General features: G+C 71.1%; 37 protein-coding genes (1 of these 37 cut by a window edge). 8 read left to right on the forward strand and 29 right to left on the reverse strand.

Annotated features, from left to right (window positions below):
• Positions 1–994, forward strand: the 3' portion of a protein-coding gene (locus tag ACTOWY_RS37840; protein ID WP_441314396.1) for an RNA polymerase sigma factor. 215 nt of this gene lie to the left of the window's left edge; the window shows 994 of its 1209 coding nt (coding positions 216–1209); the start codon falls outside the window, past its left edge; it ends in the stop codon at positions 992–994.
• Between the two features lie 22 nt (positions 995–1016).
• Here ACTOWY_RS37840 and ACTOWY_RS37845 read toward each other — a convergent pair whose 3' ends face one another.
• Complete coding sequence (locus ACTOWY_RS37845; protein WP_441314397.1) at positions 1017–1376, reverse strand: YciI family protein; 360 nt, start codon at positions 1374–1376, stop codon at positions 1017–1019.
• A 253-nt stretch (positions 1377–1629) separates the two neighbouring features.
• Between ACTOWY_RS37845 and ACTOWY_RS37850 the strand changes: the two genes are divergently transcribed.
• Complete coding sequence (locus ACTOWY_RS37850; protein WP_441314398.1) at positions 1630–2271, forward strand: MmpS family transport accessory protein; 642 nt, start codon at positions 1630–1632, stop codon at positions 2269–2271.
• 134 nt (positions 2272–2405) lie between these two features.
• Here ACTOWY_RS37850 and ACTOWY_RS37855 read toward each other — a convergent pair whose 3' ends face one another.
• The 3 genes from ACTOWY_RS37855 to ACTOWY_RS37865 form a co-directional block, all read right to left on the reverse strand.
• Positions 2406–3620 carry a GNAT family N-acetyltransferase gene (locus tag ACTOWY_RS37855; protein WP_441314399.1) on the reverse strand — a complete coding sequence of 405 codons (1215 nt, stop codon included), beginning with the start codon at positions 3618–3620 and terminating at the stop codon, positions 2406–2408.
• A gap of 104 nt (positions 3621–3724) precedes the next feature.
• Positions 3725–4198 (reverse strand): hypothetical protein, encoded by a 474-nt coding sequence (locus tag ACTOWY_RS37860; RefSeq protein ID WP_441314400.1) that lies wholly within the window; start codon positions 4196–4198, stop codon positions 3725–3727.
• 170 nt (positions 4199–4368) lie between these two features.
• Positions 4369–5256, reverse strand: coding sequence for a DUF2268 domain-containing protein (locus ACTOWY_RS37865; RefSeq protein ID WP_441314401.1), 888 nt, complete (start codon positions 5254–5256; stop codon positions 4369–4371).
• A gap of 145 nt (positions 5257–5401) precedes the next feature.
• On the opposite strand from ACTOWY_RS37865, the gene ACTOWY_RS37870 reads away from it, so the two are divergent.
• Positions 5402–6235 (forward strand): SGNH/GDSL hydrolase family protein, encoded by an 834-nt coding sequence (locus ACTOWY_RS37870; protein WP_441314402.1) that lies wholly within the window; start codon positions 5402–5404, stop codon positions 6233–6235.
• Positions 6236–6392: 157 nt separating this feature from the next.
• Here the strand turns inward: ACTOWY_RS37870 and ACTOWY_RS37875 are convergent, their stop codons facing one another.
• Complete coding sequence (locus tag ACTOWY_RS37875) at positions 6393–6791, reverse strand: hypothetical protein (protein WP_441314403.1); 399 nt, start codon at positions 6789–6791, stop codon at positions 6393–6395.
• 274 nt (positions 6792–7065) lie between these two features.
• On the opposite strand from ACTOWY_RS37875, the gene ACTOWY_RS37880 reads away from it, so the two are divergent.
• Positions 7066–10668: an nSTAND1 domain-containing NTPase gene (locus ACTOWY_RS37880; protein WP_441314405.1), complete on the forward strand. Its 3603-nt coding sequence runs from the start codon at positions 7066–7068 to the stop codon at positions 10666–10668.
• 53 nt (positions 10669–10721) lie between these two features.
• Here the strand turns inward: ACTOWY_RS37880 and ACTOWY_RS37885 are convergent, their stop codons facing one another.
• The 5 genes from ACTOWY_RS37885 to ACTOWY_RS37905 form a co-directional block, all read right to left on the reverse strand.
• Positions 10722–10964: a hypothetical protein gene (locus ACTOWY_RS37885; protein WP_441314406.1), complete on the reverse strand. Its 243-nt coding sequence runs from the start codon at positions 10962–10964 to the stop codon at positions 10722–10724.
• A 7-nt stretch (positions 10965–10971) separates the two neighbouring features.
• Positions 10972–11838 (reverse strand): WXG100-like domain-containing protein, encoded by an 867-nt coding sequence (locus ACTOWY_RS37890; protein ID WP_441314407.1) that lies wholly within the window; start codon positions 11836–11838, stop codon positions 10972–10974.
• An 8-nt stretch (positions 11839–11846) separates the two neighbouring features.
• Entirely contained in the window at positions 11847–12173 is a 327-nt protein-coding gene (locus tag ACTOWY_RS37895) for a hypothetical protein (protein WP_441314408.1), read from the reverse strand.
• Entirely contained in the window at positions 12170–12814 is a 645-nt protein-coding gene (locus ACTOWY_RS37900) for a YbaB/EbfC family nucleoid-associated protein (protein WP_441314409.1), read from the reverse strand. Before ACTOWY_RS37900 ends, ACTOWY_RS37895 begins: the two co-directional genes overlap by 4 nt.
• Positions 12815–13156: 342 nt before the next feature.
• A complete protein-coding gene (locus ACTOWY_RS37905) occupies positions 13157–13378 on the reverse strand; it encodes a hypothetical protein (protein WP_441314410.1) in 222 nt (73 codons plus the stop codon).
• A 213-nt stretch (positions 13379–13591) separates the two neighbouring features.
• On the opposite strand from ACTOWY_RS37905, the gene ACTOWY_RS37910 reads away from it, so the two are divergent.
• Positions 13592–14611 carry a GntR family transcriptional regulator gene (locus ACTOWY_RS37910; protein WP_441314411.1) on the forward strand — a complete coding sequence of 340 codons (1020 nt, stop codon included), beginning with the start codon at positions 13592–13594 and terminating at the stop codon, positions 14609–14611.
• A gap of 124 nt (positions 14612–14735) precedes the next feature.
• Here ACTOWY_RS37910 and ACTOWY_RS37915 read toward each other — a convergent pair whose 3' ends face one another.
• The gene (locus tag ACTOWY_RS37915) at positions 14736–15851 is read right to left on the reverse strand and encodes a hypothetical protein (protein ID WP_441314412.1); all 1116 of its coding nucleotides are present in this window, start codon (positions 15849–15851) and stop codon (positions 14736–14738) included.
• Positions 15852–16114: 263 nt separating this feature from the next.
• On the opposite strand from ACTOWY_RS37915, the gene ACTOWY_RS37920 reads away from it, so the two are divergent.
• Positions 16115–17647, forward strand: a complete 1533-nt coding sequence (locus tag ACTOWY_RS37920; RefSeq protein WP_441314413.1) for a carboxylesterase/lipase family protein — start codon at positions 16115–16117, stop codon at positions 17645–17647.
• 33 nt (positions 17648–17680) lie between these two features.
• On the opposite strand, the gene ACTOWY_RS37925 is transcribed toward ACTOWY_RS37920, so the two are convergent.
• Positions 17681–20659, reverse strand: a complete 2979-nt coding sequence (locus ACTOWY_RS37925; protein ID WP_441314414.1) for a BTAD domain-containing putative transcriptional regulator — start codon at positions 20657–20659, stop codon at positions 17681–17683.
• Positions 20660–20751: 92 nt separating this feature from the next.
• Positions 20752–21408 (reverse strand): helix-turn-helix domain-containing protein, encoded by a 657-nt coding sequence (locus ACTOWY_RS37930; RefSeq protein ID WP_441314415.1) that lies wholly within the window; start codon positions 21406–21408, stop codon positions 20752–20754.
• Between the two features lie 134 nt (positions 21409–21542).
• Here ACTOWY_RS37930 and ACTOWY_RS37935 point away from each other — a divergent pair, with 134 nt between their 5' ends.
• Positions 21543–22109, forward strand: a complete 567-nt coding sequence (locus ACTOWY_RS37935; RefSeq protein ID WP_441314416.1) for a hypothetical protein — start codon at positions 21543–21545, stop codon at positions 22107–22109.
• Positions 22110–22166: 57 nt separating this feature from the next.
• Here ACTOWY_RS37935 and ACTOWY_RS37940 read toward each other — a convergent pair whose 3' ends face one another.
• The 16 genes from ACTOWY_RS37940 to ACTOWY_RS38015 form a co-directional block, all read right to left on the reverse strand.
• The gene (locus ACTOWY_RS37940; RefSeq protein ID WP_441314417.1) at positions 22167–22670 is read right to left on the reverse strand and encodes a type VII secretion system-associated protein; all 504 of its coding nucleotides are present in this window, start codon (positions 22668–22670) and stop codon (positions 22167–22169) included.
• Complete coding sequence (locus ACTOWY_RS37945) at positions 22667–36661, reverse strand: WXG100-like domain-containing protein (protein WP_441314418.1); 13995 nt, start codon at positions 36659–36661, stop codon at positions 22667–22669. The genes ACTOWY_RS37940 and ACTOWY_RS37945 overlap by 4 nt, the downstream gene beginning before the upstream one ends.
• 59 nt (positions 36662–36720) lie before the next feature.
• The gene (locus ACTOWY_RS37950; protein ID WP_441314419.1) at positions 36721–37116 is read right to left on the reverse strand and encodes a hypothetical protein; all 396 of its coding nucleotides are present in this window, start codon (positions 37114–37116) and stop codon (positions 36721–36723) included.
• Positions 37117–37142: 26 nt separating this feature from the next.
• Positions 37143–37523 (reverse strand): YbaB/EbfC family nucleoid-associated protein, encoded by a 381-nt coding sequence (locus ACTOWY_RS37955; protein WP_441314420.1) that lies wholly within the window; start codon positions 37521–37523, stop codon positions 37143–37145.
• Between the two features lie 11 nt (positions 37524–37534).
• The gene (locus ACTOWY_RS37960) at positions 37535–40657 is read right to left on the reverse strand and encodes a right-handed parallel beta-helix repeat-containing protein (protein ID WP_441314421.1); all 3123 of its coding nucleotides are present in this window, start codon (positions 40655–40657) and stop codon (positions 37535–37537) included.
• A gap of 11 nt (positions 40658–40668) precedes the next feature.
• Positions 40669–43032, reverse strand: coding sequence for a hypothetical protein (locus ACTOWY_RS37965; RefSeq protein WP_441314422.1), 2364 nt, complete (start codon positions 43030–43032; stop codon positions 40669–40671).
• On the reverse strand, positions 43020–43307 hold the full coding sequence (locus ACTOWY_RS37970; protein ID WP_441314423.1) for a type VII secretion protein EccB: 288 nt from the start codon (positions 43305–43307) through the stop codon (positions 43020–43022). Before ACTOWY_RS37970 ends, ACTOWY_RS37965 begins: the two co-directional genes overlap by 13 nt.
• A gap of 3 nt (positions 43308–43310) precedes the next feature.
• Positions 43311–44711: a type VII secretion integral membrane protein EccD gene (gene eccD / locus ACTOWY_RS37975; RefSeq protein ID WP_441314424.1), complete on the reverse strand. Its 1401-nt coding sequence runs from the start codon at positions 44709–44711 to the stop codon at positions 43311–43313.
• Positions 44708–45175, reverse strand: a complete 468-nt coding sequence (locus tag ACTOWY_RS37980; protein WP_441314425.1) for a hypothetical protein — start codon at positions 45173–45175, stop codon at positions 44708–44710. The genes eccD and ACTOWY_RS37980 overlap by 4 nt, the downstream gene beginning before the upstream one ends.
• The gene (gene eccCa / locus ACTOWY_RS37985; RefSeq protein WP_441314426.1) at positions 45176–48709 is read right to left on the reverse strand and encodes a type VII secretion protein EccCa; all 3534 of its coding nucleotides are present in this window, start codon (positions 48707–48709) and stop codon (positions 45176–45178) included.
• The gene (locus tag ACTOWY_RS37990) at positions 48706–51282 is read right to left on the reverse strand and encodes a hypothetical protein (protein WP_441314427.1); all 2577 of its coding nucleotides are present in this window, start codon (positions 51280–51282) and stop codon (positions 48706–48708) included. Before ACTOWY_RS37990 ends, eccCa begins: the two co-directional genes overlap by 4 nt.
• Positions 51283–51345: 63 nt before the next feature.
• Complete coding sequence (locus tag ACTOWY_RS37995) at positions 51346–51864, reverse strand: hypothetical protein (protein ID WP_441314428.1); 519 nt, start codon at positions 51862–51864, stop codon at positions 51346–51348.
• 33 nt (positions 51865–51897) lie between these two features.
• Positions 51898–52587, reverse strand: coding sequence for a helix-turn-helix transcriptional regulator (locus tag ACTOWY_RS38000; RefSeq protein ID WP_441314429.1), 690 nt, complete (start codon positions 52585–52587; stop codon positions 51898–51900).
• A 121-nt stretch (positions 52588–52708) separates the two neighbouring features.
• Positions 52709–52999, reverse strand: coding sequence for a WXG100 family type VII secretion target (locus ACTOWY_RS38005; protein ID WP_441314430.1), 291 nt, complete (start codon positions 52997–52999; stop codon positions 52709–52711).
• A 34-nt stretch (positions 53000–53033) separates the two neighbouring features.
• Complete coding sequence (locus ACTOWY_RS38010; protein WP_441314431.1) at positions 53034–53387, reverse strand: WXG100 family type VII secretion target; 354 nt, start codon at positions 53385–53387, stop codon at positions 53034–53036.
• A 198-nt stretch (positions 53388–53585) separates the two neighbouring features.
• Entirely contained in the window at positions 53586–54215 is a 630-nt protein-coding gene (locus ACTOWY_RS38015) for a TetR/AcrR family transcriptional regulator (RefSeq protein ID WP_441314432.1), read from the reverse strand.
• 86 nt (positions 54216–54301) lie between these two features.
• Here ACTOWY_RS38015 and ACTOWY_RS38020 point away from each other — a divergent pair, with 86 nt between their 5' ends.
• A complete protein-coding gene (locus ACTOWY_RS38020) occupies positions 54302–55783 on the forward strand; it encodes an FAD-dependent monooxygenase (protein ID WP_441314433.1) in 1482 nt (493 codons plus the stop codon).
• Positions 55784–56037 lie beyond the last annotated feature (254 nt).

Below are 56037 nucleotides of genomic sequence, written 5' to 3' on the forward strand. Positions count from 1 at the left end.
GCTGCGCCGCGACGCCGTCGGCCGGGACAAGCTGGCCAGGGTGGCCGCGGAACCACCGCCGGAACCGGGGGTGGACGACCGGCTGGCCATGATTTTCGCCTGCTGCCACCCGGACCTCGCCGAACCCGCCCAGGTCGCGCTCACCCTCTACGCCGCGGGCGGGCTGAGCACGGCCGAGATCGCCGCCGCGTTCCTGGTGCCGCTGCCGACGATGGCGCAGCGGCTGTCCAGGGCCAAGCGTCAGTTGCGGGAGCGCGGCATCGGGTTCGAGCCGCCGCGGCCGCACGAGTACGCCGACCGGCTGCCTGCCGTGCTCGCGGTGATCTACCTGGTGTTCAACGAGGGCTATCTGTCCAGTGGCCGATCGGCCCAGCGGCGGGAGCTGGCAGGCGAGGGCGTTGAGCTGGCGCGCCAACTCGCCGCGCTGCTGCCCAGGGAGCCGGAGGCCGCCGGCCTGGCCGCGTTGCTGGAGCTGCAGCACGCCCGCGCCGCCGCGCGGTTCGACTCGTGGGGCCGCATCGTGCTGCTCGACCAGCAGGACCGGCGACTGTGGGACACGGCGGCGATCGAACGGGCGGCACTGCGGCTGCGGGCGGCGGTGCGCCTGGGACAGCCAGGGCCGTACCAGGTGCAGGCCGGCATCGCCGCGCTACACGCGCTGGCCGCCTCCTACCAGGACACCGGCTGGGCCGACGTGCGAGCGCTGTATGACCGGCTGTACCTACTGGACCCCTCGCCGGTCGTGCTGCTGAACCGGGCGGTGGCCACCCGGTTCGCGATCGGCCCCGCCCCGGCGCTGGCCGAGGTCGACGCGCTCGGGTACCGGCTGGCCGGTTATCACCTGTGGCACGCCGCCCGCGCCGACCTGCTGGCCACCCTCGACCGGTCGGCCGAGGCCCTGGCGGCCGCGGAGCGGGCCCTGGAACTGGCCACCAATCCGGCCGAACGTGAGCTGATGTCGCGCCGGGTCGGTGAGCTGGGGCGCAGGCGGTGAGGCCGGCGCCCCAGCCACACCTCTACTCGCGGCTCAGCACCGGACGGACCTCCACCGCGCTCACCCCCGGGGCGAGCGGCCAGGTGGCCGCGATCCGCACGGCCTCGTCGATGTCCGCGCACTCCAGCACGATCACCGAGCCGACGACCTCCTTGAGTTCCAGGTACGGCCCGTCGGTGATCACCGGTTCGCCGTTCGCACCCGCGCGTACCGTCCTCGCCGTGTCCCTGGGCTGCAGCTCGATGCCGCCTTCGGCGATCTTGCCTGCCGGCTGCCACCGCTCGAACCAGGCGAAGACCTGCTTCATCACGTCCTCCTCGGCAGCCGAGGACAACGCGGCCCACTGGCGGTCGTCGCCGCAGATCAGCATCGCGTACTTCATGATCGCTCCTCTTGGTTGGCAGGGTTGCTTCGTCCAGGTGACGAACGGGCGGCACCGGTTCTCGACAGCTTCCGCCGAAGTTCCTACCGAAGTTGTCGGCGGCTGAGGTGCCGACCCTGCTCGAACAACCCCTAACAACCGATGTAAGTCATGTGTAAGCATTCTTCGCGCCATCGGCTGGAAAAATCTTTCGACCACCCCTAGGGTCTGCCGGGTACTAATTCCGCACTCCGCGGATTCCTTTCGAGAGGAAATGTTCGTGTCCCAGCAGTTCCCCCACCCGCCCGCTCAGCAGCAACCGCAGCAGCAATTCCCGGTGGCGGCCAAACCCAGCAACGGCCTGGGGCTCACCGGTTTCATCCTGGGCCTGGTGGGGCTGGTCTTCTCCCTGATTCCACTGGTCGGCGTGATCGCCTGGCCGCTGGTCATCCTCGGCGTGATCTTCTGCGTCATCGGCCTGGTCAAGGTCAAGAACAGGACCGCCACCAACAAGGGCCTGGCCATCACCGGCCTGGTCGCCTCCGTGGTGGGCCTGGGCATGTGCGTCACCTGGATGGTCATCGCCGGCCAGGCGATCAACGAGGTGCAGGACAAGGCCACCGAGCTGAAGAACGAGTGGGAGCGGCCCGCCAAGACGGTGTACGAGCTGACCGGCACCGCCAAGGAGGCCGACGTCAGCTACGGCGAGGTGCTCAACCCGAAGCAGGAGACCGTCACCGCCCTGCCGTGGAAGAAGGAACTGGAGGTCAAGGGCGTGCTCAAGGGTGGCACGCTGATGGCCACCATCGGCGAGAAGGGCGGCTCGCTGACCTGCAAGATGATCGTGGACGGCAAGGTCGTGGACACCAAGACCCAGTCCGGCGCGTTCAAAGTCCTGACCTGCCAGGGCAAGTGAGGATTGAGCACCGGAAAACGGGGGCGACACCCAACCGCCCCCGTTTTCGTTTATCCTGCAATCGGCCAACCTATGGCCGTCAGTATCCTTCGTTTATTGACAAAAACTGGCAATGGAACCCGTTTTCCGCGCGGTCAGAACCAGTGCAGGCAGTGCGGGGTGCGCTCGGCCCGGAAAAGCGCGTCGGCCAGCGCGGCCGCGCCCGGACGGTGCGCCCGGATGTGCCCGGCCCGCACCAGCGTGCTCGGCGCGGTGCCGCCCAGGTAGATCGAGCCCAGATCGCGCACGTCCAGGGACAGGTCGGGTTCCCGGTCGGTCGGGACGCAGTCGGCCTTGCCGTCCCGGATGGTCAGCAGGTAGCGGCCGTGCTCGCCGAGGAACGGGTCCGCGACGTCGAGGACCAGGTCGCCGTCGGTGAACCAGCCGCGGGCGGTCAGCGCGCGCGGGATGTCCAGCAGCCGCACCCAGAGCCAGTCGTTGTCGTTGCCCAGCTCACCGGCCCGGAAGTCGGTGAGCTGCCAGCGCAGCGGGTGCTCCGGCGGGAAGTGCTTGAAGACGACCTCGGTGACCAGGTCGTGGCCGAGCACGAACCGGGCCAGGGCGGTGAACGCGGTGTCGTCGACGGCGATGGTCTCATCGACGGTCAACGTGCCGGACTCGGCGAGGGAGTAGCTGGCATAGCCGTCCGGAACGCCGTCGGCGTCCCGGTGCACGGCGATGTAGCGCGGTGCCGGCACGATCGGCGGCTGCCCGGCGCCCAGCGCCCACCAGCGGTGCGGCCGGGACAGCGCGCCGGGCTGGGCGCGGCGGTACCGGTCGTAGACCTGTTCCAGGATCTGGCCGCAGTCGGCCCGCTTGCGCAGCTCGACCGAGCCGGTCGCCGGGACCTCGGCCGCGCCGCGGGGCTGTGCGAAGGCGGCCTGGGGGCGTTGGACCGTCAGCCGCCGGGTGTAGGTCGCCGGGCCGTAGCCGAACCTGCCGTAGATCAGGGCTTCGGAGGCCAGCAGCACGGAGAGGAAGTCCCCGCGCGCCCGCAGTTCGGTGAGCTGGTGCCGCATCAGCGCGCCGAGCACGCCCTGGCGCCGGTGCGTGGGCAGGACGCCGACGGCGGTCACCCCGGGAGCCGGGGCGAGCACCGCGCCGGGCAGGGTCAGCTCGAAGGAGTGCGCGGCGGCGGTGCCGATGGGCCGCCCGTCCGCGGCCGAGGCGAGCAGCGCGCGGTCCAGCTCCAGCGCCGACCACCAGAGTCCGCCGCCGCCGGCCGGGGTTTCCGGGAAGCGCCCGAAGGCGGCGTGCACGGTGTCGACGAAGACGTCGAGGTCCGCCTCGGTCGTGGAACGGATCTCCATTGTTGGCACTGCCTCCGCGCGATACCGGCACCACGGCCTGTGGCGTCCGGCCACAGTGGAACGTTGTCCCGTGGCCAGGTCAAGCGAATTGCCGGCGGGTCGGCTCAGCCCCGGTGCGAGGACACCGAGGAGGTCGATCGGACCGCGCTGATCACCGACAGCCACGGCGCCAGGGTCTGGCCGGGCAAGGGCGGCACCACCCAGCGGACGCGGCTCGGGGCCTCGGCGGGTGGCAGTGGCAGCCAGGTCTGTCGCGGGATCAGGCAGACCGACATGCGGGAGAGGTCGGCGAGGGTGGTCAGGCGCAGGCTGAGGCCGGCGGGGCCGGTGAGGAAGATCCACTCCTCCGGCCTACCAGGACAGCCCAGCACCGGGACGGGCAGCATGTGCAGGGACAGCACCGAGTTGGTCTCCGCGCCCAGGCCCGCGCGCATGGCGATGGCGCCGAGCTGGCCGCCGATCAGGAGTTCGCGCTCGCCGGTGCCGGGGTTGGTCCTGGTCGGCCAGTGCAGGCAGTCCAGCAGGCCGGTCTGGTCGACGTGGTGGTCGGATTGCGCGGGTTCCTCGGTGACGGTCATGGCGGCCGGCTTTCCTCGGCAGGCGGCCTGGCCCGCCCGGCAGGAGTGTCAGGAAAGCACCGCTCAACTGCGCAAACGTCTAGTTGACCGGCGGTCTGCCCGTCCGGCCGGCAGGTGTGCCCGTGGCGCGGCACCGGTGTGCGCCCGGTGCCGCGCCGCGGCCGCACGCCTCACCGCGCAGCGGCGAGCGCGGTCTCGATCACCTCGCGGCGATCGGCCAGCAACGCCGCCGCCGCGGTCTGCCCGGTGGCGGCCAGGTAGGCGTCGACCAGCCGGTTGCCCACCGCGTACCCGGCCCCGGCGGGCAGCCCGACCGGGGTCGCGCCGTAGCGGGCGGCGAACTCGTCACCGTGCACCCAGGCGGTGAAGTTGTGCATGCCGGTGATCTCCAGGCCGGTGACGACCTTGGCGAAGACCGCGTCGTCGGACAGGTGCGGCACGCCGAGGCGGGTGTGGCCGAGTTCGTCGCCGTAGAGCTGGCGGGCGAAGGCATCGGCCAGGCCCTCGGAGACGATCTGCTCCCCCACGGTCACCGTCGCCGGGTCCCAGACCACAGCGCCGGGGCTGTAGCGCAGGTTGTGGTTCAGCTCGTGCACCGCGGTCGCCTCCAGCCGGGCCAGGTTCTCCGGGGACGGCCAGAAGTTGAGGAAGATGTACCCGGACACGCTGCCATTGGCGTTCATACCCAGGCTCGGGCCCATGAAGTGGGGGTCGCCGGGGTCACCGAGCACGATGAGCACGGTCAGCTCCGGCACCGTGATCCCCGGCGTCGCCGCCAGCTGCACCTCGACGGCCCGGTGCAGGGCCCGCTCGATCCGGCCCCAGGCGTCGGCCTGGCGCAGGGTTTCCAGGGCGTCCAGGCAGCGCTGTTCATCCCGGTCGAGTGGGAAGCCCGAGGACATCGCGTGCATGGCGACCAGGTCGACCTCGCCGGGGAAGTAGCGGTACATGCCCGCGGCGGGCGTCAGCATGGCGCGCAACAGCGCGGGGCGGTCGGCCTGCGGTGACCGCAGGATCTCCCGGATGGCTGGGTAGGTGTCCAGAACCGTGATCGTCATGCTGGGGACGCTAAACCTTCCAGTTACGTCAGGTGCAAGTCGAAACCCCCCGGTGTGATCTTGTCCGGCTTGGGCTCGCACCCAGGTGGGTGACGGCCGCGGCGTGCTCTCATGGACGCTGAGCTACGCGAGGGGTGGACACGGAATGCGCTGGGACAGTCTGGTCGCGATCGGGGACAGCTTCACCGAGGGCATGTGCGATCCCGCCCCCGGCAGCCGGACCTGCCTGCCCGGTCCCGAGGCCACCTTCCGGGGCTGGGCCGACCGGCTCGCGGCGGCCATGGCCGGGATCGACCCGGGGATGCGGTACGCCAACCTCGCCGTCCGCGGCAAGCTGATCTCGGAGATCCACGCCGAGCAGGTGCCAGCGGCCATCGCCGCCAAACCCGCCCTGGTCACCGTCAACGGCGGTGGCAACGACCTGCTGCGCCCCGGCGGCGACCCCGACCTGGCGGCCGAGGGCTACGAGCGGGTGGTGGCCGAGCTGCGCCGCGCCGGGTGCGATGTGCTGGTCTTCACCGGCTACGACCCGCACCAGGGCTCGCTGTTGCGCAGGATCCGCGGCAAGATCGCGGTCTACACCTCCCACGTGCACACCATCGCCGCCCGCCACGACTGCCTGCTGGTGGACCTGTGGGCTTTCCGGTTCACCACCGACTGGCGCTACTGGTGCCCGGACCGGGTGCATTTGTCCACCGAGGGCCACCGGCGGGTGGCGCTGCGCACGGCGGAGGTGCTGGGGCTGCCGGTGACCGAGGACTGGCAGGCGCCGCTGCCGCCGCTGCCCGAACCGTCCAAGGTGGTTGCGCTGGGGTCGGATCTGCGGTGGGCGGGCACGCATCTGGTGCCGTTCGTGGTGCGGCACCTGCGCGGGGTCTCGATGGGCGCGAGGGTACAGCCCAAGCGGCCCGAACTGACCGAGCTGGCCGAGCTGGACAGTAGGCCGGTCCGGAGCCGCCTGGGTTCCGGACCGGCCTGACAGTCCTAAAAGGACAGACTTGCGTGGATGCCGGCCCGGCTGCCGGTGCACAGCTGGGCCTGGACGCCGGGCCCGGCGTCCAGGCCCAGCACCGAGCCTGCCAAGGACAGTGTCCCGGCGAGCGCGACCGTTGTTCTCAGCTGGCTCTCCGATCGACCTAGAAGTGGGTGGTGGCGTGCACGTCTTCCTCGCCGCCCTCGCACAGCCGCGCGCGGATGTAGACGCGTTCGGCGCGCGCGCGTGGCCGAACGATGATCGAGGACGGCTCGCCGACCTTGATGCAGGCGCTTTCCGAGCCGATCAGCGAGTTGTCGGTGGCCCGGTGGGCGCGGAACTTGACCAGCCTGCCCTGCGAGCCGCGCACCGCGATCCGCAGGTGGTTCGCCGCCGGAACGTCCTGGCGCGAGTTCTGGCACAGGTGCCAGAGGTCATCGCTCACTCCGGCACAGGAGAACTGGAGTAGCGGGGCTGCCGGTTCGGCGTTCCCGGTGCCCGCCATGCCCACCATCGAGCCCATCAGGGAAACGGCTGCGGCGATAATGGCTATTGTGCGCATGTGGATTTCCTCCCTAGGTCGTGTTGCCACGGCAACGCCATTTCTAGGGGGCCTGCGGATTGTTCGGTAGCCGGTAGTTCTACCGAACAATTGCCAGCCGGACAACCGGGGGCGCACACTACCGCGCGGGGGGTGGTGGCTGATGCCTCGTCCAGAGCGCCCGCTGGACCCGGTCACGGGGTCGGTTGCCGGTTTTGCCTTGGCACTGCGGAACTTGCGGCGGCAAGCAGGTAGTCCGACGTACCGGAAGCTGGCGACGATTTCGGGGTACTCGGTGTCCACCTTGTCCGCGGCGGCGGGCGGGCGGCAGTTGCCGACCTTGGAGGTCGCGCTGGCCTATGCGATGGCCTGTGGCGGCGATGAGGTGGAATGGACGAGGAAATGGCGGGCCGCGGCGGCCGCACCTGATGCGCATGTGCCGCGCGGGACTGACACGGCTTCCGGGCGGGCGCCTTATCGGGGGTTGCACAGTTTCCGGGACGCGGACGCGGATCTGTTTTTCGGCCGGGAGAAACTGGTGGCCGAGATAGCCGATCGGGTGCGGGCCAATCCGGTGACATTTGTGCTGGGCGCTTCCGGGGCTGGCAAGAGTTCGGTGCTGGCGGCGGGGGTGCTGCCCGGGTTGCGCGCCGAGGGCAGGCCGGCGGTGGTGATCACGCCGGGGCGGGAGCCGGTGGCGAATCTGGCGCGCGCGCTCGGTCCGCGGGAGGAGCTGGGCGGTGCGGCGGCCGAGGTGCTGGTCGTCGACCAGTTCGAGGAGTTGTACACGCTGTGCGAACCCCTCGTGCGGGAGGACTTCCTGCGCGGGCTGCTGGGGCGTGCCGGTGGGCCGCGGCTGGTGTTGAGCGTGCGGGCCGACTTCTATCCGCGGTGCGCCGAGCACCCGGAACTGGCCGCGCTGCTGGCGGGCAACCAGGTGCTGGTCGGGCCGATGAACGCCGAGGAGTTGCGCGCCGCGGTGAGCAGACCCGCCGCGGTGACCGGGTTGTCGGTCGAGCGGGCCTTGCTGGCCACCGTGGCGCAGGAAGCCAAGGGGCACAGCGGTTTGCTGCCGCTGCTCGCGCACGCGTTGTTCGAGACCTGGCGCAGGCGGCGGGGCACGGTGCTGACCCTGGCCGGCTTCGAGGCCTCCGGTGGGATCAACGGTGCGGTGGTGCAGACCGCGGAGGCCGCCTACGGCGCGCTCGCCCCGGCCCGGCGGCGACTGGCCGCGGATCTGTTGCTGCGGCTGCTCGCCATCGAGGAGGGCACGGCCGTCACCCGCCGCCAGGTGCCGCGCGCGGAGTTGCTGGATCTGGATCCCGAGGCGGCGGCGGTGCTGGACCGGCTGGCCGCGGCGCGGCTGGTCACCGTCACCGAGCACAGCGTGGAGATCGTGCACGAGGCGATGATCACCGCCTGGCCCCGGCTGCGTGGCTGGATCGAGGACGACCGGGCCGCGCTGCGCCTGCAGCGGCTGATCACCGAGGCGGCGCGCACCTGGGCCGATTCCGGTCACGATCCGTCCACGCTGGCCGGTGGCGCGCGGCTGGAGCTGATGCGCGCGCACCTGCGGGCCGCGCCGCGGCTGAACACCGTGGAGCGCTCGTTCCTGGAAAGCAGTGTGGCGCGGGCCCGGCAGGCCGAGATCGCGGCGAGCCGGGCGGCCCGGCGATTACGGGTGCTGGCCACCGCCGCGGTGGTGGGCGCGCTGGTGGCCGGGTTGCTGGCCGCGGTGGCAGGCGGCGCGCGGGAGGACGCCCTCGCGGCCAGGGACACCGCGCTGTCCCGGCAGATCGCGCTGACCGCGGACAAACTCCGGGCCACCGATCCGGCGCTGGCCGCCCAGCTGGCCATCGCGGGTTACCGGATCGCGCCCACCACCGAGGCCCGCTCGGCCCTGCTCAGCTACCCCGCCGCGCCCATCCCGGCCCGGCTGCTCGGCGGCGCGGGGCCGACCGCGCTGGCCGCCTCGGCCGGGGACGGGGTGATCGCGGTCAGCAACGCCACCGACGGCTCCGTGCAACTGCTGATCCCGGCCGAGGGCCGCCTGATCCGGGCTGGTGTGCTGCGCGCGAGCACGCCGGGCACGATGGTCTACGCACTGGCCCTGTCCGGGGACGACCGGCTGCTCGCGGTGGGCGAGACCACCTCGACCGTCGCGCTGTGGAACATCGCCGACCCGTGGGCGCCGGTGCGGCTGGCGGTGCTCCCGCAGGGTCCGGCCGGTCCGGTGCAGCGGCTGGCCATCGCCGCCAGTGGCACCGAAGTGGCCGCCGCCGGGGATGACGGGGTGGTGCGCTGGGACATCACCGAACCCACCCGGCCGCGCAGGCTCGGCAGGCTGCCGTCGGACACGGTGGCCCGCACCCTGACCTACAACGCGCGCGGCGACCGGCTGGCGGTGGGCACCGACCGCGGCCAGATCCTGCTGTGGGACCTCGGCGACACTCGAAAACCGTTGGCGGTACTGGATTCCGGCTCCCGTCCGGTGCCCGCGCTGGCCTTCTCGCCCGACGGGCGCACCCTCGTCAGCGGCTCACACGACCGCGGGCTTCGCTCCTGGAACCTCACCCAGGCCACCCCGGCACCCGCCGCGGGCCGCGGCGACCTGACCGAGTTGAAGATCACCACCACCGCGTACAGCCCGGACGGCGCACACCTGATCGCGGGCAGCACCGACGCCACCATCCACGTGCTCGACGCCGCCACCCTGGCCACCGTGCAGGTGCTGCCGCACCCCGATGTGGTCACCTGGGCCGGTTTCACCAGCCACGGCGCCGCCCTGGTGTCGGTGGCCACCGACGGCGCACTGCGCCGCTGGCCCCTGGCCACCGCCCTGCCGCCCCGCGCGGACACCCCGGTGCTGGACACCGCGTTCACCGCGGACGGCAATCGCCTGGCCGTCTTCGCCGAGGGCAGCGCCACCCTGTGGGACAGCTCCCGGCCCGGCCCACTCGCCCGGATGTCCCCGCCGCTGACCGCCCCGCCGGGCAGCGCGGCCCTCAGCGGCGCGGGTGATCTGGCCAAGGACGGCCGCTTCCTCGCCGCGGGCGCCATCCACGGCGAGGTCCACCTCTACCTCCTGACCGATCCCCCATACTCCGGACACATCGCCGTCCTGGCCGAGGCACGCGAGGAGATCACCGCGGTCGCGCTCAGCCCGGACGGCAGCATCCTGGCCGCCGCGGGCCGGGACCACCGGGTGCGCCTGTGGCAGCTGGCCAATCCCCGCTCCCCCAAGCTGATCGCGGTCCTGCACCTGGCCACCGACGTGATCCTCGATCTGGATTTCAGCCCCCGCGGCGACCGCCTCGCCGTGGCCAGCGCGGACAGCCACGTCTACCTCCTCGACACCACCGACGCCGCCAGCCCACGACAGCTGCACCGCCTGGACGGCCTGCGCAGCTACGCCTACAGCGCCACCTTCAACGCCGAGGGCACCCAGCTGGCCATGGCGGGTGTCGACGCCACGGTGCTGCTGTGGGACCTCACCACCCCCGCGCCGCAACGCCTCGGCGGCCCGCTGCTCGGCCCGGCCGGGCGAATCCTCAAACTGAGCTACCACCCGCACCGCGCGATCCTGGCCGCGGCGGTCATCGACGGCACCACCTGGCTGTGGGACCTGCGCGATCCCCGGCAGCCCCAGCACATCGCCACCCTGGCCACCACCGGCTCGCCGATGAACACCGCCCGGTTCCGCCCCACCGGCGACCTGCTGGTCGCGGGCGGCGCGGACCGTCTCGTGCATCGCTGGCAGACCGAGGACACCGCGGTCATCACCGCGATCTGCCGCGACACCGGCGATCCGATCACCGAACAGGAATGGCGCACCTACCTCGCCGAGCTGCCCTACCGCCCGCCCTGCCAGGCCAACGGCAGGCCCACGGCACGGTGACCGCTCATCCCCTGGCGAGGGCGTTCAGCAATCCGCTGAGCCCGGCTACCCGGTCAGAGCCAGTCGATCACGTCCCCGTCGCGGTTGAGGATCGCGTACTCATCCGGGTAGGGCACCTCCACGCTGATCCCGTTCGGCCACACCACCACCTCGATCTTGCCCACGTTGGCCGCCGGGGTGCGCAGGTGGACGAAATCCCCGTCGCTCAAGGAGAAAGAGCTGCCGATCGGTTCGAAGGACACGCTGACCGTGGCCCCTGGCGCGGCCGCGAACTTCAGCAGCACGGTGTCATCCATCAGGTCCTCACCCATCCCATGCGTCAATGATCTCCTGGGCCAGTCGCACCCGCGTCGGGGCGGTCGTGCCGCCGCGGTCGGTGTCGACGGCGGCCTGGTAGAAGTCGCGTAGTTTCGCCGCGTCGCTCCGGCTCGCGAGTGCGCGTAGTTCGTCCTTCGTCCGGGTGCCGAGCAGGGCGTCGGCCACGTCCGGCCCGTTGCCCCAGATCCTGCGCCCGATCCCGGTCAGGGAACCGCCGTCCAGCACGGGCACGTCGGGTCTGGGCGCGGTGTTCTTCGGGCGATCCCCGCGGCGGCCCCTGCCCCTCGGGTTCAGCGGCGGCGGGATGACCCCACCACCCTCCGGTGGGTCCAGCGCGCTGTCCACCAGATCCGGCAGCAGCAGGTCGGCCGCGCCCTGCGCACGGGCGCCGATCCGTCCGGCCATCTCGGCGAGGAAGATGTTGATGGTGTTCGCGACCTCCCGCAGCAGCGTCTCCTTGGCCTGAGCGTCGGCGAAGAAGCCGAACAGGCCGTTGACCTGCTGGTAGAAGGGTTCGCGGTTGGCGATGAAGGCGCGGATCTCGGTCTTGGCGTGTGCGACGTCGTTGCCGTACTGCTCGGTCAGCCAGGAGATCTCCTTCATCCGCACGCCGTTGGCGAAGACCAGACCGCGGAGCGTGGCCACCTTGTCGCGGAAGGTGCCGCCGTTGCCGTCGGTCCACCCGCTGACCAGCCGGGCGTCCGGCTGCTCGCCGCCGACCCGCTCGAAGGTCGCGCCGGTTCTCGCCCAGGTCCTGGCCAGCTCCTGCATCATCGTCTCGTCGGTGGCCGGCCATTCGGTGCGCGGCCGGACCTCGTTCCACAGACCCGAATCCGGTTCCTGGATCGCCATGACGCCGCCTAGTGGGAATCGGGGAAGCCGAGGGCGCTGACGTCGTCACCGCGGCGGTAGACCTCCACGCTGAACCGCCCGGCCGCGATGAGCGAGTCGTAGTCGGCCTGCCGTCGCTCCGCCGCCGGTTTCACCAGGTCGGCCTTTGCCAGGTAGCCGGGCCGGAACGCGCGCACCAGGGTGTCGATCGGGCCGAACCCGCCCTCCCCGGCCCTGATCTGGGCCGAGCCGTCCAGCCAGGCCACGTCCAGGTCGTGCCGCTGGGTGTCCATCGCGGCAAGGGCGGGCTCGACCTGACCGGCGGCCAGGTGGATGTCTGGTTTCGGCTGGTTCATGCTCGCGGGGTCCTTCCGTCGAGGAGGTCGGTGAGGTCGGCGCGTATGTCCGCCCGCACCGATTCGATGGCCGCGCGCACCGTGCCGGTGATGCCCTCAGCCAGTCGCCGGGCGTCCGAGGTCCGGTAGATCCGCTGGTCAAGCCACAAATCGAGGAGTTCACCGCGGCCGCTGACGGTGGCGGTGAGCAGGCCGTCCGCGGAGTCGGCGGTCGCGGTGGCGGCGCGCACCCGCTCGCGCAGCGCGGTCAGCAGGTGGCGCCAGCGGTCCTCGTCCAGGCCCGCGCCGATGACCGGCCGGGAATCCGCCACCGGCCCGGCTGGTCCGGGGTGGTCGAGTGCGTGCAGGGCAGGCCCGAACAGCAGGTCGGCCTCGGCCGGGTCGAGGTCAGGGGGCAGGTCAGGGGCGAGCACTTCGCAGGCGGCGATGGCCGCGGTGCTCGTGGCCGCCCGCACGGTGGCCAGGATGGTCGCGGCCAGCGCGGTGGCGTCCCTGCTGCGGTGGTGGCGGGGGTCCAGGTCCAGTTCGCGCAGGTCACCGAAGGCGCCGACGGTGGCCTCGACCAGGCCGTCCGGGGACGCCGCGGTCGCGGTGAGTTCGGCGAGCGCCCGCTGGCGGCGGCCCTGCTCGGCTGAGGTCATGGTGTTCAGCGTGGAGACCGGCGGCGGCCGGTGGGGTGCGGTGGCACCAAGCGGTCAAGCCCACCGCGCCGGTTCACCAATCCGGATCAATCACGCCAAATCCGGCGATTATGGCTGACAACCGAATTTATCTCAGGTTATCGGCGGTGACCGGGGCAGGTATTCCGGTTCTTAGGTGCAACGCCCTTCTCCCCGATCCGGGGCCGGCATAGCCTTTCGGTGTCGCACGGAACTGCCCCCGCCGCACGCTGTTGTCAGCCCTCGCAGCGGGCGGGGCGCACGGCGTGCGGTCGGCAGCAGGGGCCGACCGCCCGCCCCGGCTCCGGTGGGGCCGGGACCTCCTCACGGGTCCCCGCCCCACCGGCAGCCCAAGGCTTGGTCGGCGTCGGCCTGCGGCTGGCCGGAGATCAGCATCAGCAGCTCTACCAGCAGGAACTCGGCGGCTTCGAGCCCGCCTTCGGCCTTGGTGTGCGCAACGAGTTTCTCCGCGCGGGTGCGGTCGCCCTCGGACACGGCGGCGGCCAGCTCGGCCACCCGGCCCTGTAGCCATCGGAAATCCTGCATGGTCGACCTCCGCGGAAATCACTCGTCGGTATTGGCAGGCGAACCGGCTGCCCTTGCCCGGTTTCTCGAATCGATTCCACTGATTCGATGGCGGGGCGTGGTTGAAATGGGCAGTGGTTAGGGCCCGTGCAGGCAGTTGATCACCGCGCACCCCTTCCCGGCCTTAGCGTCGGGCAAACCGGAACGGGCTGATCCACCGCCAGGGAGTACGCCATGACGTTGTCCTTGCCCGCAGTCGCCACGCACACGTCCGCGCTCACCGCCACCTGGTGGACCCGGGGCGCGGGCGCCGAGCTGATCGTCCAGCTCACCGGGCGCACCAGCCTGGATCTGTGCGCGCACCAGCGGACCGAGTCCGCGGAGCGGGTCACGGTGCGGCTGGCCGCCATCCCGTTCGGCCCGGCCCGCGAACGGGAGGTGCTGACCACGCTGCGGTTGCGGCTGGACAGCCCGTTGCGCGGCCGGGAGGTGCTGCTGATCGTGGACGGCAGGCAGATCACCGTCACCGCCGCGCCGAGCTGGACCGCCCCGGCCGAGGAGCCGAGGTACTACTGGGCCAAGGCCCGGATCTTGGAGTTGATCGACCAGCTCGGCCCCGGCGCGGGACTGCCCTCGGAACGGGACCTGGTCCAGCGGCTCGGCGTGGCCCGGATGACGTTGCGCCAGGCCATGATCGAGCTGGCCAGCGAGGGCAGGGTGTCCCGCAAGCGCGGCAGCGGGACCTTCGTCGCCGCGCCCAAACTGGTGCAGGACCTGGCCGCCGCCGGCTGCGACCGCACCGAAGTTGGCCAGGACAACCCAGCGCGGCTGCTGGTCACCCAGGAGTACCTGCCCGCCGACCTGGAACTGGCGCTGCAGCTCGACCTCGCGCCGGGCGAGCTGGTGCTGCACCTGCGGCGGCTGCTGGTCAACGGCCCGGACACGCTGCTGCTGGAGTCCAACTACCTGCCTGCCGACCGGTTCCCGGGGCTGACCTCGGTGTTCGACCCGGCCGAGTCGCTGCTGGACTGCCTGCGCGAGCACTACGACGTGACCGTGGCGCGGACCGTGGACCAGATCAGCGCGGCGCTGTGCGATCCGCACGAGGCCACCCTGCTGGATGTCGCGCCGACGGTGCCGATGCTCGCGCTGGACCGGATCGGCTACGACCGGACCGGGGCCCCGGTGCACCGGGTCCGTTCGCTTTTCCGCGGCGACCGCTTCAGCCTGCGGGTGCACAACGAACACCCCTGACCCCTCCCGAGTGTTCGCCGATGTCGACAGTCATGGTGACCGGGATGGGACAGGGTTTTAACCAGGATGGGCGTACCGGCAGAACCGACCCGGCGTATCCGACCGATCACCCTGTTGTCCGGCCTCAACTCCCGCACCCAGAACGCCGCCGGGTCCCGTGCACGGTCAGCCGATCGGCAAGATCTCGCAGGGTCTGCACAATGCCGCTGGCGGCCGCGTCGAAAGCGGCGCCAAAACCCACGCCGAGCGCGCCGCCGACCCCGACTGCCTCCGCCTCCGCCCGCAGTTGACGGGCCAGTGCGTTGCGCCAGTGGACCTCGGCCGAGGACATGCCGAAGGACTGCCGTTTCGGGGCCAGCTGGACGTGCAACTGGCTGTGCTCGCGCTCGGCCTCGGCCAGGGCGTGGCCGATCGCGTCGAGTTCGGTCAGCTCGGGCAGGTTGGCCAGGAAGTGGCGGAGCAGGTCCTGGTGGTCGGCCGGGGTGGGGTATCTGGTGAAGTGGAACGGGGTCAGGGCCGGGGTCAGGCGGTCGGCCCACAGCCGGTGGCGGGCGCGGTCACCGCTGGGCAGGTCCTTGGTCAACTCGGTCAGGGTGGTGAGTTTCCGGCTGGGCGGCAGGGGTTTGCCGGGCGTGACGGGGGTGCGGGGCAAGTTGCCGCTACTGGGGTTCTCCCCCGGACTCAGCTCCTGGGCGCGCTGGCGCAGGCGTTGGCTGAACATCCGGCGCGCCACCTGGAAGCCGTCGTTGCGCTCCTTGTCGCCGGAGGCGCCGCTGGGTGCGATGCGGCGGGCCAGCTGCACCAGGGCGGCGGCGACCGTGGTGTTCGTCCCGCCCAGGTCGAGGTCCGGGTCCGTCCGGCAGGCCGCCGCCTCCAGCCGCAGCCCCGCCACGGTCTTGCTGACGGTCTTGAGGTGGTCCCTGGCCCGCAGCAAGGCCGCCAGTTCAGGCAGGCGCGGAGCGAGCACGGCCGCCAAGGTGTGCGGTTCCGGATCACTGGGACGCAGGAAGGGCCGGATCGCCCTGACGATCACCCGCTGCTCCAGCGGCAACGTGAACGTGGCCGGGCCGCTCGCGAACACCGGTGTCCGCCGCACGGCGGGCGGCGGCTGCTCGGAGCCACCAGATCCTTGGGGCGCAAGCGGATCACTCATCGCCGCCGCAGCAGCCTCCCGCACGCCAGGCGGCAGCGCGAACCGGTGCGGCACCGGCTCCTCGCCCTTCCGCCGCTTCTTCCGCATCGCCCCGCCTCGCCCTCACCGGCCGGATCCCGCCACGGCCACGCACCCAAGACTCCCCGCCCGATCCGCTCGCGCGCCACGCATGTCCGGTTCCTGTCACCGCCGCCCACACCTGGTTCGCCCCCGGAATCGCCCTTTGGGGCAACGAATTCCGGCCCGCGGTAATTCGGTGGCCAGGGTCAGGACCCGGCGTGGATGATCCCACCGCCCTGGCCGCCGCGGCTCTTGTCGCAGGCGCCCGGCCCGCCACGAGAGGAAACCCGATGTCTGGTGCCACGTCCACGCCGTCCGGAACCCAGCCCGAAGTTCGCCTGGCCGCCGGTGCCGTGCGGGGCAGCCGGGAGGCTGGCGTGGCGGTCTTCCGCGGGATTCCGTTCGCCGACCAACCGGTCGGTAGGCTGCGGTTCGCCGCACCACAACCGGTCCAGCCCTGGGATGGGGTACGCGAGGCCGTGGCCTACGGGCCTCCACCCCCGCAGGCCGGGTTCTTCGGCATGGATGCCCTGGCGGAGCAGACTCCGGGCGCGGACTGGCTGACCGTCAACGTCTTCACCCCCGAACCGGGCCCGGCCGCGGGACTGCCGGTCATGGTGTGGTTCCAGGGCGGGGCCTACGCCTTCGGCATGTCCGGACTGCCCGAGTACGACGGCGGCCGGCTGGTGCGCGACGGCGTCGTGCTGGTGACCTTCAACTACCGCGTCGGCCTGGAGGGCTTCGCCCAGATCGAAGGCGCGCCGGCCAACCGGGGCCTGCTCGACCAGGTCGCCGCGCTGGAATGGGTCCGGAACAACATCCGGGCCTTCGGCGGCGACCCGGACCGGGTCACCGTCTTCGGCCAGTCCGCGGGCGGCGGCTCGATCGCCTGCCTGCTGGCGATGCCGAGGGCAGCCGGCCTGTTCCACCGGGCGATCGTGCAGAGCGCACCGGGCACCGTCTTCACCCCCGCGCTGGCCGCCGACATCGCCACCGTCGCCGCCGCCGAACTGGTTCTGCGGCCCACGATCGCCGACCTGTCCACCGCCACCCCGGCCCAGTTCGCCGCGGCCGGTGACGCGGTCATGGCCAAGATCGGCGACTGGACCCACCGCTGGGGCCAGGCCGCCCACCGCCAGATCCCGTTCTCCCCCGTGGTCGACGGCGATGTCCTGCCCACCTCCCCGTGGCAAGCCGTGGCCGCCGGTTCGGCGCGGGGCATCGACCTCATCGTCGGCCACACCCGCGACGAACAGCGGCTGTTCAACGTGGTCGAGGGCATCTTCGGCCTGGTGACCGAGGACCAGGCGGCCACCGCACTGGCCACCTTCGCCCCCGGACCGGACGGCGCGGACCGCTACCGCACCAGCTTCCCGGCCGCCGGCCCCGAGGAACTGCACGAGATCGTCAACTCGGACTGGCTGTTCCGCATGCCCTCCTTCCACCTCGCCCAGGCCCAGGCCGGCGCGGGCGGCCGGGTCCACCTGTTCGAGCTGACCTGGACCGCCACCGGCATGGACGGCATTTTCGGCGCCTGCCACGGCCTGGACGTCCCCCTGGTCTTCGGCAACCTGGACCGCGGCCAACCCGCCGCGCTGATCGGCGAGGACCCCACAGCCGCGGCGACGGTCTCCGCCCAGCTGCGCGCGGCCTGGACGGCCTTCGCCACGCACGGCGATCCCGGCTGGCCCGCCTACGACAGCGAGCTGCGCCTGACTCAGCTCTTCGACACCGAGCCCACGATCACCGCCTACCCGGAGGAGGCGTCCCGGCTGATCTGGCAGCACCACACCTTCGCCGCGCTGCCGCTGATCGAGGGCTGAACTTGGCTGTGCGGAGGGCTGCAACCAGGCCAATCAGTTGTCCAGGATGTACGCGCCCACGCCCAACTCCTCGGCGATGGCCGCCGTCTTCTGCAGCACCTTCATCGCCCGCGGGTACCAGTCCGCGCCGTCGGGTTCGGCCAGGAAGTCGTCCAGGTTGGCCAGGGTGGCGCGCAGGGTGGCTTTGGCTTCGTCGTAGCGGCTGATGGCCAGGTAGCTCTCGGCGAGTTCGCGGCTGAGGCGGGTCATGGCCTCACGCAGTTCCGCGTCGGCCTCGGCTTGCTCACCCATGGTGTGGTGGAGTTCGGCGAGGTTGATCAGGCCGCTGGTCACGTTGCGGTGCAACAGGGAGCTGACCAGGTCGCTGCCGTGGCCGAGTTCCCGGTTGAAGGCCACGTGCCGTCTGCGGTACTCGGCGGCGGCCTGGTACTGGCCGAGTCGCTGGTAGGCCCCGGCGACGGTGTCCAGTGCGGAGGACAGGCCGTAGAGTTCGCCCGCGTTTTCCAGTACTTCCAACGCGTCCAGGGCTGTGGTGAGGCCTTCCTCGACCCGGCCGAGGCGGATCTGGTTGTAGGCCACGCCGAGCTGGGCGCCGTGTTCGCCGATGGCGCAGTCTGCCTGGCGGAACAGGTCGATGGCGGTGGTGGCCTGCACCAGCGCGCCCGCGTAGTCGCCTTCCAGCTGCCGCACGCCCAGGTACTGGCGCAGGGTGTAGGCGCGGGCGAGGGTGTCCTCGGCGAAGCAGTCCAGGGCTTCGTCGAGGTGGGCGTTGGCCTGCTCGAAGCGGTAGTGGTGGCAGTCGACCCTGGCCAGGCCGCGGTGGGCGTACCCGGCGGCGGCGCGGTCGCCGATGCGTTGCGCGGCTTGCAGGGCGATCCGGTTGACGTGTTCCAGGTCCCGCCAGTGCCCGGCCCAGTCCAGGTAGTGCCGCATGGACCAGGCCAGGCTGCACGCGGCGCGTGCCTCGCCGAGGCTGATCCCGCGTTCCACCATGGTCATCAGCACCGAGTGGTGGTTGGCGAACCAGGCGAAGGCGTCGTTGTGGCCGATGAACTTGCGCGGGTAGACGAACGGGGCGGGCTCACCGAGTTGGGCGGTGTCGGGGTGCACCGAGAGCTGCCGGGCCGCGTTGTAGGCGGTGTGCAACGCGGTTTGCGCACCGCGGCCGCGCACCGCGAGCAGTTCCTCGGGGCCGTCGATCTCCGCCATCAACTCCGCGGCGTAGGCGCGCAGTAGTTCGTGCCAGGTGTAGCCGCCGGGGCGGATCTCCTCGACCAGGTGCGCGGCGGCGAGTTCGCGGAAGAGCGCGTGTGCCTTGGGGATCGGCAGTGCGGCCAGGGTGGCGCCGATGCGGACCTCCATGACCTGGCCGGGGAACCAGGACAGCAGCCGGAACATCCGGGCCGCCTCGGGGCTGAGCGCGCGGTAGGACCAGGACAGGATGGAGCGGATGTCGCTGCGGCTGTCCGGGCCGGCGAAGGCGTCCAGGCCGCCGTCGGTGGCGTCGAGTTCGGCGGCCAGGTCGGCCAGCCGGAAGGAGGGGTAGCTGGCGGCGCGGGCGGCGACCAGGGCCAGCGCGAGGGGCAGGCGGGCGCAGGTGCGGACTATTTGTCGCACTGCTTCGGGTTCGGCGGCCACCCGGGGTTCGCCGAGGCGGCGGGAGAGGAAGCTGGTGGCCTCGGTGTCGCTGAGCAGCTCTAGGGGCACGGTGTGCGCGCCGGTGCCCGCGACCAGGCCGGAAAGGTTGCCGCGACTGGTGATGATGGCCAGCGAGCGGGAGCTGCCGGGCAGCAGTGGCAGCACCTGGCGGGTGTCCCGGGCGTTGTCGAGCAGGATCAGGCAACCGCGGTCGGCGAGCACGCTGCGGTACAACGCGGTGAGCGTGTCCAGGCGGCTGGGCAGTTGCTGGGTGGGCACGCCGAGGGAGTCCAGCAGGAACCACAGCGCTTCCATCGGGTCGACCTCGGTGTCGCCGTCCTCGAAGCCGCGCAGGTCCAGGTAGAGCTGGCCGTCCGGGAAATGCGGGGCCAGCCGGTGCGCGGCGCGGACGGCGAAGGTGGTCTTGCCCAGTCCTGGCATGCCGTGCACGATCACCACCCCCGGCGCGTCGGTGGCATCCGGGCGGACCGCGTTGATCAGGCGGTCGAGTTCTTCTTCGCGGCCGGTGAACACCGGGAGGTCGACTGGCAGCTGAGCCGGGATCAGGGCAGGGGCGGCGGCGGGTTCGGGCGGCGCGGCCGGTGGCGGCGGGGCCAGCAGCACTGGGTCGCCTTCCAGGATGCGCTGGTACAGCTCGCGCATGGCCGGGGCCGGGTCCACGCCGAGCTGGTCGCCGAGCTGGCGGCGCAGCCGGTCATAGACAGCCAGTGCCTCGGCTTGGCGGCCCGCGCGGCACAGGCAGAGCATGAGCAGCTCGTGCAACCGCTCCCGCAGGGGTTCGGCCGCCGCGGCCATGGCCAGTGGGTCGAGCAGGTCGGGGCTGCGGCCGAGGTCGAGTTCGAGTGCGGCCAGCTCTTCCAGCACGGCCAGTCGCCGCTGCCCCAGCCTGCCGCGTTCGGACTCGGCGAACTCCGAGGTCAGATCGGACATGGGTTCGCCCTGCCACTCGGCCAGGGCCTGGTGCAGGTGGGTGGCCGCGCCCTCGCGGTCGCCGCTGACCTTGGCCTGTTCAGCGGCGCGCACGTGCTCGCGGAACCGGCCCAGGTCCAGGGTCTGCGGCGGCACCTGCAACGCGTAGCCGCCGGTGGTGGAGTGCACCACCTGCTCACCCTGTTCTTCTTCCAGCGCGCGGCGCAGCCGGTGCACGTAGGTGCGGATGGTGCCGCGGGCGGCCCGAGGTACGTCCAGGCCCCACAGCGCGGCGGCCATCTCGTCGGTGGAGACCATCCGGCCGCGGGCGAGCAGCAGGATGGCCAGCGCGGTGCGCTGTTGCGGCGAGCCGAGGCCGACGGCGGAACCGTTCCGCCAGGCCCGGACCGGTCCCAGCACGGCGAACTTCAGTCCCTGGGTCAAGGGAGGCCCCTCTGTGTCCGAGCTACGAACCGGGGGCCAATCGTAGTACCAGAATGGGCTGATCAGCCTAATCGGCGTGCGGTGCGCCTGCCCTAGGAGTCCAGCGGGTGGGCCGGTCGCCGGATCCGGGCGAGCTGTCCGCTGACCAGACCAGCGGTGTGCAGCACCACCGCGCTCATGGCGGGCAGTCGCCGCTGGTCGAGCACCCAGGCGGACACCGCTCCGCAGACCTCTCCCGTCCGCGTCCGCACGACCACGCTGATCCCGGACACCTCCTGCGCGCAGGTGGACTCGTGCACGCGCAGCACCCCGTCCCCGTCGCGCGCGGCCTTGAGGAGCACCTTCCAGGCGCCCTCTGCGGGGTACTTCAGCCCGGCGCGCAGCGGCAGCACCTCGTCGGTCTCCCCACGCAACGCGCCCAGCACCAGGGTGTCCTCGCCGTCCGGGACGGCCACGCTCACCCCGGCTCCGGGCAGGGCGGATGCCAACTGCCGCAACGGGTACAGCGCGGCCGCGCGCAGGTCCGCGCCGCTGCGCCAGCCGGTGCCGAACCGGAACATCCGCGCGCCCATCCGGTACCGGCCCTCGCTGCGCTGCACCGCGCCCAGCCGGACGAGCTGATCCAGCAGGCGGTGCACGGTGGCTTTGGGCAACCCGGTCCGGGCGGCCAGTTCGCTGAGCCCGCACTCCTCGGTGTCGATGATCTCCTCGAGCAACAAGAACGCGCCTTCCAGCACTCCCCGGCCCACACTGCCTCCCTGGTTCGGCGGCGACGATAACAGCGGTCCACTCAGCGGACCGAATTCTTTTCCAGCGGATTCCGCCGGGACATTCTGGGTGAGCCGCAAGGCAGTAGGTGTTCTCAGCGAATAAGGGGAATCACATGCGTTTTGCTCGATTGGGTCCACTGCTCATGGCCGCGGTCGCCGCAGTCACCTTGGCCACTGGCGCCGCCGGAGTCGCCACCGCCGGACCGGCCGCCGCGAGTCACTCCGACGGCTTCGAGGGCGACCCGTGGACCCGGTGGGAGAAGGGCTCGGAGGGCGATGCCAGGGCCGAGGGCAACTACGGTCAGGGCACGGCCCGCACCGGCCGCAACAACGCTTTCCTGTGGTCGGCGCACGGCCATTCCTCGGTCCGGCTGCCCATCAACATCGCCAGCTGGCCCAAGTCCAGCTGCAAGGCCAGCATCTGGGGCAACCCGGTGGCCGACGCCGCGCACCCGGGCCCCCGTGGCGCGCAGGTCGAACTCCAGGTCTGGGACCCCAACGGCTGGCGGCTGCTGGGCACCACCGCGCCCTGGCTCAACGATGGCGCCTACCAGCGGGTCATCACGCCGCCGCTTGACCTCAACGGCGTGAACAAGGTGTACGTCCAGGCCATTTTCGGCAACAACTCGGGTGCCGGGAAATTCGTCCGGCTGGATGACATGTCATTCGAGTGCAGCTGAGTTAGCCCGCAGGAATGCCCTTTCGGCCGTGCGCTGCGGCTCGAAAGGGCATTCCGCCTATCCGGCCGCGCGCACCACGGCCGCGCCGTGCAGCCGCAGCGAGGCGGGCGCACCCGGGTTGATCAGCAGGTCCACCTGGTATTCGGCCAGCAGCAGGGCCAGTTCGGTCAGTGACACCGCCCGCCAGCCCGCCGCGCCGACCCGGGGCCGATGTGCGGGCGCGGTGGTGATCAGCAGCGAAGGCACGTCGTCGGGGGCGGGTGCGACCACCGGCTCCTCCAGCTGGTCCACGGCCAGGCCGAGGGTTCCGGTGCGCAGCACGGCGAAGAACGCCTCCGCGTCCAGCACGCCTTCATCCAGGCGCCGCAACGCCGCGTCTACCGGGTCGGTGGGTGAGTCCGGTCCGGCGGGCAGGTAGTCGGGATTGGGGTGGAAGGCGCCGATCCGGCCGTCGGGCTCGACCAGCCAGCCGCCGGTGACCGCGGTGGCCGGGGGTTCGGCGCCGTCGGGGCCTGCTCGCCAGTCCGGGTCGACCAGGTAGACCCAGTGCTTGTCGGTCACGGTGCCACCTTCTCCTTGACTGGCTTGCCGCCACCGAGCACCTGCGCCTCCGCGGCCGCCACGCCCTGGGCCTCGATCAGCTGTTCGATCTTCTGCAGCAGAATCAGCATCTCGCCGCCGTCGGGCACCCGGCCGAGTATGCCCGCCCGGCGGATCAGGTCGGCCGCGATCGCGTAGCGCTCCACCTGCTGGGTGACTTCGGCCGGGTCGAGGTAGGCGAAGGTCGACACGGTCTGCTCGGTCAGCGTGTCCAGGGCCAGCGGATGGCCGAGCAGCGGATCGGTGAGGCCGTGCAGGTCGAACAGGTCCTTGGCGCGGGCGAGCCGGCCTTCCGGGGTGCTCTCGGCGAGTCCATTGTGGAAGGTCTCCCAGGTGCCGCCGTGCCGGACCACGAACGAGCGACGGCCGGGGTCGCCGGGAACTGTGGCGCGGCCGACCACGTTCTTGGTGGCGCCGTAGACCCGTTTGACGCCGTTGTCGTGCAGGGTGCGGGAGAAGTCGTGCGCGACGCCGCCGGGTCCGGGCTGGCCGCCGGTGGAGCAGGCGAACAAGATCACCGACTGGTGCCGTTCGCCCAGGCCGGTGCCGAGGTAGCGGCGGTGCCAGTCGTCGACCACCCTGGCCAGGGTCTCGCCGCCGACCAGGAGGCTCTCGTCCAGGTGCAGCAGGTGTTCGCCGGCGTGCCCGGAGACCAGGAAGGGTTCGGCGCGTTCACCCGACCAGGGGGCGGTCAGGTGGTCGACGGGGCCGAGTTTCTTGGGCAGGCCGCCGGGGCCTTCGTATCCGGCCAGCGCGGGGCCGCGGGCCTGGCCGATGCGCTGGTCCTCGGCCAGCATCGCGGAATCGGTGCGGGCCTTGCGGAAGCTGGCGCCGAGCACCTCGCCGCGCCGGTCCAGGATCGGGGTCACGTCCACTGTGGACAGATCGAATCGGCGCGGGATGCCTTCGGCGGTGTAGCCGAGGTAGGTGCCGGAGCCGGTCTTGAGGCCGGGTCCGGGACGGAAGGTGTACCAGCGGCCGCCGCCCAGGGTGATCACCAGGCCGGGCCGGTCCGCGTCGATGGATCTGGGTTCGCGGAGCAGTTCGACCTGGCGGCTGGCCGCGTGCACCGCGACCTTGTCACCCAGCTGCTGGGCGAGTTCGTGTGCGATGCCGGTCTCGCCCTTGACCAGGCCCCCCGAATTGGTGAGCAGCACCAGGTCCAGCTGGGTGTCCGGGGTGTGGTGGCCGGACTGGCGCAGCACCTCGGCCATGGTGACCGGGTCCACCGACAGCGGGCCGAGGTCCTTGTGATGCAGGGTGAACCGGGTCGGGGTGCCGTCGACGTCGAGGAACAGCGGGGTGCGTCCGGCCCAGGGCAGCGGCTGGGACTTGACGTCCTGTTTGCGGATGGCGCGGCGCAGGGCGTCGCTGTCCGGGTGCTTGTCCGGGTCGACCGGGTAGGTGTGCTCGGCGGTGCGGTGCCCGGCCCAATCCACCGCGTGCCCGGCCTGCACGGGCGGGCGGAAGCTGAGCAGTTTGACCCGGTCACCGTCCTTGGCGACGCTGACCTCCAGGTCCGCCAGGCTGAACTCCTGGTCGGCTCCGGTGTGGTCCAGGCCGGTGAGCACGGTCGGCGGGGTGACCTTGGAGGCGGCCGAGCCGCGTTCGATGAATTCTGGGGCCTCGTGTTCACGCACGGACAGGCTCAGCACGGCTTGTCTACGTCGACTAGACAGGCCTTGATCGCCGTAGGGCCGCAGGTTCGGCGGGGTGCCCCGGCCCGCGCTCGCCGCGGTGACGGTGACCTCGGCCGGGTTCGGTTGCGGCTGGCCGGTCAGGTCGGCGATGTGGCGGTCCACCTGCCCGGTGAACTGCTCCTTGGTCTGCTCGGCCCTGGACTGGCCGGTGTCCTTGGCGCGGCCGGGTTGCCAGGCGTTGCCGTAGCCGGTGACGGTGACCTCGGGCCGGGGCAGCTGCTGGTTGTCCCGCCACACGCTCTGCCGGGCGACCTTGCGGGCGAACTGGTTCAGGCTGTGCTGCTCACCGCTGTCCACCTCCTTGCCGTGCTTGGGGAAGGTGACGCCGTGCTGGTCCTTGCCGTGCCCGCCGACCACCACGAAGGTGAGCGGGTTGACGATGGAGGACATCGGCTCGTCCGCGCGCAGCTTGGACTTTTGCTCGTGGAAGCTCTCCCCCGGCCGCTTACTGAAGGCCTGGAAGTGCCACAGCGTGGGCGGACTGGGCAGTTTCGAGGCGGCGATCAGCAGGTCCCTGGCCGTGTTCGCCTGGCGCCGCTGCTGGTCCTCCGGCGCGTTCGCGGTGCGCAGGTCGTGCAGTGTCCGTAGTTCCCGCACCAGGTGCTGTTCCAGGCCCGTGGTGTTGGCCTCGGCTTCGTCGAACTTCCCGGTCAGGGCGGTCAGGTTGTGCTCGACCGCGGCCAGCGCGGCCCGGTTGGTGCCGCCGGTGCGGTTGAAGTTCTCGAAGGTGAACTGGGTGCGGGTATCGCCGCTTTCGGCGACCACCGCGCCGAAGTGGTAGCCGTAGGGCACCCGGTTGTTGTCCGGGCGGGCGTGGTTGGTCTCCAGCCCGCGCTCGCCCTCGGCGTTGAGCCCGGCGATGGAGTGCACGCTGTAGCCCTCGCCGATCCTGGCCCAGGCGTGCTGGTTGACGCCGATCGTGCCCGCGGCCTCGCCGAGCAGTACGCGCCGGTCGTGATTGTCCACTGTGGTCCGTTGCGCGCTGCCGTAACGCGCTCCGGGTGCGGGTGCGGTGCCCACGCCGACCACCGGCCGGTCGTCCCGGTGCACCGCGTCCCCGGCGGTGGCCGGGTCGAGCCGGACCGGGCCGCCGGTGCGTTCGGCGTGCTCGACCGCGTCGATGAGCGCCTCGGCCAGGTGGTGGGTGCCGGTGAGTTCGGTGCTGTTGCCGGAGTTGGTCTTCGCGGCGACGGTGGGGCCGTTGCCGCGCAACACGATTCGGTCCGGCTGGCCGCCGAGCACGGCGGCGGTGGCGTCCCGGCAGACATCCGGTGGCGGGGTGCCGGTGAAGCTCGGCCGGACCTGTACCAGGGTGATGGCCTTGCCGTGGTGCGACAGGGTGATGGTGATGTCCGGGTTCGGGGTCAGCCGCACGTTGCTGTCCGCCGCACGCAAGGCGTGTTGCGACTTGGTGATCATCTCCTGGGTGGCGAAGAACTCCTGCGGGAACACACCAGGGTCGTGCACCACGGCCAGGCTGCCGTCCTCGGCGATCCGCAGCGGCGGGTGCTCGTCGGTGATCGCGGGCTGGTGCAGCAGCTGGAGGTGCGTGCCGGTATCGCCTACCGAACGGTCGGTAGGGCTGGGCAATCCGAACCGGCGGAACGGGACCTCGGTGCCGGTGACGCTGATGGTGTAGTCGGTGGTGACCAGTGGGTCGGCCCTGGCCACCCTGGGGTCGACCGCGGGCGCGGTGTACGCCGTCTCCGGGATGATCTTGCTGCTGGCCACCAGGTTGTGCTCGATCTGCCAGAGTTCCTTGGGCCGCAGCGAGTCCGCACCGGACATCAGGCCCTGCTGACCCGGTCCGGCGACCCGGTTGCGGACCTCGCCGACGGGCCTGCCGTCCGCGCCGAGGTGCTGGGTCCCTGCTGCCTTGTCCTGCAGGGCGAGGCCGGGGTGGTGGTAGCTGTCGTGCAGGCCGAACCCGGCGTGGCCGAGTTCGTGCGCCAGGTCCTTGGGGTCGACGCCGACGCTCCAGTCCTGGTGGGTCATCCGGTCCAGGTCCGGGTGCACGCGTACGTGCTGGTAGGCCTGCGCCGGGTCGGTGGTGAACTCGACCCGGACGTGGAACTGGTCGCCGCTGGGCAGCCGGTAGCCCCGGTTGTAGAACTGGTCCACGCCCGCGTGCACGTTGTGCCGCACGGTGTCCAGCTGTTCCGGGGTGACTCCCGGCTGGGCGTCCAGGTGCACCTTGAGGGTGAACTCGGTGACCCAGCGGCTGGGCGCGGCCTCGATCCGGCGCACGTCCTGCCGGACCTCGATGATGTCTCCCGACAGCCTACCTACCGGTCGGTCGGCGAGGTTCTGCTCGACCTTGACACCGGCCAGTTCAGTGCTGACCTGCGCGAAGCTGCCCTGCTCAGTGCCACGCAGGTGCGCCCACAGCTCCGGCCGCACCGGCCGGTCCGGCCTCATCCAGTCCGCGGTCTCACCGGGGAAGTCCCGCCAGCTCTCGTCCCGGAGCACCTCGGTCTCCGGCCGGTTGCCGAACACCGAGTGGGGCACCACGGCGAACCGGACCCGGCCGGTGCTGTCGTCGATGATCATCCGCAGCACCAGGGCGGGTTGAGTCGGCTGGGCATTGAACGGGTTCGCGGTGATGAACGGTCCCTGCACCCGCGGGTGGTGGATGATGATCTGCCGCTGCTGGTCGGTGGCCGCCAGCCGGGCGGCCAGCATGATCGAGTTGGTCACCTCTTCGTTGCGCACGGCGATCCGCCGGTCCCGCTGGACCTCGCCAGTGCTGGTGCGGGTCTCGTACTGGAACCGGCTGGTCTGGCCGAGCGCGACCACCAGGTTTCCGTTACTGCGCACCGGAGCCCGGTGCAGCTGGTCCAGGATCGAGCCGGGGATCATCGCCTGGGCCCTGGTCTCGGCCACCGCCAGCTCCCAGGCCTGCCGCAGCGCACCGGCCCGGATCGACTCGCCGGAAGTGCCGCCTGCCCGGCCGATCTGGTCGAACAGCCCGTCCCGGACCACCTGCGGCTGCTGGTGCAGCGGATCGCCGAGCTGGAGTTGCAGGCCGAGCTGGTGGAGCTGCTGGGTCAGCGTGGAGGCCGGGTCGGAGGTGGCCATCAGGTAGGCGGCCAGGACCTTGTGGTGCGGCTGCACACCGGCGGCCTCGCCGTTGCCCATGGGCGCGGACACCCGGTGACTCGGCTCGTTGCGCACCAGGTTGCCCAGCCGGCCCTGATCCGTCCGAGCGGTCGGGAGCCAGCTGTGCTTGGGCATCGGCTGTTCGGGCCGCTGCTGTTGCTGCCCGGTGCTGAAATAGGAGGTGCCGCCCGGGTGCCTGCGCGGACCGAAGGGCTGGTCCTGGTCCAGCTTCTGCAGTGCGGACTCCCGGTACTTCGAGGCGGAGACGCCCTTCTTGGCGTCCTTGTCCACATAGAACTGGTCCACCACACTGCCCAGCGGCACGTGCGACTGCGGCAGGTTGCCCCGGGCCGGCGGGCGGCCGCCACTGGTGAACTCCTCCTGGAAACGCCGCAGGTTGGTCACGATGGCGGCGTCCTCGAAGTGCACCACGTAGGCCCGGCCGCGGTGCGGGTGCCGGTTGTTGCTCTGGTCGGTGTGCACGTCAATACCGTTGGCGCGCAGGTGGTTCAGCTCGTCGGCGTAGGTCAGGGCAACCGTGTCGGCGAGCCTGCCGAACTCGGCCCCACCGTCACCGAAGACCACCTGCCGGTGCTGGGTGAACAGCAGCGTGCCGTCCAGGTACAGGTTCGGCTCGGGCACGTACGGCAGTGTGGGCGCGATCTGGGCCTGCCGGTCCCTGGTGCGCATGTCCTCCAGGATGGCCGCCTCGGTGTTCTGGTCGAACTGGGAGTTCGGCGCGGGCCGGTAACCGCCCCCCATCAGCAGCGGCCGCTCCGCGGGTAGGTCGCGACTGCCTCGGGTTTGGCGGTCGAAGTAGTCGAAGACGTGCCTGCCGTTAGGTGTGACCCGGCTGCCCCGGTCGAAGTCCTGCACGGAGACGTAGGGGTGGGTGCCGAACTGCATCATGCCGTTCAGCGCGGCCCTGGTGGCGCTGGAGTTCAGCGTGTCGTTGCGCACCGAGCCATAGCGGAAGCCGTCGTGCCTGCCGCCGACCACCGCGATCGGCCACAGCGAGGCCTGCAACCACTGCCAGGTCTCCCGGTTTCCGTTCCAGTGCTGCTGCCACTCCGGTGAGTCAGTGGTCGCGTTGGCGTTGAACACGAACGCCACCCGGCGCGGATCACCCTGGTAGCCCTGCATGATCTCGTGCACGGTGGCCGGGATCCGGTGCAGCCGGTTCAGCTCCAGCATGATGTTGACCACGAAGGAGACCGGCCGTTGCGCGGCGCTCTCCTGCAGGAAGTTCTGGTAGTCGGGGCGGTTGTACTCCGGTCCGCCAGTGCGGGCCAGGCCGAGGAAGGCGGTGTTGGCGAAGGTGCCCGCGGGCGGCGTGTACGGGCCGACCTGGTGGTACACCGTCGGCGGTTCCTGGCTGTGCGAGGAGGAGGCCCCGTTGCCGCTGCGGCTGGGGTAGGGATTGGCGCGCCCCTTGCCTTTGCGGTCCTCCTTCTTGCCCGCGCCGGGTCCGCCGTGGGTGCGCCGGGTGCCGGACTCCTTGGCCAGTTCGTGCGCCAGCGTGTCGGCGCGGTCCGGGCCGTGCTGGGCGTACTCGGCGGCGACCACGGTGATGACCTGGTCCACCACGTCCTTGAGGTGCTGCTGTTCCGGGGTTGGTTCGCCCATGGTCAGCGGCACGTGGTGGTAGCGGGTGGCAATGGTGGCCGCCGCTTCCAGCGCCTGCTCCCGGGCATACTCGTCCATTGTGGACAGTTCAGCGGCGGCAGCGTTGGCACGGTGGGCCAGGGTCTGCTGCTCGGCGATCGCGGTGTCCAGGCCGCCCTCGAAGTAGGTGTTGTTCCACGCTTCGATGGTCTGGTCGTGGTTGTCCCGCAGGTGGTTCCAGTAGCGGCTGTTCTCGTTCAGCTTGGCCCGCAGGCGTTCCCGCTGGGTCCGCGGATCGGCGATGTCCCGGGTGACCTCGACCTTGAAGCCACCGTCGGGGGTGAAGTCCTTGGCGTTGAGGCCGATCCCGCCGAAGAGCAGCTGCTCGTCGGGGTGCATGACCTGCTTGCCGACGGTCTCGCCCTCCGCGATGGCCTTGCGGTAGGCGGAGTCGATGGTGCTGACCTTGGCCAGGAGTTCGGTGGCGGGCAGGGTCACCGGGTTGGTGAGGTACTCGGTCAGGGCGGCCTTGCCGAGGTAGCTCTGGTAGAGGTGCGCGGTGTCGCCGCGCTTTTCCACGAACCAGCTGTGCGCGTAGGTGTTGACCCGGATGGCGGCGTCACCGGGGGTGTTCAGGGCGGCGGCCAGGGCGTCCAGGCCGCGCTGGGGCTGGACGGGGCTGGCGAAGTAGATGTCGCGGAGGTGGGCTGAGCTTTCGCCGCAGACGCCCTGGAAGTTGGCCAGGGCGGTTTGGTAGGCCTGGGCCTGGGTGAGGCCGGGTTCGGTAAAGCCGAGTTCCATCACGGCGGCGGCTGGGTGGTACATGCGCATTTCCAGTTCGGTGCCGGTGAGGTTCTGCTCGGCGGCGACCTGGTGGAACAGCGCGGGGATATCGCGCTCCGGGCGGTCCGGCGCGGGCTGGTCGTGGCTCGGCTGGTGCCGCGCGGACTGGTGCTGGTTCGACTGATCCTGGTTCGCGGACCTGGTGCCGAAGGCGTTGTTGTTCCGCGCGGCCTCCTGGGCGAGGTACTGCACGGCGTTCTGGTCGCCGAGGTTGGCCAGCACCACGATCGCGTCCCGGTTGCCGCCGTTGGCCAGCGCGAACAACGCCTGCTGCGCGGTCTCGTTCCCGTTGTGCGCCAGGGTGGTCAACCCGGTCACGTCGCCGCGCCGGGCCAGGTCCTGGGTGGCCTGCCCGTTGCCCTGGCCCGCCAGGTGCCGCAGCCCGTCCTGGGCGTGCGGCACGTTCTGGTCCGCGAGGGTGATCAGGGTGGCCACGTCGGCGTTGTCGACCACCTTGGTCAGCGCGGTGGTGTCGCCCTTGGCGGCGAACTCGCGGACCGCGTCGTAGGCCGGTCCATGCTGGCCCGCGTGCTCGACCAGCCCGGCCACATCCCCGGCGGTGACCAGGGTCTGCACCGCGGCCTCGTTGCCCTGACCAGCCAGCTGCTTCAGCGCGGTGTGCGCCTCCGCACTGCCCTTCTTGGCCACCTCCAGCAGACCGGTGATGTCCTGCTGATCGCGCAACGCGGTGAGCGCGGCCGGATTGTTGTTGCCCGCCAGCACTCGCAGGCCGTTCTTGGCATCCGGGTTGCCGTCCAGGCTGAGCCGGGTCAGCAGCGGCACGTCCCCGGCCTCGGTCACCTTGGCCACCGCCTGCGGGTTGCCCCGGGTGGCGAACTCCTTGACCGCGTCGTAGGCGGGACCGGGTCCGGTGGCGGCCTCGACCAGCGCGGGCACGTCGTTCGCCTCGCCCAGCACCTTGACCGCATCGTTGTTCCCGTTGCGCGCCAGCAGCTTCAGCCCGGTGTGGGCGTCGGCGTTGCCCGCCTTGGCCAACTGGCCCAGGCCGGCCGCGTCGCCGTTGTCCGCGAGCGCCACCAGCGCCTGCTGGTTGCCCTCCCCGGCCAGCTTGCGCACCTCGTCGCGAGCTTGTTCGTTGCCGTGCTGAGCGAAGACGACCAGGGTCGGCAGGTGCCGGTCCTTGGCCAGGTTCTCCAGGAACAGCTTGGCCTGCCGGTGCGGCACCGGCTGGAAGGTCAGCTGCGCCAGCTCCTGCACCGCGGTGCGGCCACCCAGTTCCGGATGCGCGTTGTTGTCCCCGGCCCGGATCAGCGCGTCCAGCGCGTGCGTCTCGCCCTGCGAGCCCAGTACGACCAGGGCGTGGTGCGCCTGCTGGTTGCCGCCGACGGCGAGCTGGTCGAGTGTGCGCAGGGACTCCTGGTGGCCCTGGTCGGCCAGGGCGATGGTGGCGTCGAGATCACCGTTGGCGGCCTTGGCGTACAGCGAGGTTTCCGGCGTGGGCACACCTCGGCCGGGCGGCGCGTGCGGGGTGTCCTGGATGATGGTGGTGGTGGACTGGAGGTTGCAGCCGATCTGCCACAGTTCGCGGGGGCGTAGCATGGTGTCCGGCTGGTGCGACAGGGACATCAGGCCGCTGTCGGCGTCCCGGATCACCCGGTTGGACATCTCGCCCACGACCTTGCCGCCCCGGCCGTGATGCTGGGCCCCGGCGGGCTTGTGCTGGAGCGCGATGTTGGTGTCGTAGGCGTCGTACAGGCCAAAACCGTAGTGCCCCAGCTCGTGCGCGATGTCTTGTGGCGGCAGGTTGGCGTCCCACTGGCTGTGCACGGACCGATCGGTGCTGGGCCACACGTTGACGTGCTGGAAGGCGTCCTCGACGTGGTCGGCGAACTCCAGCCGCACGTGGAACTGATCCCCGTCGGGCATCCGGTAGCCCTGGTTGTACATCCGATCCACACCGCGATAGGCGTTGCGCCGCACGATATCGAGGCGTTCTGGCGACACCCCGGCCTGCGGGGTCAGGTGCACCTTGAGGGTGAACTCCTTGACCCAGCGGCCGGGCTCGACCTCGATCCGGCGCACGTCGTGCCGCACCGGGACGATCTCGGCGTTGAGGGCGAGCTTCGGGCGGCCGTTGGCGTCCACCACCGCGGCGGTGTCGGTCATGATCGCGGCCAGTTCGGACTCGACGTGGGTGACGGATGCGTTGGCGCGCAGGTGTTCCCACTGGTCGCGGTGCAGTGGGCGAGGGTCTGGGGACATCCAGTCGGCGGTGGGGCCCGGGTAGTGGCGCCAGGACTCGTCGCTGAGCACGGTGGGTTTGGGTTTGAGAGGCGCGTTGTCGGCGGGCTGCGCGGTCTGGTCGGGCTGCGCCGTCGTCGCGTTCTGGTTGGCCGGGGCCGGTTGCTGGGGCGCCGGGTTCTGGGTGTCAGTCGCGATGTCCGGCTGGTTGCCGAAGGCCGATCTCCTGGCCGGCGGCTGGAACCGGACCCGGCCGTGCTGGTCCACCGTCATGTCCACGACCACATCGGCCTGGGTGACCGGCCGGTCCCGGAACGGTGTCGCGGTGAAGTACTCCTGCCCGTTGCTGGTGATCACCACCCGCCGGTTCAGCACACTCGCGGCCAGCCTGCCCGCCACCGCGACCGCGTTGGCCACCTCGGAGTTGCGTTGCCCGGCCAGCGGACTCGGGTCGAAGTGCAGGCCCGCGGTCTGCAACACGGTGGTCGCCAGATCCGCGTCCTGGACCCGGTGGTTGGTCAGCTGTTCCTGGAGCGAACCGGGCACGAGGCGGTTGCCGGAGTCCGGGTTGCCGCCCTCGGCGATGGCCACCGCGATCGCGTCGTGCCGGATGCCACTGGCCGAGCGGGAGCCATCGACCCGGGACACCGCGTCGAACAAGGTGTTCGGGGCGACCCCCGGCGGCGTGGCCGGACCGGTCTGCCGGGCGTACATCCGGTTGCCGTCGAAGACCACCTGCTGCGGCGGCGTCCACAGCGACTGCTGCTGGCTGGGCTGCACCAGATGCTGGAAGTTCTGGAAGGTCACCACAATCCGCGAGGACGGGTCCGACAGTGCGGTGTTCCATGCCGAGAGAACCTGTTCTCCCGCAGCGATCCCGGCGTGCCCGCCCGCACTCAGCGGGGCGGAGATGCGCGGATTCATCAGGTTCGTGCCGGGCACACCGAGCTGGTTCGCGCGCCCGGAGTCCGGCGGCGCCCAGCGCTGGTGGTTGGCCGGGACGGCGGTGGGCGCGGTGCTCCGCAACGGCTGTGGCCCCGGCCGCCAGTGGCTCGAACCGCCGGGCTGGACCCGTGGTGCGAGCGGCGAATCGGTGGCCGCGACACCCGGGTAGGCGTGACGGTAGGGGGACATCTCGATGCCGCCCTTGGCACTGCGGGTCTCGAAGAACTGGCTGGCCACGTTGGTCAGGCCGAGGTGGTTCTGTGGCAGCGTGCCGTAGGTGCCCTTGAACTTGGACTGGAACCGCTTCAGATCGGTGACGATGGCCGCGTCCTCGAACTGGGTGAGGTAGGCCCGGCCGCGGTCGGGGTGGCTGCTGGTGGCGCCGAAGACCTGAACGTCCACACCGGACTGGTGGTAGTGGTTCAGCTCGGCGGCGAAGGCCAGGTTGAGCTGCTCGGCCAGGTGGCTGAACTCGCCACCACCCTGCCCAAAGGCGATGTCGGCGTGCTGGGTGAACAGCAGCGTGCCGTCGAAGTACAGGTTCGGTTCGGGCGAGTACGGCAGCAACGGGTGATCGGCGGCCTGCCGGTCCCGGGTCTGCATGTCGGCCAGGATCGCCGCCTGGGTGTTGGCCCGCACCGTGCTGCCCTGCCCCGGCCGGTACCCACCGGCCATCAGCAACGGCCGGTCCGCGGCCAGCCGCTGCTCGCCGTGTCCCCTGGCGCCGGTCAGCTGGTCGAAGTGGTCGAAGATGTGCGTGCCCGCCGGGGTGGTCCGGCTGCTCTGGTCCAGGTCCTGCACCGAGATGTAGGGGTGGGTGCCCTGGCTGAGCAGTCCGGCCAGGGCGCCTTGAGTGGCGCCGGAGGTCAGTGTGGCGTTGCGCATCTTGCCGTAGGGGAAGTTGTCCTTGGACTTGCGGAACCCAGTGGGCAACGGGGTCTGAACCACCGCGACCGGCACTCCGGATGCCTCGATGTGCTGGTATGGCAACGAGTTCGCCAGCGAGCTGAGATCCTTGGCGTTGCCGTTGACCCCGAACACGAAGGCCACTCGCCGGTTGCCGGAGTACTGTTCGAGCACTTTGGTGATGGTCGCCGGGATCTCGCCGACCTTCTTGGCCGGGAGGATCACGTTGACCACGAAGGAGATCTCGGACTTGTCGGCGCTCTCGGCGAGGAAGTTCGTATAGGACTGCGGGGTGAAGTTCGGTCCGCCGGATCGCGCCAGTTGCGCGAACCGGGTGTTCACCCAGGTGCCGTGCTGCTGCTGGAACGGGCCGAAGTGCGTTTGCGGAATCCCGTGCACGGTAAGCGGATTTCCGCCAGGGCCGCCTCTGGTCCGGCCGGTCCCGGACTCCTGCGTCAGATCCTTGGCGACTGCGGCGGCTCGCTGCGGACCGTGCTGGGCGTACTCGGCGGCGACCACGGTCACGACGTGGTCGATGAGTTCTCGGTCGTGTTGCTGGGTCTGGTTCGGTTCGCCGATGACGAGTGGGATCTGGTGGTACTGGCTGACCAGCTTGGCGGCTTCTTTGGTGGCTTGCTTCTGAGTTTTGTTGTCCAGAGTGGACAGTGTGTCGGCGGCGGTGATGGCTCGGTAGGTGAGGATGCGGTCGCCGTGTTCGGCGCGGAGTTGCTTGGCGGTGAGGGCGGGGTCTTGGTTGGTGGCGATTGTGTGGGTGAGGTTGGCGTGGAGTTGTTGCCAGGTGGGGTTGTCGGAGAGGGCGGGGGTGATGTTGGCCTGGGTGAGGAGGGTGTGGGCGGTGGTGAGCTGTTCGGGGGTGGGGGCGGGGGTTTCGGTGGTGATGGACCTGGTGCTGGGGGTGGTGCTGGCTGGGGTTGCGGTTGAGGGGGTTGCGGTGGTGTTGGCAGGCGGTGCGTTGGTGGTCGACGGGGTGTTGGTGGTCGTCGACCGGGCGGCGGTGGTGGTGGATGGGGTCGGGGCGGTGTTCGACGGCGTCGGGCTGGTGTTGGCGGGCGTAGGGGTGGTGGGTGAGGGTGTGCTGTCGGTGGGCTGGGGCGTGGTGATCTCGGTGTGGGAGGCCGGGTTGGGGGTGTTGACGGCCGGGGAGTTGACCTCGGTGTGGGAGGCGCCGGTGATCGGCGAGGCGGGGGCGTCGGTGCTGGTGTTGCCGGTGCCGTGAGCCGTGGTGCCCGGGGTGCCGGAGTTGGCGGGAGTTCCCGGGTTGCCGGAGGTGCCGGAAGTGTCCGGACCACCGGGGTTGCCGGGGTTGCCGGAAGTGCCCGGGGTGCCGGGCGTGCTGGAGTTGTGGGTTGTGCCGTTGGTGTTGGGTGAAGTGGCGGTGTTGTCCCGGGGCTGCCCGGTGTTGGCGGGCGTGTTGTTCGCACCGGAGTTGCTGGAGCCGCCGAAACCGGTCAAGGGCGTGTTGTTCCCGGATCCGCCGCTGCCCTCGGGGCCGTTCGTGCCCGGCCCGCCGGTGTTCTGGTTCGTGCCGCCCAAGCCCTGGCCGCCGCTACCCGTTCCGCCGGAGCCACCGCTCGTGCCACCCACGCCACCGGTCGAACCGCCCGAGCCGCTGCTCGCGCCACCGCCCGTGCCGCCGCTGGTGCCGCCGGTGTTCCCGGGCCCGTCCCCACCCAGCCCACCCGGCACATCCACCGGCCCCACAGCCCCCGGCCCGGCCAACGCCGCGGGCGGCGCGATCGCGTCCGGCGGCTTCGGCGCGTTCGGCAACTGCGGCCCGTTCCGCCAGTTCTCGAACTTCCCGTGCAGGTTCTGCCCCAGGTTGTGCGCCCCGTGACTCGCCGCGCCCGTGAAGAACCCGCTCGCCGCGCCGAGCCCGACCCCGCTGAGCCCACCGCCCAGCGGCATCGTGCCGAGCCCGACCAAACCCTCCGTGACCGCCTCGGTGACGCCAGCGCCCACCCAGGTCTTCGCCACGTTCGGCGCCCACTTGTGCATGCCCAGGTGCACGCCGTGACCGACCAGCCCCGCCGCCCCACCGATGGCCGCGCCCAGGCCGACGCTCTTCCAGTCGATGTTGTCCACGTGGCCCTGGCCCTTTTGGATGGCGCTGGCCAGGAACGCGGTGAACGCTTCTTCGGCGGCTTCGGAGGTGATGGCGAGCACAGCCTGGGTGGCCGCCTTGCCCAGGAAGCGTTCCAGGGTTTCGCGGACTGCTACTCGGCCCAGGGCCAGGATTTCGGGGACCAAGGGGGCGGTGAACGGGTCGGCGATGGCCCAGAGGATCTCCGCGGCGGTGAAGGCGGTTTGGATGATCAGGGAGTACTGGGCGTTTTCCAGGTTGACCGCGTACTGGCGCAGGGACTCGCCCTGGTGGGCGACCATGGTGCCCAGGTCACCTTCGAAGCCGCTGAGTTTCTGGCCCCAGCGGACGAAGGCCCGGCCCGCGGGACCGGTCAGGTTGGTGTTGACGTTGCGGACCAGGTCGGGCAATCCACCGCCCGCGGCCGCGATCTGGGTGGACAGGTTCTGCCACTGATCAGCCTCGGCGAAGAGTGCCTCGGGATCACCCTTGGGCCAGAAGTCGCCGCCCAGCAAGGGGAAGATCCACAGGATGCCCTCCGGTGGCTGCATGAATCCGTCCTCCTTGCCGGGACCCGCGCCAGACCGCCGGTCCGCCCGTGTTCAGGGAATCAGCGACGTGTTGACAGGTTGTCGACGATGTTGTTGACAGGCCCGTTGCCGGTGATGTTGGCCAGCGCGTTGCCGAGGCCACGCCCCGAATCCGTGGCGTAACGCTCCGCGAGGTCGTAGTTCTCGGCCATGCCGCCTGCCACGTCGCCGGTCACCCGGATCGCGGTGCCCCAGCCGCCGACCACGTCCCGCACGCCGCTGCCCGATTTGGTGAATCCGGCCAGGAAGGTCTTGGCGTTGTCGTTGTCGCCGACCAGTGGGGCCAGCCGGTTGCCGTCGACCAGGACCGCGAGTTGCTGGTGCAGTCGCATCAGGTGGTCGGCCTTGGTGTGGAAGCCGCGGGCGGCCACCCGCAACCCGTCCGGCACCACCTCGAAGTGCTCTTCGCCTGCCATCTGTTTCTCCTCTTTCTCCGGTGGCTTCAGGCCACGTCGGGTGCCTCGGGCAACAGCGCGCCCAGGTCCAGTTCGCCGCGCAGCAGCTTCTCCCCGGTCAAGCCGGCGGGCAGCAGCGCGCCGAGCTTCTGGCCGGCGGTTCGGGTTGCCTTGGTGCGGGCCGCGTTCGCGGTTCTGAGGATCACCGCGGCCAGTTCGGCCGGGGTGAGCTTGTTGTAGGCGGCGGTGGGGAACTTGATGTCCTTCAGCTCGCCGTGCGGGCCGACGGTCACCGTCACCACATCGCGCGGGGCCTTGGCCACACCGGAGACGGCGGCCAGTTCACCGCGCAGGGCCAGCAGTTCGGTCCGTCTGCTCTGGTACGCGCTGAGTGCCTCGGCCCGCAGGTCGTCGTAACTGGCGTTCATCGTGGTCCTCCTCATCCGACCGCGGCCAGGCCCTGGCCCAGCGGCAGTTCTTCCGCGCCGACCGGCGCGAGGGCGCGCAGGTCGGCTGCGACCAGGGTGCGGGTGGCCGCGGTACGGGCCAGCGCGAGCGCGAGCTGGTGCGCCCCGCGCACACTGTCCACTCCGGACTTGGCCAGTTCAGCCGCCAGCGCTTCCCGCACATCGTCAGGCACCTCGTGTCCGCGCCGGGCCAGTGCGGCCACCGCGACCTGGGCCAATTCGTCCACTGTGTACGGTCCGAGCGGCCAGGCGTGCCCGAAGCGGGCGGGCAGGTTCAGCAGGCCGGACAGCGCGCCGATCCGCTCCGGCTCGCCGAGCAGCACCAGCACCTGCTCGCCGGTGCGGCGCGCGGTCTCGGCCAGCAGGGCTTCCACCGCCTCGAACACCGGGTCGGCGGACTCGGCGCGCCAGTCCCCGTCCAGGTCCAGCACCAGCACCCCGCCGCGGGCCTGGGCCACCGCGTCGCGGGCCAGTGCCTCGGCCTGGCCGGGCCACTGCGGCCACAGCTCGGCCGCCGCGTGCACCCGGTGCAGCACACCGGTGCGGGTCAGGCCCAGTTCGGTCAGGGACTGGGCGTACAGCCTGGCGAACTCGATGCGGCCACTCCCCCGCCGTCCGGTGATCACCAGGTCGGCGGCGTCGTCGCTGCCCGCGCGCCGGGCCTGGGCCAGGCGTTCCAGGGTCAGCCGGGCGGTGGCGCGGGTCTGGTCCTGACCGGCCAGGGCCTCGAACCGGCGCCAGCCCAGGGTGGCGGCCACCGCGGCGGCCGGATCGTCCACAGTGGAGGCGTTGACCGCGCGGGCGGCGGCGGGCAACAGGTCCAGCTCGGCCCGCAGGTCCGCGGCGGTGAGCCGGTTCAGCTCGGTGTCCTTGGTCGGCGGGGCGGTGGCGAACCGGGATGCCTGGTTGTTCACCATGGCCTCGAACAGTTTGCGGGCCACCCGGCCGTTGCCGAAGGTCTCGTTCTTGGGCACCCGCTCGTAATACTCGCGGACCGCGGCCAGGCCGTCCTCGGTCAGCTCGTAGTAGTGCTTGGCGCACAGGCCGGTGGTGATGGTGACCAGCTCGTCCACCGAGTAGTTGGGGAACTCGACGGTACGGGTGAATCGCGAGGCCAGGCCGGGGTTGGAGTCCAGGAAGCGGTCCATGTGCGCGGAGTAGCCCGCGACGATGACGACCAGTTCGTCCCGGTGGTCCTCCATCATCTTCATCAGCGCGTCCACGGCTTCCTGGCCGAAGTCCGGGCCGGAGCCACCGGACTGGGCGGTCAGCGTGTACGCCTCGTCGATGAACAGCACCCCGCCGAGAGCCTTGGTGATCACCTCGGTGGTCTTGATCGCGGTGGAGCCGATGTACTGCCCGACCAGGTCGGCGCGGGCCACCTCGACCATGTGCCCCTTGCTCAGAACACCCAGTTCGGCCAGCACCGTGCCGTACATCCGGGCGACCGTGGTCTTGCCGGTCCCTGGCGGCCCGGCGAAGACCAGGTGGCGGCTCATCGGCGGCATCGGCAGGCCCAGCTTCTTGCGCTGCTGGGACATCCGGATCAGGTTGACCAGTCCGGTGACCTCCTGCTTCACCCCGTCCAGGCCGACAAGGCCCGCCAGTTCGCGCATGGGCTCGGACAGTTCCGCGCTATCGGCCGCAACCGGTTCGGGCGCCTGCTCCGGCAGGGTCTCGCGGACCACCTCGCGGCCCGCATCAGTGCGGCGGACGTTGTCCGGGGAGCCGATCTGGAACGGCTCGGCACCGGATTCGGTGACCTGGCAGCCGGTCAGCTCGCCACGAGCGCCCGCGTCCATGGTCACGCCGTGGCCGCGCGGGGAGTGGATGCGGCAGTGGCTGACGGTCAGGGACGCGCCGGGCCGGGCGGTCAGGGCATCGCCGGGGGCGTTGCGGATCTCGCTGTCCCGCACGGTCAGCGTGACCCCGTCACCGGCCAGCACACCGCCGCCGAGCAACTGCACCGAACGCAGCTCACCGGCCGATGAATCCACAAAGGACAGTGCGGCCGCGTTGGCCGAGTGGATCTCCAGGTCGGACAGCACCGTGCGGGAACTCTCCCGGACCTCCAGGGCGATCGCGTCGCCGGCGTCCACAGTGCCACCGGCCAGCAGCAGCTTGCTGTTGCCGGAGACCACAAAACCCTGGCCGACCTCGGTGATCGTCGGACGCTCGAACTTCGGTGTGCTCTCCCCGTCCACCAGCACCGCCACCGGCACGCCGGTGATCACGCAGCCGGTCAGTCGCGGCCCGGCCTGGTCGGTGAGCTGGATCGCGGCGTTGCCCGCGCCGGTGAAGGTGCAGTCGCGCAGCAGCTGGGCGGTGCCGCCGGAGATGTGCGCGGACTGGCCGCGGGCCCCGGTGAAACGTGAGTCCACAATGGACACCGTGCCGGTGGTGAGCAGGTACAGGTCGATGCTGTCGCTGCCGGTGACGGTCAGGCCGGTGATGGTGGCCGTGGACTGGCCTTCCAACACGACGGCCGGTTTGCCCGCGCCGGTGATCTCGCACTGCTCGGCGGTCAGCTCGGCAGATCCGTTGGCGCACAGGCCGTTGCCGCGCGGGCGGAGCACGGTGCTGCGGCGCAGCACCAGGGAGCCGTGTTCGGCCACCACGATGCCGGAGGAGGCCGGTTCGACCACCTGGGTGTGTTCGATGGTGGAGGTCTGCGGGGAGGCGATGACCACGCCGACGCCGATGCTGTTGCGCACCACGCAGTCCCGCATGGCCAGCGAGCCGGTTTCCCTGGCCAGCAGCGTGGTCCAGGACCCGCCGGTGATCTCGCAGCCGTCGAGTCCGGCCTGGCCGCGGACGATGTCCACAGTGGCCAGTTCGGTCTCGCCGGAGCCGAGGGTGAGTCCGCGCAGTTGCACGGCCTCGGCGTCGACCACCAGCACACTGCCGGTGGCGGCCTGCACCCGGACGGTGCCGGGGCCCTCGGCGGCGAGGATGGTGACCATCTGGCGCACCACCAGGTTCTCCGCGTACTGGCCAGGCTGGACGCTGACGGTGGCCCCGCGCGGGGCCTGGGCCAGTGCGGCCCCGATGCTCGGGTATCCGCCCGCGCCGACGGTCAGGACTTCTCGGCTCATCTCAGTCCCCTTCAGACCAGGCCCGGCAGGATGCCGAAGCGGGCCGCGGCGGCGGCGCCGATCGGGTTCGCGGGCTTGTCGGCGGCCCAGCGGTCCAGTTGCTGCTTGAGTGAGCGCAGCGCCAGTTCATCGAGGGAGGCGCGGCTGGCGTCGATGCGGCCCTCGGCGTCGATCTCGGCCGCGCCCAGTTCGCGTAGCAGGATCCGGCCGCGCTGGCCTTCGGCGGCCCCGGTGACCTCCAGGACCTTGAAGCTGGTGCCCGGCACGAACAGCACCCGGTCGGCGACCTGGCTGTCCTCGGGCTCCAGCAGGCGGGTCCGGCGGGCGGTCATGGACCAGACCACCAGGTCGGTGTCCCCGGCGGAGTCGGCGTGCGGGCCGGTCAGCGCGTTGAGGAAACCCCACTCGGTGACGGCGGCGTGGTCCCGGTAGAACTCCAGGCGCTCGGCGTCCACGGTGGCGGAGAAGACCGCCGCGCCGCGGTGCGAGGGCAGCCGGTTCAGGCCGGAGACCACGCAGCGGGCGAACGGGACGTGCGCGCCGACGGTGGCCGCGCGCAGCCCGGCGTCCACCGCGATGCCGCGCGGGGAGAGGTAGAGCCGCACGGCGACCGCGTCGGTGAGGATCTCGGCGGCGGAGCGGGTGAGCGCGCCCTGGAAGCCGGGGTGTTCGGACAGGACGCGGGCCAGGGCGTTGGACAGGGTGCCGTATTCGGCGCCCAGGTTGGTGCGCAGCCACTCGCGCTCGTCGGTGAGGCCGCGGTCGGGGATGAGCGCGGCGGCGGACGGAGTGGGGGTGGGCAGTGCGCGGGCCGGACCGGCCGGGGCCACCGGGGTGGCGGCGGCGACCGGAGCGGGGAGCGCCGGGGCCTCGGTCGCCGGGGCTGCCACGGTCTCGATCACCGCGCGACTCGGGGCTTTGACCGTCTGGGCCTTCGGAGCGGCAGGCTCGATCGCGGCGACCGGTTCGGCCACCGGGGACAGTGCCGCCAGGATCGACGGTGCCTCGGTGGCGGTCCCACCGGTCAGCCGGTACGGCTCCGGCTGCACCGGCGCCTGCTCGACCGGCGCGGGCGCCACCACCGGATCCCGCAGTGTCACCACGGCGTTCGCCGCGCCGCTGGCCCGGACCCCGTGCTCGGCCAGCAACTCCGCCGCCGCCAGCACCCGGGCGGACCTGCGGCTCACCGCGTCCAGCCGCCCGAACATGTCGTTGGCCAGGAAGCGCATCCGCCCCGGTTCCGACTCACCAGCCGGGTCGAAGATCAGGTTGTTCTGGCGGGCGTCCAGGCGGATGTCGCGCAGGGCGGGCAGATCCGGCGAGGGCACCGGGGAGCGCAGCACCAGTCCGGCGGGCACGACCTCGATCACCGCGTCCGGCGCGGTCCAGTACACCGCGGGCCCGATCTCGGGCAGGTTGCCCACCGGGGAGCGGTGGGCCAGCACGATCGGCGGCAGCGCCACGCCTCGGCTGTCCCTGGCGGTGTGCAGCAGCTGGGTGGCGTAGGGCTGCCAGCCGGAGGAACCGTCCGGCAGCACCGTGTGCAGCTCGCCGGTGCCGGTGGGCAGGCCGGTGTAGGTGACGATGCCGGTGCCGAACAGGTCGGCCAGGGCCTGACCGAGGGTGTCGTTGTTGGCGAAGGAGAGCGGGCCGTAGTGCACGAACCGGGTCTGGCGGCGGACCGGCTCGGCGAGCTGGATCCACAGCCGGGACACATCGTCCAGGGACAGTGGCGCGCCACCGGGGCTGCCGACCACCACGGTCATCAGGTCCGGGCGCACCGGCAGGGTCTCGGCCAGCCGGACCCGCTGTTCGGCCTGGCGCGGATCGTCGCCCGCGGGGCGGATCCAGATGCCGCCGGGGATCGGTTCGGCTACACCGCGCGAGCTGGTCGGCTCGGCGTCGAGTGGGCTGCCGTTCTCCCAGTCCGGCTTGGGGAAACGCTTGGCCTCCCAGACCGGCACCCGGCCCTTGCGGAAGCGCACCCAGCCGGTGCCGGGTCCACTGTGGACGAACAGGTTGCCGCCTGCGCCGCGGGTGAGCACGCCGTCGGGGGCGAGCACGCTGCGCCCCAGTCGTTCCGAGAGCCACTGTCCGGCCAGGGCGGCGGTTTCCCGGTTGCGGCCGCCGATGACCAGGCGGATGCCGCGGCGGCGCGGCAGCACCTTCGCGACCTGGTCCCACAGGCCGATCGGCGAGTCCTCGGGCAGGTCCACCACCACGAGCAGGTTCTCCCGGTCGGCGGCCACGGTCAGCGCGAGCGCGCGGGCCTCGTCGCTGAGTTTGCCGGGCTGGCAGACGATGGTGGCGTTGCCGATGGTGTGCCTGGCCAGTCCGTGATCACCGGCCGGTCCTCGGGAGGTCAGGACAGCCATGACTGGCCCCTTTCGGATGTGTGCTGCTCGACCTGGAGCGAGTACTCCGCGGCCTGTGGCTTGGTGGCGGGCTTGGGTGCGGTGAGGTGCACGATCAGCCCGTAGAGGAAGAACCCGAGCCCGATCAGGAAGGTGATCCCGATGCCTGCCAGGAATCCGGTCCAGGCGCGGCGGGCGGGCACCTCTAGGAGGCTGGGGTCGCCGAGCACCAGGGAGGCGCTCATCCGGCCCATCATGAACTGGTAGGCCTCGACGTGGTCCTTCTGCGTCTGCATGGTTCAGCTCCCCATCAGCGAGGCGGCCCAGGCGTAGAACCCGAACAGCTCGACCAGCACCGGCAGCACCGCGACCGCGGTGAGGATCTCGGCCCAGTTGGCCAGGTGGCCCCAGATCGGCAGCAGCCGCTGGTGCACCGGGCGCAGCATGGCCAGCAGCAGGGCCAGGAACACCCCGGCCAGACCGAGCAGGGTCAGCGTGCGGCCGAGCGGGCCGTAGCCGCCGACCATGCTGGTGGCCACCAGCGCGGAGCCGTAGAAACCGGCCAGCAGCAACGGGATCCGCTGCCAGACTCCGGTGAGCCGGGCCCCGCGGATCAGCGCGATCACCGCGAACAGGGCGGCCAGCGCGAAGGAGAACCCGTCGCCCGCGGTGGCCAGCACCGGCACCGCGGCGGCGTAGGACAGCGCGGCGGCCACTGCGATCGAGGTGAGGAAGTCGTCGGCGTAACCGGTGCGGCGGGCCAGTTCCGCGGCGGGCGCGGGGTCGATCTCGCGGGGTAGTTCGGCGGCGGTGCGCGGGAGTCGCGGGCCGCGGATATGCGCGCTGCGGATGGCCACGTGCGGGGCGAAGACCAGGCTGAGCAACAGGATCGCGCACAGCACCGCGGCCACCTTCGCCGGTGTCCAGGCCAGGAACAGGTAGGCACTCATGCTGCCCACCGCGATCGCGCCGGCCAGGCCGAGTGCGGTGACCGGCCAGACCGGGATGGCGCGGGCGAACAACGCGTGCCCGAGGCCGAGGATGCCCGCGGCCAGCACCAGGGCCAGGCCGCCGAAGAGAACCGGGATCGCTTGCAGGGCAAGGGTTTCCTGCCCGCCGCCGACGCCGATCGCCCCGGCCAGGGCGGCGAACCCGCAGCCGCCGAGGCCGGTGAGCAGGATCAGCGGGGTGTTGTCGGTGCGGTATCCGGCGACCAGCGCACCGCCGATCAGCAGCCCGGCCAGCACACTGCTGAAGAGCACGCTCACCAGCCAGGTCACCGGTTGCAGCACCACGATCGCGAGCAGCAGCAAGGAAATCCCGGACAGTCCGGCGAACAGCCAGCGGTTGAACTCCGGCTGCCAGCGATCGGCGCGGCGGTTGACCACGGTGGCCATGCCGTCGGCCACGTCGTCGAAGTCCAGTTCCGGCAAGGCTTCCGCGGTTCGGCGCAGGTGGAAGATCTCGCCGTCGAGCCAGTCCAGGGTCTCCGGGGTGCCGTCGGGGTCCAGTGGCGGCTCACCGAGTCGCTGCAGGGTCCAGGCGCCCTCGCCCGCACCCGGGCCGCCGGGGCCGGAGGTGTGCTTGAGCAGCACCGGCAGCAGGCTGGACACCGAGGTGGCCGAGGGCACCGCCAGATCGGCGCGCCCACCGGGGCCGTACACGGTGATGTGGCAGAGCTGGGCCGTGGGCGCGCTCATGAGTTCTCCCCGAACGAAGTGGCGGTGCGGGCGGCGCTGGCGCCCACCAGGTCTGCGGTGTTGCTGGCGAATCCGGTCTGCACCAGGCGGACGCCGCGGCGGGTGACCAGCTGGGCGCGGCCGGGCGGCAGGGTGCGCGGGCGGGCCTCGCCGAGGAACTTGCCCTCCTCCTTGGGATAGGAGAACAGCAGGGCGGGGGTGCCCAGTTCCCAGAGGCGGCGCACGGCGGAGTCCATCATGGCCCGCATCGCGCCGGAGGTGCTGCGTGCGATGACCAGGTGCAGTCCGATGTGGACACTCTGGGCGAGCAGTGGCAGCAACGGTTCCAGCGGCCCGCCGGGTCGGCCACCCGCGGTCAGCAGGTCGTAGTCGTCGACGATGAAGAACAGTCGCGGGCCCTCCCACCAGTCCCGGCGGCGCAGTCGTTCGCCGGTGATCTCGGTGCCGGGCAGCCGTTTGGTCACCTAGGCCGCGGCCCGCTGGGCGAGTTCGTGCACGGCGTCGCCGGTGATGGCGTGCCCGGCCCGGTATTCCTCGGGCACCAGGTCGTCGAAGCCGCGGCTGGGGTCGGCGAGCACGAACTTGGCCTCGGCTGGCCCGTACCGCCGCAGTACCGACTGGACCACCAGGCGCAGCGCGTTGCTCTTGCCGGTTTCGTTGTCCCCGAACACCAGCAGGTGCGGGGTGGCGCCGAAGTCGTGCCACACCGGGGAAAGCCGCTGCTCGTCCAGCCCGAGGTCAACGCGCACATCGCCATCGGGGGCATTCAGCGCCTCGGCGGGCAGCAGGTGCGGCAGCAGCCGGACCTCGGGGGCCCGCTGGCCCGGCCAGAAGGTCTGCACCTCCTCGGCGAGGGTGCGGGTGGCGTCGGTGAGGTCCTCGGTGCCGGCGCCGCCGTCCATCCGCGGCAGGCCGGCCAGGAAGTGGAAGCCGTCGGTGGTCAGGCCGCGACCGGGCTGTTCGGGCACGGTGGCTGCCTTGCGGGAACCCAGTTCGGACTCCATCGCATCGCCCAGCCGCAGCTCGAAGCGGGTGCCGATCAGGTCGCGCTGCCGGGGCCGGATCTCCGACCAGCGGGTGGCGGCCACGATCAGGTGCACGCCGAAGGTCAGGCCGCGGGCGGCGAGTTCGCTGATCCGGTCTTCCAGGTCCGGGTAGTCCTGGCGCACGCTGTACCAGCCATCGACGAGCAGGAAGACGTCGCCGTAGAGGTCGTCGATCTCGCCGAGGGCACGCAGTTGCCGGTAGGCGGCCATGGATTCGATGCCGCGTTCGGTGAAGATCGCCTCGCGGCGCTCCATCACGTGCAGCAGTTCGGCCACGGTGCGCACCACCCGGTCGCGTTCCAGACGGGTGGCCACCGAGCCGACGTGCGGCAGGCCACTGATCGACATGATGCCGCCGCCGCCGAAATCCAGTCCGTAGAACTGGATTTCCTCGGGGGTGTGGGTGAGGGAGAGGGCCAGCACCAGGGTGCGCAGCAGGGTGGACTTGCCCGACTGCGGGGCGCCGACCACCGCGACGTGCCCGTTGGCCGCGGACAGGTCGGCGAAGAGCAGTTCGCGCACCTGCTCGTAGGGCCGGTCGACCATGCCGACGGGCACCCGCAGGCGGCCGCGTTCGGCCGGGTCGGCCACGGTCATGCCGCGCACCGGGTCCGGCAGCACGCCGGGCAGCAGCGAGTCCAGGCTGGGCGAGGCACTCAGCGGCGGCAGCCAGACCTGGCGGGCCGCGGGACCCGCGCCGTGCAACCGGTTCAGGAACGCCTCGGCCAGGGTCTGCTCACCGGCGGCCGCGCCGAGCACCCGCTCGGGTTCGTTCTCGGTGACCGCGGTCTCGGCGGCGGGCAGCGCGAAAGTGTTGAAGGGCACCACTTCCTGGCTCAGCACCGCCTCGGTGGCCGCGCCGTTGGCGGCGGCGGGGACCGGGCCGGAGACGTAGGCTGCCTTGAACCGCACCAGGTTGGTCGTGTCGATCTTGAGGTAACCGTTGCCGGGGTCGGCGGGCAGTTCGTAGGCGCTGGCCGCGCCGATCACGCTGCGGGATTCCATGGAGGAGAAGGTGCGCAGCGCGATCCGGTAGGACAGGTGACCCTCGACCCGGTTGATCCGGCCCTCGTCCAGTCGTTGCGAGGCAAGCAGAAGGTGCACACCGAGGCTGCGGCCGAGGCGACCGACGGAGACGAACAGATCCATGAACTCCGGCTTGCTGGCCAGGAGTTCGGAGAACTCGTCGACCACCAAGAACAGCGTGGGCATCGGGGCCAGCTGGGCGCCTGCCGCGCGGGCCTTCTCGTACTCGAACAGCGACGGATAACCGTTTTCCCGCAACTGTTCCTGCCTCCGGGTCAGCTCGCCGTTGAGCGAGTCCTGCATGCGGTCCACCAGGGGCAGTTCGTCGGCCAGGTTGGTGATCACCGCGGAGGTGTGCGGCAGGTGTTCCATGCCGAGGAAGGTCGCGCCGCCCTTGAAGTCGACCAGGACGAAGTTGAGGATCTCCGAGGAGTGCGTGGCGGCCAGGCCGAGCACCAGGGTGCGCAGCAGTTCGCTCTTGCCGGAACCCGTTGCGCCGATGAGCATTCCGTGCGGGCCCATGCCGCCCTGGGCGGATTCCTTGAGGTCGAGTTCGACCACCTCGCCGTCCTCGGTGACGCCGATCGGCACGGACAGCCGGGCGCGCTGCGGCAGCCGGGGCCGCCACTGCGCGGCCACGTCGAAGGTGTGCACATCGCGGATGTTGAGCAGCGTGGTGAGCCCGAAGTCGGAGTCCAGGGGCTGCTCGACCAGGTCGACCGTGCCGGAGGTGCGTTTGGGCGCCAGCAACCGGGCCAGGGTCTCGGCCTGTTCGATGCTGAGCGAGTCGGGTGCGGCCTCGGCGTCGCCGCCCGCGCCCGCCGGATAGCTGATCTTGCCGTCGGCGACGGTCAGTCGCAGCACCTGCGGGCCGCCGGGCAGCATGCCGGTGACATCCAGCAGCACCACGTTGCGCAGGCCCGCGCCGAGCAGCCGGGAGGAGTCGGGCAGTTTCACCAGGTGCGCCACGATGACCACCAGGGGTTCGGTGGCACTGGGCGGCACGGACTTGTCGTGATCGCCCCGGTCGTTGACCTCCGGACCGAGCAGGTCGAACAGCTCGTTGTGCTCGGTGGCCACCAGCCGGGCCGGGCCGGCCGCGGTGCGCACGGTGGGATGTGCGTTGTGCGGCAACCACTTCGCCCAGTCCCAGGCCGGTCGCTGCTCCTCGGTGGTGAGCACCGCGATACGCAGTTCGTCCGGGGAGTGGAAGGTGGCCAGCTGGGCCAGCATGGCGCGGACCAGGCCGGTGGCCGCGGTGCGGTCGCCGTCGAACTCCACGCTGGTGAAGCTGCGCAGGCCGACCGCGATCGGGATGCCGGTGACGGTGCGGTAGGCCTCGCTGAAGCGCCGCAAGGACACCGCGGTCAGCGGCTCCAGGTCCTCGATCGGTTTGGTGGTGGGCGGCACCAGTTCCAGCGCGGCCCGCTGGGCGCCGAGGCCGACCCGCACCCGGCCGAAGTCCTCGTGACTGGCCCGGCGTTCCCACACCCGGTTGCCCACGGCCACCGACCACAGCGCGCCGGGCGCCGGGTTGTCCCACAACACCGCGCGACGCTGTTCTTCCGCGGTGGCACGGGCTTTGGCGCGCAGCTGGGCGATGTAGCGCAGGTAGTCCCGCCGCTCGCCGCGCATCTTGCGCTTGCGGTCCGCGCCGGGACGGCCCAGCTGGGCCAGGCTCATCGCCATCATCGACACGCCCATGCCGCCGCCGATGAGGTAGGTCATCGGCGAGGTGCCGCCGATGCCGGAGAAGCTGAGCACCATGATGATCGAGCCGATGCCCATCGGCAGCATGCTCACCGCCGAGGTGAAGTCCCGGCTCGCGGGCTCGCCGAGCACCGGCGGTTCCTGGAGTTCGATCTGCCCGGCGGGTTGCGCCGGTCCGGCCTGGCGCGGCCCGCGCTTCGCGGTGACCGTGCTCATCCCAGCACCCCGTTCCCGTGGTCGTGGCGGCCGCCCCAGGCGGATTCGTCCAGGTTGAGCAGGTCGGCGGCGGTCCGCTCCGGCTCGTCTTCGTCCTCTTCCGGTTCGGGCTCGGGTTCGGGCTCCGGCTCGGGGAGGTCGCTGCTGCACAGCAGTGGTTTCTCGTCCACCAGGTCGCCGTCGCGGCGGCGCTGGTAGGCGGCTAGTTCAACCTCGCCGTCGGCGTTCTCGTCGAGGACGTACTGGAGTTCGGTTTCCGGTTCGGTTTCCGGCTCGACGAGGGCGGGCAGGAAGGCGGGGAGCAGGGCGGCGACGCCGGTGTTCCAGGCGTTGACGTCCTCGCGGTCGGTGACCGGTCGCACCACGGCGACCCGGGGGATGTCGGGTGCGGGGGCGACCACCGGGATGGCGGCCGGGGTGGCTACCGGGAAGTGCAGGACCGGGGTTTCCGCGGGTTGCGCGGTCGGGACCGGGATCTGCTCGGCGGGTTCGGCCGGGCCGGGGCCCCACTGCTCGCCGGCCTGGGCGAGCAGGTTGGCTGACTCGGGGCGTTCCGGCTTGGACTCCGCCGTCACCGGTGGCAGTACCGGGCCGAGCACGACCGGCGTGCTCGGGGCTGCCACGGATTCGTCCACAGTGGACTCTTCGGCCGCCCAGTCCCTCGGCTTGTCGGCCAGGGTCTCGCCGGTGATACCGGGATCGCCGAAGCCGGCGGGCAGTTCCTCGCCCTCCCACAGGTGCGCGTTCTGCTCGCCTTCCAGCAGACCGGCCGCGTCCGGGCGCTCGCCAGGGTTGGCCTGGCCACCACCGCCGCCACCGGCGGGCGGGGGCATGACCGGTGCGCCGCCCTGGTTGCCGTTGCCGCCAGTGGATCCGTTGGCTCCGCCGCCAGTGCCACCACCGGTGCCACCGCCCGCTCCGCCACCGCCGCCGGTCAGACCGCCGAGGCCGCCACCAAGGCCACCGCCGCCGGAACCGCCGGCGCCACCGCCGAGGCCGCCGATCGCCGGGCCGTGCGCGCCGCCGCCCAGGCCACCGCCGCCACCGCGGGTGTCGCCAAGACCGCCGCCACCGGCGCCACCGTGCGCGCCGCCGCCGTGGTTACCGCCGAGCAGGTCGCTCGCCCCTGGGGGCGGCGGGATCTGCAGGTGGTTGTTGCCCAAGCCGTTGTTGCCGCCGGAGCCGTTGCCGGTGCCGCCGTGGTTGCCACCGAGCAGATCGCTGGTGCTGGGCGGCGGGGGCACGTTGATGTTCGGGTTGCCGGTGCCGCCACCGTGGGTGCCGTTGTTGCCGAGGCCGCCTTCGGTTCCGGGCGGCGGCGGGATCTGCGGCTTGGGCAGGTTGCCCAGACCGTTGTTCCCACTGGTGCCGGGCTTTCCGGGACCGTTGCCGCCACTGCCACCACCGGTCGAGCCGGGAGGCGGGGGCACGTTGATGTTCTGGTTGCCCAGACCGCCGATGCCGCTGCCACCACCGTTCCCGCCCGAGCCGGGGGGCGGCGGGATCTGCAGGTTCGGGATGTTGCCCAGACCGCCGCCACCGCCACTGCCACCGCCGGTCGAACCGGGGGGCGGGGGGATGTTGGGCGGCGGGATCTGCAAGTTCGTGTTGCCCAGGCCGCCACCGCCGCCGGAGCCGCTGCCACCGCCGGAACCACCCGAGCCGGAGCCGCCGGTGCCGGGCGGCGGGGGGATGTTCGGCGGCGGGATGTTCAGGCCGCCGTTGCCACCGCCGCCAGTGCCGCCACCCCCGGCGCCACCACTGCCACCGCCTCCGCCGGGCGGCGGCGGGATGTGGATGTTGTTGCCGGTGCCGCCGTCTCCGTTGCCACCACCGCCACCGCCGGAGCCACCACCGGTGGGCGGCGGGACGTTGCCGAGTCCGGGCGGGGTGTTCTGGTTGATCAGCGAGGTGTCCGGCTTGGTCACCTGGGCGATCGGCAGCTTGTAGATGCCGTTGAGGGTCTGCGCGACCTGGCGCATCTGCTCGGTCATCGCGGTCACCAGCTCCGGCTTGGTGCTGATGTAGACCAGCCCGCCGGTGCCGATCGGCGCGCCCAGTTTCTTGGCCAGTTCGGCGTACCAGCTGTCGATGTAGCGGATCGCGCCCTGCGCCCAGTCCAGGTACTTGCCGTCGTTGTAGAGCTGGACCGGCACGTTGTAGCCGCTGCTCCCGCTGCCGGAGAGCTGGTCGGCCCTGGACTGGAAGGTCTGCGCCAGGGTGAACATCAGGATGCTGAACTTCTTGGCCGCGTCGCCCTGCCACGGGCCGTCCTTGCCCGCGACCGCGTCGGCCTGCTCCTGGATGCTCTTGGCGATGACCTCCAGGCGCTTCTGCGCGCCGTAGAAGGCGTTGGCGGCGTAGAAGAAGGACTCCGGGTCGGCGATGCCCTTGGACCGGCTGGCACCGTCGGCGGCGCTGACCTCGCTGCCGCCGACGATGGAAGCCTCGATCTCCTTCCAGCCCCAGCCGGCGAAGTTGTCGTCGTGCTGACCGGCGGTGGAGGGGTCACCGAAGGTGCCGCCGGTGTCGTGCACGACGCCGGGGGTGGCGTTGTTGTTTGGCTGAGTCATCTTCGCTGCCCGTTCCTCGCCGCTGCCGGAGTGAAGGGGCCGCCTCGCAGCGGCCCCGACCAACTAGTCGGTAGACCCGCCGCCCTTGGCGGCTGGGTTGCTGGCATCGCCGATGCCGATCAGGGTGTTGACATCACCCATCGCACCGGCCACATACCGGCCGTAATCACTGACCGTGATGGTGTTCAGGTCCTCGGCCTTGTCGTAATCGGCCGCGATCTTGCGCATCGCCGCCGCGGTGTCGGTGATGGTTTTCTTGCCGGTGGTGAACACCTGGGTCAGGGTGTCGGTGAGGCGGCCCGGCGCGTTCACGCTGTTGGCCAGGTTCACCGCGTTCGGAAAAGACCCGGCCCGGACGTTCACGCCGTTGAGCTGAGCCACCGAGACATCGATGAGCGGGATCAGCTGCTCGATGTTCTCCGCGAACTTCCGCAACGCGTCCGGGCTCACCTTGATCTGCGGCCCGCCCCCGTTTCCGGTGTCCCCGGGAACCGGTGGGCCTTTCGGACCGAGGTCGAACAGCGGCGGATGGCCGTCCGCACCTGGCGGCGGCGGAGTGGAGGCTGCTGGGATACCCGGCATGGCGACGAGTTCCTTTCCGGATTGCGCGGAACCTCAGATCGCGCCCACGCGCAGCGCATACGAGACGGCATGCGCCCGGTTGCGCAGTTCCAGGCGGGACATGAGGTCCTTGACGATTTTTTTGATGGTTCGTTCCGAATAGCTGAGGCTGCTGGCGATCCCGGCGGTTTCCTCGCCCTGGGCGATCAGCCGGATCACCTCGACCTCGCGGACGGTCAGTCCGCCCGCCGCCAGCCCCTGGGTGGCCAGCAGGTTGGTGCGCATGAACCGGGTCTCCTCGACCAGCCAGCGGGTCAGGCTGGCCGGCAGGACCGCCTGACCGCTGTGGCTGGCGATCACGGTCCGGATGACCTGGTGCGCGGTGACATCCCGGTACGGCAGGATGCTGACCACCCCGGCGCCGAAGAGCTGCGCCAGGTGGCGTTCCCGCAGCGGGCCCGCGACCAGCACGATGCACTGGCCGGGGCGCCGCGCGGCCGCCGACATCGCGGTCAGTTCGTCGACCAGGCTGTCGGTGACCATTTCACTGAAGACCAGCAGCACATCCGCGAGAGCGCTCTCACCAGCAGCGAGAAGACGCAGTTCGCGCGGCAGCGCGAGCGCTGGTTCGAGCTGGTCGGCCAGTCGCCGGTCGGCCGCGTGCACGGCCACCGCGATCCGGTCCGACCCGGGGTGCTGCCCTGTCCTGATCTCATCCGTCCTGCTGACCGTGACCACGCTCATCGGTGGCGCCCTTCTCCCTCGTCGGCGCTTCCCGCTGGCGCCGTGACACCAGGAAACCGGGTGCCTGTCAACAGCTCATCAACAAGTCGTAGACAGCCGCTGCGACGGATGAAACAGCAGGTCAGCCGCCTAGCGCGTTGACGTTGGACTGCTCGGTCTTCACGTAGACGTCGTGAATGCGCTGCGCGGCGTCGCTGGCCACGTCCAGCGTCGTGGGCATGGCCCGGGCCGCGGTGTTCCACTTCTTCTGCTGGATGTCGTACTGCGCCTGGGCGTGGCCGGTCCAGGTCTTGAGGGTGGCCTGCAGGTCGGCTTCCAGGGTGTGCAGTTCCCTGGTCACGTTGTTGGCGGCCTCTTTGGCGATGTCGACCAGCTGCTGGAGGTTGGCCGGGGTGACTCCGTATCCGGACATGGTGTTTCCTTCCTGATTTCTCGGGCGCGCTGACTCAGAATCCGGGCAGTTCGATGGAGGCGAGGTTGTCGCTGAGCGCGCGATTCGCCTGCTCGGCCTCATCGGTGGACAGGTTGTGTGCCCGCGCGTATTCGACGGCGGCGGTGTCCACCGCGTGCGCCAGGTCCAGCAGCGACTTGAGAATGACGTCCACCTCATCGTCGAACTTCTGCATCGCGGCGATGTAGGTGGTGGAGGCGTCACCGGTCCATTGACCACGCAGGGAGTTGACCCCGGTGTGCACCGGTTCGAGCAGTTTGTGCACGTTCGAGTTCGCCTGATCCAGGCGGGTGACCGCGTTGGTCATGTTCTCGAGAACGACATTGATTTCGGACGTGGGTGCTGACATGGCACCGACCTCTTTCACTCGGCGAATGGGCTTGCCACGAGCACAAGGACACAAGGCCGGAAATCAACGGGCAAGCCGGAACGCCCTCTGGTGCACCCGGGGCACCGGTTCCGTTCACCTGGAGCACCACGGAGAGTGACCGCGCTAACAGTGGCGGCCAGGCACGCAACCTCGGCGCCCGCCAGCACTCAGAACCGACTACTTGGTCGGCTCAGCCCCGTCCCGCAGCAACTTGAACGCCTCGGTGAGCGCCGCCACCGCCTCCGGATACACCTCCGCAGCCGACCGGCCAGCCGCGATCTGGATCGCGTTCTCCTGCATCAGCAACGTCTCCAGGGCCCCGGCCTGCGCCGCGACCAGTCGTGCCCGCCGGGGCGGGTACCCGGCCGCCACCAGCGCGTCGGCCAGCAGCGCCCGGGCGTCCTCGATGTAGCGGCGCAACCGTGCGGTCAGGCTCTCGGTGCCGGTGATCAGCCGGTAGAACCGGACCACCTCGGGCAGGTCGCACAGCCCGGTGTTCGGGTCCTGGCGGCGCAGCGCGTCCAGCCAGCCCCGCTCCAGCGCGGCCAGCGGCGACTCCCCCGCCACCCGGGCCCGCACGTACCGCGCCGACTCGTCCTGGTGGTCGGCGAAACGCTGTACGACCAGGTCTTCCTTGCTCGGGAAGTACTTGAACAGGGTGCGTTTGGAGACCTCGGCCGCCGCGGCCACCTCGGCCACGGAGACCTGGTCGAAGCCGCGGTCCAGGAACAGCGCGATGGCCGCCTCCGCGATGGCCTCACGGGTCCGCTGCTTCTTGCGCTCGCGCAGCCCTGCTGGTTCGCCCATCGGCACATCCTAGCCAACTCGTGCACCCAGGGCATAAGTACACCTGGTATACCTTGATACCGAGTGGACCTTTTGAAGGGAGTGTCATGCGGACTCAGGTGATCGTCGTGGGCGCCGGCCCGACCGGTCTGATGCTGGCGCACGAACTGGTGCTGGCCGGGGTGTCCACACTGGTGCTGGAGCGGCTGACCGAGCCGAACCCCCAGTCCAGGGCAGGCAGCCTCCAGCCACGCACCGCCGAGGTGCTGGACCTGCGCGGACTGCTCGCGCCGCTGGTAGACGGGGTGCCGCTGACCGGGTTGATCGGCGGCCACTTCGCCGCACTGCCGGTGCCCCTGGACTGCACGCCGTGGCAGACCCGCTACCCCGCACCGGTGCCGGTCTCCCAGGGACGGCTGGAGCAGTTCCTGGAACAGCGGGTGATCGCGGGCGGTGGCGAGGTACGCCGCGGCACGGAGGTGGTCGCGGTCAGCCAGACCGAGCACGGCGTCCAGGTGGACACCGCCGCCGGGGACACCCTGCACGCGGACTACCTGGTGGCCTGCGACGGCGCGCACAGCACGGTGCGCAAACACCTCGGCATGGCCTTCCCCGGCCAAGCGGCCACGGTCCGCTCGGTGGTCGCCGACATCGTCCTTACCGACCGTCCGGTAGGGACGTCCGAGGGCGGTCGGCATTTCAGTGAAATGGTCCGAGGTGCCAACGGGTACTGGACCGTGCTGCATCCGCTGGGCGAGGGCGTCTACCGGTTCATCTTCGGCAGCCTCACCGAACCGAACCCGCCCAGGGACCAGCCGGTCACCGAGGCGGAGACCCGGGCCGCACTGCACGCGGTGTACGGCCCGGAAATCGACCTGACCGAGATCCGCGCCGCTTCCCGCTTCTCCGACGCCTCCCGCCAACTGACGGACTACCGCACCGGCCGGGTCTTCTTCGCCGGGGACGCCGCCCACATCCACCTCCCCGTCGGCGGCCAGGGCGTCAACCTGGGGGTGCAGGACGCGATGAACCTGGGCTGGAAACTCGCCGCCCAGCTGACCGGCCGGGCGCCGGCGGGGCTGCTGGACACCTACCAGTCCGAACGCCACCCGGTCGCGGCTGGCGTGTTGGCCAATACGCGGGCCCAGGGCGTGCTGCTCAACCCGGGCGGCGCCGCGGACGTGGCCGCGCTGCGCGAGCTGATGACCGGCCTGTTGCGCCTGCCCGAGGTCAACCGGCACCTGTCCGGCATGGTCTCGGGGCTGGACATCCGCTACGACCTGGGCGGCGTCGAGGACGAGCTGGTTGGTCGACGGATGCCGGATCTGGATCTGGTGGCCGCTGGTGGGGCGGACCGGGTTGCGGCGCTGAGCCATGCGGGTCGTGGGCTGTTGCTGCGGTTTGACGAAGGCAGCCCGGCCACGGTTGAGGGCTGGGCGGATCGGGTGGATCAGGTGGAGGTGAAGGCCGTTGAGCAGCGGGGTGCGGTGCTGGTCCGGCCGGATGGGCACGTGTGCTGGGCGGGCGCCGGGGAGAGTGGGCTGCGGGCCGCGCTCAGCCGCTGGTTCGGCGCGCCGACCGAACGGTAGGTAGGGAGATGTGGGTTGAAATGGCGCCCGACCGGACGGCTGGCCCGCCCGGCGGGGCCAGCTTGACGTCTCAACCGAACGGTCGGCAGGAGAACGCGGGCTGACTCGACCGTCCCGACCGAACGGTTAGCCCCAATGCCGCGTAGTTAGGGTTTGGGGTCTGTTGTCAAGCCTGCTGCTGTCAGCACGATCACGGTGATCTCTGCTCGATGGTTGGTGCGGTCGATGTCGCCTTTCGCGCGGTGTTTGGAGAT

The sequence above is a fragment of the Crossiella sp. CA198 genome (assembly GCF_052078295.1).
Lineage (GTDB): Bacteria > Actinomycetota > Actinomycetes > Mycobacteriales > Pseudonocardiaceae > Crossiella.

What these genes read in the sequence shown, in the direction of transcription:
- ACTOWY_RS37845 (WP_441314397.1), bottom strand. Translation starts at nt 1,376, where the DNA reads ATGAAGTACGCGATGCTGATCTGCGGCGACGACCGCCAGTGGGCCGCG.
- ACTOWY_RS37850 (WP_441314398.1), top strand. Translation starts at nt 1,630, where the DNA reads ATGTTCGTGTCCCAGCAGTTCCCCCACCCGCCCGCTCAGCAGCAACCG.
- ACTOWY_RS37855 (WP_441314399.1), bottom strand. Translation starts at nt 3,620, where the DNA reads ATGGAGATCCGTTCCACGACCGAGGCGGACCTCGACGTCTTCGTCGAC.
- ACTOWY_RS37860 (WP_441314400.1), bottom strand. Translation starts at nt 4,198, where the DNA reads ATGACCGTCACCGAGGAACCCGCGCAATCCGACCACCACGTCGACCAG.
- ACTOWY_RS37865 (WP_441314401.1), bottom strand. Translation starts at nt 5,256, where the DNA reads ATGACGATCACGGTTCTGGACACCTACCCAGCCATCCGGGAGATCCTG.
- ACTOWY_RS37870 (WP_441314402.1), top strand. Translation starts at nt 5,402, where the DNA reads ATGCGCTGGGACAGTCTGGTCGCGATCGGGGACAGCTTCACCGAGGGC.
- ACTOWY_RS37875 (WP_441314403.1), bottom strand. Translation starts at nt 6,791, where the DNA reads ATGCGCACAATAGCCATTATCGCCGCAGCCGTTTCCCTGATGGGCTCG.
- ACTOWY_RS37885 (WP_441314406.1), bottom strand. Translation starts at nt 10,964, where the DNA reads ATGGATGACACCGTGCTGCTGAAGTTCGCGGCCGCGCCAGGGGCCACG.
- ACTOWY_RS37890 (WP_441314407.1), bottom strand. Translation starts at nt 11,838, where the DNA reads ATGGCGATCCAGGAACCGGATTCGGGTCTGTGGAACGAGGTCCGGCCG.
- ACTOWY_RS37895 (WP_441314408.1), bottom strand. Translation starts at nt 12,173, where the DNA reads ATGAACCAGCCGAAACCAGACATCCACCTGGCCGCCGGTCAGGTCGAG.
- ACTOWY_RS37900 (WP_441314409.1), bottom strand. Translation starts at nt 12,814, where the DNA reads ATGACCTCAGCCGAGCAGGGCCGCCGCCAGCGGGCGCTCGCCGAACTC.
- ACTOWY_RS37905 (WP_441314410.1), bottom strand. Translation starts at nt 13,378, where the DNA reads ATGCAGGATTTCCGATGGCTACAGGGCCGGGTGGCCGAGCTGGCCGCC.
- ACTOWY_RS37910 (WP_441314411.1), top strand. Translation starts at nt 13,592, where the DNA reads ATGACGTTGTCCTTGCCCGCAGTCGCCACGCACACGTCCGCGCTCACC.
- ACTOWY_RS37915 (WP_441314412.1), bottom strand. Translation starts at nt 15,851, where the DNA reads ATGCGGAAGAAGCGGCGGAAGGGCGAGGAGCCGGTGCCGCACCGGTTC.
- ACTOWY_RS37920 (WP_441314413.1), top strand. Translation starts at nt 16,115, where the DNA reads ATGTCTGGTGCCACGTCCACGCCGTCCGGAACCCAGCCCGAAGTTCGC.
- ACTOWY_RS37935 (WP_441314416.1), top strand. Translation starts at nt 21,543, where the DNA reads ATGCGTTTTGCTCGATTGGGTCCACTGCTCATGGCCGCGGTCGCCGCA.
- ACTOWY_RS37945 (WP_441314418.1), bottom strand. Translation starts at nt 36,661, where the DNA reads ATGCAGCCACCGGAGGGCATCCTGTGGATCTTCCCCTTGCTGGGCGGC.
- ACTOWY_RS37950 (WP_441314419.1), bottom strand. Translation starts at nt 37,116, where the DNA reads ATGGCAGGCGAAGAGCACTTCGAGGTGGTGCCGGACGGGTTGCGGGTG.
- ACTOWY_RS37955 (WP_441314420.1), bottom strand. Translation starts at nt 37,523, where the DNA reads ATGAACGCCAGTTACGACGACCTGCGGGCCGAGGCACTCAGCGCGTAC.
- ACTOWY_RS37960 (WP_441314421.1), bottom strand. Translation starts at nt 40,657, where the DNA reads ATGAGCCGAGAAGTCCTGACCGTCGGCGCGGGCGGATACCCGAGCATC.
- ACTOWY_RS37965 (WP_441314422.1), bottom strand. Translation starts at nt 43,032, where the DNA reads ATGGCTGTCCTGACCTCCCGAGGACCGGCCGGTGATCACGGACTGGCC.
- ACTOWY_RS37970 (WP_441314423.1), bottom strand. Translation starts at nt 43,307, where the DNA reads ATGCAGACGCAGAAGGACCACGTCGAGGCCTACCAGTTCATGATGGGC.
- eccD (WP_441314424.1), bottom strand. Translation starts at nt 44,711, where the DNA reads ATGAGCGCGCCCACGGCCCAGCTCTGCCACATCACCGTGTACGGCCCC.
- eccCa (WP_441314426.1), bottom strand. Translation starts at nt 48,709, where the DNA reads ATGAGCACGGTCACCGCGAAGCGCGGGCCGCGCCAGGCCGGACCGGCG.
- ACTOWY_RS37990 (WP_441314427.1), bottom strand. Translation starts at nt 51,282, where the DNA reads ATGACTCAGCCAAACAACAACGCCACCCCCGGCGTCGTGCACGACACC.
- ACTOWY_RS37995 (WP_441314428.1), bottom strand. Translation starts at nt 51,864, where the DNA reads ATGCCGGGTATCCCAGCAGCCTCCACTCCGCCGCCGCCAGGTGCGGAC.
- ACTOWY_RS38000 (WP_441314429.1), bottom strand. Translation starts at nt 52,587, where the DNA reads ATGAGCGTGGTCACGGTCAGCAGGACGGATGAGATCAGGACAGGGCAG.
- ACTOWY_RS38005 (WP_441314430.1), bottom strand. Translation starts at nt 52,999, where the DNA reads ATGTCCGGATACGGAGTCACCCCGGCCAACCTCCAGCAGCTGGTCGAC.
- ACTOWY_RS38010 (WP_441314431.1), bottom strand. Translation starts at nt 53,387, where the DNA reads ATGTCAGCACCCACGTCCGAAATCAATGTCGTTCTCGAGAACATGACC.
- ACTOWY_RS38015 (WP_441314432.1), bottom strand. Translation starts at nt 54,215, where the DNA reads ATGGGCGAACCAGCAGGGCTGCGCGAGCGCAAGAAGCAGCGGACCCGT.
- ACTOWY_RS38020 (WP_441314433.1), top strand. Translation starts at nt 54,302, where the DNA reads ATGCGGACTCAGGTGATCGTCGTGGGCGCCGGCCCGACCGGTCTGATG.